43 protein-coding genes and 1 pseudogene are annotated in these 53940 nt (G+C 68.0%); 22 read left to right on the plus strand and 22 right to left on the minus strand.

The genetic code is table 11. The features are described 5' to 3' along the window. Positions 1-306 precede the first annotated feature (306 nt). Positions 307-1110, minus strand: coding sequence for a hypothetical protein (locus AB0D08_RS21045; RefSeq protein ID WP_149038054.1), 804 nt, complete (start codon positions 1108-1110; stop codon positions 307-309). Between the two features lie 305 nt (positions 1111-1415). On the opposite strand from AB0D08_RS21045, the gene AB0D08_RS21050 reads away from it, so the two are divergent. Continuing rightward, positions 1416-2438, plus strand: coding sequence for a helix-turn-helix domain-containing protein (locus AB0D08_RS21050; protein WP_359890585.1), 1023 nt, complete (start codon positions 1416-1418; stop codon positions 2436-2438). Between the two features lie 59 nt (positions 2439-2497). Here the strand turns inward: AB0D08_RS21050 and AB0D08_RS21055 are convergent, their stop codons facing one another. The 6 genes from AB0D08_RS21055 to AB0D08_RS21080 all read right to left on the minus strand — a co-directional run bounded on the left by AB0D08_RS21055 (position 2498) and on the right by AB0D08_RS21080 (position 7550). Further along, positions 2498-2956 (minus strand): hypothetical protein, encoded by a 459-nt coding sequence (locus AB0D08_RS21055; RefSeq protein WP_149038053.1) that lies wholly within the window; start codon positions 2954-2956, stop codon positions 2498-2500. 186 nt (positions 2957-3142) lie between these two features. Then, positions 3143-3982 carry an alpha/beta hydrolase gene (locus AB0D08_RS21060; protein ID WP_033819536.1) on the minus strand — a complete coding sequence of 280 codons (840 nt, stop codon included), beginning with the start codon at positions 3980-3982 and terminating at the stop codon, positions 3143-3145. Between the two features lie 215 nt (positions 3983-4197). Continuing rightward, the gene (locus AB0D08_RS21065) at positions 4198-4893 is read right to left on the minus strand and encodes a sterol desaturase family protein (protein WP_359890588.1); all 696 of its coding nucleotides are present in this window, start codon (positions 4891-4893) and stop codon (positions 4198-4200) included. Continuing rightward, positions 4890-5612: a GntR family transcriptional regulator gene (locus tag AB0D08_RS21070; protein WP_359890591.1), complete on the minus strand. Its 723-nt coding sequence runs from the start codon at positions 5610-5612 to the stop codon at positions 4890-4892. Before AB0D08_RS21070 ends, AB0D08_RS21065 begins: the two co-directional genes overlap by 4 nt. A 190-nt stretch (positions 5613-5802) precedes the next feature. Beyond that, entirely contained in the window at positions 5803-6453 is a 651-nt protein-coding gene (locus AB0D08_RS21075; RefSeq protein ID WP_033819534.1) for a CE1759 family FMN reductase, read from the minus strand. Next, positions 6450-7550, minus strand: a complete 1101-nt coding sequence (locus AB0D08_RS21080) for an LLM class flavin-dependent oxidoreductase (protein WP_033819533.1) — start codon at positions 7548-7550, stop codon at positions 6450-6452. The genes AB0D08_RS21075 and AB0D08_RS21080 overlap by 4 nt, the downstream gene beginning before the upstream one ends. 237 nt (positions 7551-7787) lie before the next feature. Between AB0D08_RS21080 and AB0D08_RS21085 the strand changes: the two genes are divergently transcribed. Both AB0D08_RS21085 and AB0D08_RS21090 read left to right on the plus strand, forming a co-directional pair. After that, a complete protein-coding gene (locus AB0D08_RS21085; protein WP_033819532.1) occupies positions 7788-9113 on the plus strand; it encodes a DUF2252 domain-containing protein in 1326 nt (441 codons plus the stop codon). 135 nt (positions 9114-9248) lie between these two features. Next, positions 9249-10529, plus strand: coding sequence for a hypothetical protein (locus AB0D08_RS21090; protein WP_359890594.1), 1281 nt, complete (start codon positions 9249-9251; stop codon positions 10527-10529). A 397-nt stretch (positions 10530-10926) separates the two neighbouring features. On the opposite strand, the gene AB0D08_RS21095 is transcribed toward AB0D08_RS21090, so the two are convergent. The 4 genes from AB0D08_RS21095 to AB0D08_RS21110 form a co-directional block, all read right to left on the minus strand. Further along, positions 10927-13317 carry a hypothetical protein gene (locus AB0D08_RS21095; protein ID WP_359890597.1) on the minus strand — a complete coding sequence of 797 codons (2391 nt, stop codon included), beginning with the start codon at positions 13315-13317 and terminating at the stop codon, positions 10927-10929. Next, positions 13317-13556 carry a hypothetical protein gene (locus AB0D08_RS21100; protein ID WP_033819529.1) on the minus strand — a complete coding sequence of 80 codons (240 nt, stop codon included), beginning with the start codon at positions 13554-13556 and terminating at the stop codon, positions 13317-13319. Before AB0D08_RS21100 ends, AB0D08_RS21095 begins: the two co-directional genes overlap by 1 nt. An 862-nt stretch (positions 13557-14418) precedes the next feature. Next, positions 14419-16233, minus strand: a complete 1815-nt coding sequence (locus AB0D08_RS21105; RefSeq protein ID WP_359890600.1) for a glycoside hydrolase family 15 protein — start codon at positions 16231-16233, stop codon at positions 14419-14421. A gap of 107 nt (positions 16234-16340) precedes the next feature. Next, positions 16341-17963 (minus strand): GMC oxidoreductase, encoded by a 1623-nt coding sequence (locus AB0D08_RS21110; RefSeq protein ID WP_359890603.1) that lies wholly within the window; start codon positions 17961-17963, stop codon positions 16341-16343. A 590-nt stretch (positions 17964-18553) separates the two neighbouring features. Here AB0D08_RS21110 and AB0D08_RS21115 point away from each other — a divergent pair. Continuing rightward, complete coding sequence (locus AB0D08_RS21115; RefSeq protein ID WP_033819526.1) at positions 18554-20062, plus strand: hypothetical protein; 1509 nt, start codon at positions 18554-18556, stop codon at positions 20060-20062. Positions 20063-20092: 30 nt separating this feature from the next. On the opposite strand, the gene AB0D08_RS21120 is transcribed toward AB0D08_RS21115, so the two are convergent. The 5 genes and pseudogenes from AB0D08_RS21120 to AB0D08_RS21140 form a co-directional block, all read right to left on the minus strand. Then, positions 20093-20290, minus strand: coding sequence for a hypothetical protein (locus AB0D08_RS21120; RefSeq protein ID WP_359890605.1), 198 nt, complete (start codon positions 20288-20290; stop codon positions 20093-20095). Positions 20291-20777: 487 nt separating this feature from the next. Then, a pseudogene (locus tag AB0D08_RS21125) lies at positions 20778-20981 on the minus strand (helix-turn-helix domain-containing protein); the annotation flags it as partial. A 413-nt stretch (positions 20982-21394) separates the two neighbouring features. Further along, complete coding sequence (locus AB0D08_RS21130) at positions 21395-22822, minus strand: hypothetical protein (RefSeq protein WP_359890606.1); 1428 nt, start codon at positions 22820-22822, stop codon at positions 21395-21397. Positions 22823-23467: 645 nt separating this feature from the next. After that, entirely contained in the window at positions 23468-24031 is a 564-nt protein-coding gene (locus AB0D08_RS21135) for a TetR family transcriptional regulator (protein ID WP_033819522.1), read from the minus strand. A gap of 46 nt (positions 24032-24077) precedes the next feature. After that, positions 24078-25478, minus strand: coding sequence for an amidase (locus AB0D08_RS21140; protein WP_051812080.1), 1401 nt, complete (start codon positions 25476-25478; stop codon positions 24078-24080). A gap of 426 nt (positions 25479-25904) precedes the next feature. Here AB0D08_RS21140 and AB0D08_RS21145 point away from each other — a divergent pair, with 426 nt between their 5' ends. Next, positions 25905-26228, plus strand: coding sequence for an Lsr2 family protein (locus AB0D08_RS21145; protein ID WP_033819521.1), 324 nt, complete (start codon positions 25905-25907; stop codon positions 26226-26228). A gap of 108 nt (positions 26229-26336) precedes the next feature. On the opposite strand, the gene AB0D08_RS21150 is transcribed toward AB0D08_RS21145, so the two are convergent. Beyond that, entirely contained in the window at positions 26337-26894 is a 558-nt protein-coding gene (locus AB0D08_RS21150; protein ID WP_033819520.1) for a TetR/AcrR family transcriptional regulator, read from the minus strand. A gap of 446 nt (positions 26895-27340) precedes the next feature. Here AB0D08_RS21150 and AB0D08_RS21155 point away from each other — a divergent pair, with 446 nt between their 5' ends. The 6 genes from AB0D08_RS21155 (at position 27341) to AB0D08_RS21180 (ending at position 33664) form a co-directional block, all read left to right on the plus strand. Then, positions 27341-28132 carry an SDR family NAD(P)-dependent oxidoreductase gene (locus tag AB0D08_RS21155; protein ID WP_033819519.1) on the plus strand — a complete coding sequence of 264 codons (792 nt, stop codon included), beginning with the start codon at positions 27341-27343 and terminating at the stop codon, positions 28130-28132. A gap of 292 nt (positions 28133-28424) precedes the next feature. Continuing rightward, on the plus strand, positions 28425-29657 hold the full coding sequence (locus AB0D08_RS21160; protein ID WP_359890611.1) for a hypothetical protein: 1233 nt from the start codon (positions 28425-28427) through the stop codon (positions 29655-29657). A gap of 238 nt (positions 29658-29895) precedes the next feature. Then, on the plus strand, positions 29896-30570 hold the full coding sequence (locus tag AB0D08_RS21165; protein ID WP_033819517.1) for a nitroreductase: 675 nt from the start codon (positions 29896-29898) through the stop codon (positions 30568-30570). Positions 30571-30634: 64 nt separating this feature from the next. Then, positions 30635-31606, plus strand: coding sequence for a helix-turn-helix domain-containing protein (locus AB0D08_RS21170; RefSeq protein ID WP_359890614.1), 972 nt, complete (start codon positions 30635-30637; stop codon positions 31604-31606). A gap of 214 nt (positions 31607-31820) precedes the next feature. Then, the gene (locus tag AB0D08_RS21175; protein ID WP_033819545.1) at positions 31821-32186 is read left to right on the plus strand and encodes a nuclear transport factor 2 family protein; all 366 of its coding nucleotides are present in this window, start codon (positions 31821-31823) and stop codon (positions 32184-32186) included. A gap of 1286 nt (positions 32187-33472) precedes the next feature. Beyond that, positions 33473-33664, plus strand: coding sequence for a three-helix bundle dimerization domain-containing protein (locus AB0D08_RS21180; protein ID WP_033819515.1), 192 nt, complete (start codon positions 33473-33475; stop codon positions 33662-33664). A gap of 23 nt (positions 33665-33687) precedes the next feature. On the opposite strand, the gene AB0D08_RS21185 is transcribed toward AB0D08_RS21180, so the two are convergent. Beyond that, positions 33688-33924: a hypothetical protein gene (locus AB0D08_RS21185; protein WP_359890616.1), complete on the minus strand. Its 237-nt coding sequence runs from the start codon at positions 33922-33924 to the stop codon at positions 33688-33690. Between the two features lie 284 nt (positions 33925-34208). On the opposite strand from AB0D08_RS21185, the gene AB0D08_RS21190 reads away from it, so the two are divergent. Next, positions 34209-34592 carry a hypothetical protein gene (locus AB0D08_RS21190; RefSeq protein WP_063794324.1) on the plus strand — a complete coding sequence of 128 codons (384 nt, stop codon included), beginning with the start codon at positions 34209-34211 and terminating at the stop codon, positions 34590-34592. 124 nt (positions 34593-34716) lie between these two features. Further along, a complete protein-coding gene (locus AB0D08_RS21195) occupies positions 34717-35247 on the plus strand; it encodes a hypothetical protein (RefSeq protein WP_359890618.1) in 531 nt (176 codons plus the stop codon). Positions 35248-35275: 28 nt separating this feature from the next. Here AB0D08_RS21195 and AB0D08_RS21200 read toward each other — a convergent pair whose 3' ends face one another. Continuing rightward, positions 35276-35803: a DUF6069 family protein gene (locus AB0D08_RS21200; RefSeq protein ID WP_149038047.1), complete on the minus strand. Its 528-nt coding sequence runs from the start codon at positions 35801-35803 to the stop codon at positions 35276-35278. Between the two features lie 486 nt (positions 35804-36289). Between AB0D08_RS21200 and AB0D08_RS21205 the strand changes: the two genes are divergently transcribed. The 4 genes from AB0D08_RS21205 (at position 36290) to AB0D08_RS21220 (ending at position 43402) form a co-directional block, all read left to right on the plus strand. After that, complete coding sequence (locus AB0D08_RS21205) at positions 36290-38770, plus strand: CehA/McbA family metallohydrolase (RefSeq protein ID WP_359890620.1); 2481 nt, start codon at positions 36290-36292, stop codon at positions 38768-38770. 133 nt (positions 38771-38903) lie between these two features. Next, positions 38904-39530: a hypothetical protein gene (locus AB0D08_RS21210; protein ID WP_051812077.1), complete on the plus strand. Its 627-nt coding sequence runs from the start codon at positions 38904-38906 to the stop codon at positions 39528-39530. A gap of 628 nt (positions 39531-40158) precedes the next feature. Then, entirely contained in the window at positions 40159-40536 is a 378-nt protein-coding gene (locus tag AB0D08_RS21215) for a transglycosylase family protein (protein WP_082526389.1), read from the plus strand. Between the two features lie 418 nt (positions 40537-40954). Next, on the plus strand, positions 40955-43402 hold the full coding sequence (locus tag AB0D08_RS21220) for a hypothetical protein (RefSeq protein ID WP_359890623.1): 2448 nt from the start codon (positions 40955-40957) through the stop codon (positions 43400-43402). Positions 43403-43492: 90 nt separating this feature from the next. On the opposite strand, the gene AB0D08_RS21225 is transcribed toward AB0D08_RS21220, so the two are convergent. From AB0D08_RS21225 to AB0D08_RS21235, 3 genes are all read right to left on the minus strand, one after another. Next, positions 43493-43819, minus strand: a complete 327-nt coding sequence (locus AB0D08_RS21225) for a hypothetical protein (RefSeq protein ID WP_206743436.1) — start codon at positions 43817-43819, stop codon at positions 43493-43495. Between the two features lie 360 nt (positions 43820-44179). Further along, positions 44180-44815 carry a DsbA family oxidoreductase gene (locus AB0D08_RS21230; protein ID WP_359890626.1) on the minus strand — a complete coding sequence of 212 codons (636 nt, stop codon included), beginning with the start codon at positions 44813-44815 and terminating at the stop codon, positions 44180-44182. 104 nt (positions 44816-44919) lie between these two features. Continuing rightward, positions 44920-45942: an NADP-dependent oxidoreductase gene (locus AB0D08_RS21235; RefSeq protein ID WP_033821947.1), complete on the minus strand. Its 1023-nt coding sequence runs from the start codon at positions 45940-45942 to the stop codon at positions 44920-44922. Positions 45943-46061: 119 nt separating this feature from the next. Between AB0D08_RS21235 and AB0D08_RS21240 the strand changes: the two genes are divergently transcribed. The 5 genes from AB0D08_RS21240 to AB0D08_RS21260 all read left to right on the plus strand — a co-directional run. Beyond that, positions 46062-46676 carry a TetR/AcrR family transcriptional regulator gene (locus tag AB0D08_RS21240; RefSeq protein WP_063794414.1) on the plus strand — a complete coding sequence of 205 codons (615 nt, stop codon included), beginning with the start codon at positions 46062-46064 and terminating at the stop codon, positions 46674-46676. 210 nt (positions 46677-46886) lie between these two features. Continuing rightward, a complete protein-coding gene (locus AB0D08_RS21245) occupies positions 46887-48551 on the plus strand; it encodes a TIGR03767 family metallophosphoesterase (RefSeq protein WP_359890630.1) in 1665 nt (554 codons plus the stop codon). A 236-nt stretch (positions 48552-48787) separates the two neighbouring features. After that, complete coding sequence (locus AB0D08_RS21250; protein WP_359890632.1) at positions 48788-51724, plus strand: AAA family ATPase; 2937 nt, start codon at positions 48788-48790, stop codon at positions 51722-51724. Positions 51725-51881: 157 nt separating this feature from the next. After that, entirely contained in the window at positions 51882-53678 is a 1797-nt protein-coding gene (locus AB0D08_RS21255; protein WP_359890635.1) for an AAA family ATPase, read from the plus strand. Continuing rightward, the coding region (locus AB0D08_RS21260) for a hypothetical protein (protein ID WP_359890638.1) at positions 53630-53940 on the plus strand (311 nt) is incomplete at its 3' end. The genes AB0D08_RS21255 and AB0D08_RS21260, both read left to right, overlap by 49 nt.

Here is a 53940-nt window from a genome sequence, read left to right on the forward strand (position 1 = left end):
ACGATCATGGAGCTGCTCGCCGCCGGCCTGAAGGACGAGAGCATCGCCCGGCGCCTGGGCATGTCCCTGCGTACCACCCGCCGCCACATCGCGGAGACCCAGGCGGTACCGGCTCCGGCCCTACCGCAAGCCGGTGCTCCGGCGGATCCCCGCTGCACGCGAACCGCCCCGCGCCGCCCACTCCCGCCTACCCGCCTACCCCCCGGGGACACCGGCGTCCGGCAGCGCGATCTTCCAGCCCCTGCCGGACACGGCGTTGCGCAGTGCCCGGCGTAGGCGGGCTCGCCAGACTGGCCGACGTCAGTGTCACACTGCCGATGCGTCGGTAGTCGTGATCAATCCAGTCTCAGAAATAACGACACCTTTCAGCCATACTGGAACGCTCTGGGAATTTGATGCACACAACTGCCAGGAATTACCACCGGTCGAGTACATTGCATCTTGCGGAGATTCAGAAAGATTAATTCCGACAGCTGGGAACTTGTAGGCCTGGCCTTGCACATCCATAACGACCTGGTCACCTTCAATCACATTTCCACCATTATCGAAAATGTCTCTTGCGAGGCCCTTGAGGTATTCATCGAAGGCGGCAGCGGCAGAATTCTCATAGTCAACACCGTCTGCATATGATTCACCCTCCCCATCCTTGGGGGAAATTTGGCGACCTGGCGCTTCGAGGGTGACCGTAAATGCCCCCGTCATATTCACAAACGATGGCGGAAGCCATTCCCATGCGTCATCATCGGGCTCCGGCTCAACCCTTGAGTATATGTCCCAGAAAAGGCTGTTTCCATCCGTCGGCTGAACCCCTCCTTGATATATTTCAATAACTCCCTGCGCATCCATGTACGGCACATCGAGGAAATCCGAGCTCCAGCTATCAAGAACGCCCGCAAGATGCATCCTGACAATACGCCTACTCCCCACAATCCCCTTCATTGCAGGCAGCACTTCGTCCGAGGCGAGCGCCGTTCCGCTCCTCTGCAGGCTAAGATGCCCGCCCACGTGATTTCCGTCATCGAGCAGGCAGGTGACCGTCAGGCAAGTCGTCACTGCCGCATACGGGACTCCTGAAATGCCAAATTCGCCAACTTCACCTTCGGCAAGCATTATTCCTCCTGAGAAACATGATTAATTTGGAGTGCTCTGTTTCGGGAGATTAGGCACACGATCAAGATATCTCTCTGCCCGGATCCTCACGATGCCCTGCTGAGCCACACTTCCAGGCAGGGTTCGGAATCGTCGTGCAAGCGCCAACTCGGTAGCCACGCCTGCAGGCGCCCGGCTTGATCGGGCCGCCCACCGCTTCCGGGGGACTCCCGGACGTCGGGCGCTCATGTCATGATCATTCGATCGTGCGGCATGCGCCGCCGAGGAGCGCCGCTTGCCGGTGGTGCCGCGCAGCTGGGGAGACGATGCTCCGTATTCACTTCACCACGACCGACCTCAACCGGATCCGCTGGGCGCCACACCCCGAGCCGCTGATGGAGACGGTGCTCAGCCTCCAGCTCCTGCAACAGCCGCAGGCGCGCAGCGAACCGTTCGCCCGGTGGTCGGCGGAGGTCGGCCAGAGCCTCGGCCGAAGTGAACGGCAGCTGTTCGCACTCGTCACACCCGACGACGGCACGGTGCCCGAACTCCTCCTCGCGCCCACCGGAGCCGCCACTCTGGCAGACGCGCTGTCCGCCGTGCGGTCGAAGCCCGCCGCCCGGGCCATCTCCGATCTGGCGGTGACCCGCAGTATGCGACCCGACCTGCCGCAGTGGATCGCCGACGTCCACCACGGGCGTCCGGAGGCCACCGAGAGACTGATCGGGCTGTTGAGCGCCTACCACCGTCTGGCGGTCGCGCCGGCCTGGCGGTACGTGGAGCAGGCCGTCCGGGCCGCGTACGGCCGTGCGTCAGCCGCCACCGGCGCCATGCTGAACGGCCTTCACCCGGCGATCAGCTGGGAGTTCCCGATCCTCACCGTCCCGTGCCACATTCCGCACGACGTCGACGTCCACCTGTCCGGCCGGGGGTTGCTCCTGATACCCGCATTCTTCCTGCGGGTCCCGACCGCGCGCCTCGACAACTACGACGAGCAGGCTCCCATCGAGCTCTATTTTCCGGTGCGCCACCAGCTCGCCGGTCTCCCGGAGGACACCCCGCACCTCGACCCCGGTCTCGTCCGTCTCCTCGGTCGCACCCGGGCCGCGGCCCTTGCCGCGCTCGCCACCGTTCGGAGCACCGCCGAACTGGCCACCCGGGTCGGCATCTCCGCCGCGACGGCCAGCCACCACCTCAATGCCCTGCGCGCAGGGGGCCTGATCACCACCACGCGCGAGCGCGGCATCACCCGTCACAGCCTCACGCACCTCGGTCTGCGTCTGCTGTACGGCACGCCTCCCGCCCCCGGACGGCCTGTGGCGGCTTTCCCCCCACCCGCCGCACGATGATCCGCCGGACGGAGTCGGCAGGCGCGGTTCACATCGTCGGCCCGCGGCGCGTGACAGGCTCACGCCCAGAGCGAGACGGTCACCTCTGCGTTCACGTCCTCGGAATCCAGCCAGATGCTGTAGAGGCACCTCGGCAGACCGGTCTCGGGGTTTCGGTGGACGCTGTCAAAGTCCCTGATGACCAGGCACTTCCTTCCGTCCTCCCCCGGCTTGAACTGGGTTGTGAATTCTTCTACCCCGCTGCAGACGATTGACGATCTGTTGCTCTTGTCCCAGAGCCGGACTTTACAAGTGATCAGGCTCCCCCCGCTCTCCTCATATCTCGGGGTGGGCAGATTGAATTCCACGACCACCGCATCCTGACGGACGTCGATCCACTCACTGTCAACTCCGGACGAATCATTGGCGCCCAACGGAATATGCTCCGAGTAGCGCAATTTCACTTCGTAGGAATAGATTGCCGCATCGGGCGGCGCTTGGATCGATCCTGCAGAGTCCTCTGATACATATCGGGTCATGCGTCGATACTGGCAGCCGCTCCCTCTTTCGGGCTTCCCGAACCGACTTCCCCTTCAGGCACGACCCGCCGGAGCCAGGGCCCCCGACCGCCCGGCGCGGACGCCCGACGGCCCGCCGGAGGTCCCGGCGGGCCGTCGCTCATCATCCCTCTCACCGCGGTGAGTCCCTGTTCCGCAGTGGGTCGCTCACGACGACGCGGCGTCGAGGATCAGGTTGGTGACTTCCTCCGGGTGAGAGACCGGCGCCGCGTGGGAGGAGTTCACACTCACCGTCGTGGAGTTCGCCCTCTCGGCCATGAACTGCTCCGCCGCGGGCGGGATGGTCTTGTCGCCGCACGCGACGAGGTACCACGACGGGATGTCCTTCCAGGCCGCGCTGTCGGCGGTGTCGCCCAGCGCGGACTGGTCGATGGGCCGCTGGGTGGCGGCCATGACGTCCGTCTTCTCCTGGGGCAGGTCACCCGCGAAGACCGGCCGGAAAGCCTCGGGCTTGATGTAGAGGTCCGTCCCCGTGCTGCCGTCCGGGCGGGTGTACGGGACCGCGTTCTGGTTCTCCGGCGTCAGCTCGCTCCCCGGGAAGGCGGCGAGGATCGAACCGGCACTCTCCCCCACCTCGGGAGCGATCGCGGCGATGTAGACCAGTGCTTTGATGTGAGGTTTGACATCGGGGTCCGAGGCTGCCTCGGTGATCACCTCGCCGCCGTATGAATGACCGCCCAGAATGATTTCGGTGTCCCCCAGGCTCTTGAGGAAACTCACCAGGTAGGACGAGTCCTGATGGAGGCCGCGCAGCGGATTGGCCGGGGCGATCACCCGGTAGCCCTCGTGCTGCAGCCGTGCCACCACCGATTCCCAGCTGGAGGCATCGGCGAAGGCGCCGTGGACCAGGACGATCGTCGGACGCGCCGTCGGGTGGTGACCGTGACCGTGAGAATCCGCCTCGGCGGAGAGCGCGGTACCGAAGCCTAGTGCGCCTGCGAGCACGCCTACGGCAATGGGGCGGAAAATCGCTGAACGGATATTCATGAACGCCTTCCTGGAACCGAATTAAATGCCCGGAGGGCGGCCTTTCAGGCTACGCCCCAGCCATGGATAGCCCAGGGAAAACGATGACAAACACTTATCACATCCGAACGGGTGATTCCGCTCAGGTCCACCGCGCCGGAGGCCGATCGAGGCCGCGAGCCGCGGCGCTCGCCCCGGCCGGCCGGCCGGCTTTGCTTCCGCACCGGCACCCGCGATCACAACTCGGCCGGGGAGACGGGTTCCGTGATGCCGAGGGTCTTGACCGTCTTCGAGGGCGGCACCTCGTCCTTCGCCGGGTTGGTGTTGAGCACGATGTCGGAGACCGGCGTGACGATGCCGAACCAGTACTTCTCGTTCCGGAAGTGGTGCAGTTGATGCGTCCGCCGGATCTCCCGGTACAGCGGGTTCTTCGGCTTGTAGGACGAGTGCATGAGGAAGTGCGTCCACTCGAACGCGGTGAGCAGGAGCAGTGACGTGGCGGTTCCGGTCAGGGCGGTACGGGTGGACCGGTGGACGGCGGTGTTCACAGCGGCGATGCCGGCCACGGCAACGGGCGCGATCCGCCTGTTGGGGAGGATGAAGGCCAGGGCGGGATCACGCGGGTTCAGGTGGTGCCGGCGGTGTTTGCGTGCGGCGAAGGAGTCGACGGTGCGTCCTCTGAACGTCCGTGGCCGCTGGTGAAGGATGTGGACGTGGACCAGCCATTCCAGGAACGGCTCCAGCGTCACGATCGTCGCGGCGATCCTCACGTCGCGCCGGGACCACCGTCCGAGGCTCACCCGTGCGGCGACGGTCAGCGCGGCCGCCGGGATGAGGACGCGTGGGCTGGGGTAGCGCGAGAAGAGACGGGCCGCACTCCGCAGGGTGAGACCGGCCGCACGGAACTGCGCCGTCCGCTGTTCGGGGTTCATCTGTTCTCCGACCCGGGGAAGAGGGCGTTCATCGCGGCGGCGCCGTGTTCCAGCAACAGGGCTGCGCGTGACCGGGCCCGTTCCGGATCATGGTCGGAGATGGCCTCGACCACCTCTCCGTACAGGTGCACGGCGCTGCGTTCTGTGGCGAGGACGTTTCTGACCAGCGGCTCCGCCCGGCGGTACAGGGCGCGCATGCCGTTGAGCGCGAGCCGGTAGCAGATGTTTCCCGAGCCGTCGACGACCAGGTCCCAGAAGCGGATGTCCGCGGTCGGCCGGCTCTCGCCGTCCGGATCCGAGAACTCGCTCAGCACGTCCCTCAGCGCACGGACTTCGGCCTCGCCCGCCCGGGCGGCGCACAGCGCGGCGGCGTCGGCGCCGACCGCCGACCTCATCTCCGTCATCGCCCTGACGACCAGCGGGTCGATCGTGCCGTCGGTGCGCTGCAGGAGGTGTGGCACCAGGTCGAGCCCGGCGCTGGTCCGGAAGTCCCGTACCCGGGTTGACTCCCCGTGCCGGATCTCCACCAGGCCGAGCTGGCTCAGGCGTTGAAGGGCCTCGCGCAGTGCCTGCCGGTTGACTCCGAACGTCTCGGTCAGGCTCCGTTCCGGTGGCAGGGACGAGCCCGCAGGCAGCGTCCCGTCCAGGATCCTGTTGGCGATCTGGTCAAAGACCGCATCTGACAACGCAGTTCGTCTCACCACGGTGAAGTCCGCCACGTGCTCCAGGCTGAGTCACATCTCCCCGAGTGGTCAAGAGGTCTGACCACCGGGAGTTCCGGATCTTCACCTGCATACGGGGGCACTCCGGTGCAGTCCAGGTCGCGGCCCGCGCGGTGCGGGGCCCGGGTCTCGCCCCCCCCCGGGTCCGGCGGAGGTGGCCGCGGACCGGGGAGGGCGGTTGCGGCTCCTACACCCGTAGCGCGGCCAGCCGTTGTGCGAACGGCACCACGTCGAAGCCGTCCTGCGGATCCACCGAGGTGATCGCCCCGGTCAGCGAGCGGGGTGCGATCGCGGCGGCGGTGTCGACGTCCGGGGTGGTACCCCGTGCGGCGGGCGTCAGGAAATGGGCCAGTTCCGCGCCGGCCCGCGCGATCCGCTGCGCCAGGCCTTCCTCGCCCCAGTCCTCAGAGGCGGCGTAGACGGCGGTCGGCAGGACGAGCGCGCGCAGGTGGGTGAACAGCGGGCGCATGGCGTGTTCGGTGACCAGGGAGTGCCGGGCGGTGCCGCCGGTCGCGCCGAGGAGCACGGGTTTCCCGGTGAGCGCGTCCTTGTCGATGACGTCGAAGAACGACTTGAACAGACCGCTGTAGGACGCCGCGAACACCGGTGTCACGGTGATCAGGCCGTCCGCGGCCGCCACGCCGTCGAGCGCGGCGGCCAGCCGGGCGGACGGGAACCCGGTGACGAAGTGCTGGGCGATGTCGGTGGCGAGGTCCCGAAGTTCGATCACTTCGAGCTCCGCATCGACGTGCCCGAGCGTCGCGGCCGCGAGCCGGTCGGCGAGCAGGCGGGTGGCGGAGGGCGAACTCAACCCTGCCGATACGACGATCAGCTTCATGCCGTCCTTCCCTCCTTCGTGGTCTCCTGAGCGGCGGCCACCCGGGCCTGGTGCGTCGGTGCGTCCGGCACGCCGGCCGGGCGCAGGTTGGCGAACTCCTTGCGCAGGACCGGTACGACCTCCTCGCCGAGCAGGTCGAGCTGCTCCAGCACGGTCTTCAGCGGAAGGCCCGCGTGGTCCATCAGGAACAGCTGGCGCTGGTAGTCGCCGACGTGGTCACGGAAGGACAGGGTGCGGTCGATGACCTCCTGCGGCGACCCGACGGTGAGCGGGGTCTGGGAGGTGAACTCCTCCAGGGACGGGCCGTGCCCGTAGACCGGCGCGTTGTCGAAGTAGGGGCGGAACTCGCGTACCGCGTCCTGCGAGCGCTTGCGCATGAAGACCTGGCCGCCGAGGCCCACGATGGCCTGCTCGGGGGTGCCGTGTCCGTAGTGGGCGTAGCGCTGCCGGTAGAGGTTCACCATCTGCTTGGTGTGGGCGGCGGGCCAGAAGATGTTGTTGTGGAAGAAGCCGTCGCCGTAGTAGGCGGCCTGTTCGGCGATCTCGGGCGAGCGGATGGAGCCGTGCCACACGAAGGGGGCGACGCCGTCCAGCGGGCGGGGGGTGGAGGTGAAGGACTGCAGCGGGGTGCGGAACTTGCCCTTCCAGGTGACGACGTCCTCGTCCCACAGGCGGCGCAGCAGGGCGTAGTTCTCGACGGCGAGGTCGATGCCGTCGCGGATGTCCTTGCCGAACCAGGGGTAGACCGGGCCGGTGTTGCCGCGGCCCATCATCAGGTCGACGCGGCCGTCGGCGACGTGCTGAAGCATCGCGAAGTCCTCGGCGATCTTCACCGGGTCGTTGGTGGTGATCAGCGTCGTGGAGGTCGAAAGGATCAGGCTCTCGGTGCGTGCGGCGATGTAGCCGAGCATGGTGGTCGGCGAGGAGGGGACGAACGGTGGGTTGTGGTGCTCGCCGGTGGCGAAGACGTCGAGGCCTACCTCCTCGGCTTTCAGCGCGATCGCCAGCATGGCCTTGATCCGCTCGCGCTCGGTCGGGGTCCGACCGGTGGTGGGGTCGGTGGTCACGTCGCCGACGGTGAAGATCCCGAACTGCATCGTCCTCAACTCCTCTTTTGATTGAATATTCAATCATGCTCGCGAACCAGCCGCGACGCGGGGGTATTCCCGCCGCGCCGCACGTCCGGCGCTGCGGCACCTGTGGCGATGACCGGTCCCCCGCTCCGCGCCCACGGCCACTCTGCCCGCCACGCGGTACCGAGGGGCAGGACATGTGGTCCGCCGTGCCCGGATCCTGGCGGTGATCCAGCCGTCCGCCCCCGAAGGATGCCGCACATGTCCGCCGCCGTTCCCGACCCCGCCGATCGCTGCGCGACCATCCTGCGGGTCTTCGACGCCGCCTTCGGCGAGCTGATGGCCGAGGACCCGGCCGCCTTCCGGGTGAAGTTCCGCAAGATGGCAGCCTCCGCGTTCGCCTTCTACCGGGGCACCGCCTGCCTCTACTACGCGGATGTGGCGGACGGACCGTTCGCCTCCTACGGCTCCGCCTTCCTCGACGAGCGGACCGGCAGGGTCTGGATCCACGGTGATCTGCACGCCGAGAACTTCGGCACCTACCTCAACTCCGAGGGCCGGCTGGTCTTCAACGTGAACGACTTCGACGAGGCGTACGTCGGGGCCTTCGTCTGGGACGTACAGCGGCTGGCCGCCTCCCTGGCACTGATCGGCTACGCCAAGGCGCTCTCCGACTCGATGATCACCGACCTGGTGAGGACCTTCGCGACGGCGTACCGTGCCCAGATCGGCGCCCTGGTCACCTCCGGCCGGCCCGCCTCGTACACCCTCGACACGGCCACCGGCCCGATCCTCGACGCCCTGCACCGGGCGCGCATGCGGACCCGGGTCGCACTGCTGGAGGCCGACACCGTCGTCGAGGGGTACGAGCGGCGCTTCCTGACCGGCAACGGCGCCGTCGAGCTGGACGAGGCCACCCGGGCCGACGTCCTCACGGCCTTCGCCCGCTACCTCGGCACCCTGCCGCCCGCCTCCCGCACCCGCCCGAACTCACTGCGGGTCAAGGACGTGGTCGGACGCCGGGGCATCGGCATCGGCAGCGCCGGCCTCCCCTCCTACAACCTGCTGCTGGAAGGCCCCACCGACGCCCTCGAGAACGATGTGATCATCTATATGAAACAGGGCCAGACGCCTGCGGCCGCACGGCACATCGACGATCCGGCCGTCCGCGGCCATTTCCAGCACGAGGGCCACCGGACGGTGATCTCCCAACGGGCCCTCCAGGACCACAGCGATCCCTGGCTCGGCCACACCGTGCTCGGCGAACGCGGCCAACTGGTCGCCGAGGTCTCGCCCTACGCCACCGACCTCGACTGGACCGACCTCAACGAGGGCGCCGACCTGCTCGCGGTCACGGAGTGCCTCGGCCGGACCACCGCCACCATGCACGCCGCGGCCGACGAGTCCGGCGGCCACAGCCTGGTGCCCTTCTCCACCGAGCACGCCATAGACGCGGCGATCGCCCGGGACGAACGGGGATTCATCGACCTCCTGGTGGACTTCGCCCACACCTACGGGGCCCGGACCCGCGCCGACCACCAGCTCTTCGTCGATCTCCACCGCAACGCCCGGATCCCCGGGCTATGACCGGACCGCTGGAACGAATGGCAGAACTCAGCGGACAGGAAACCGTCGGGGACGGCGCACCGCCGGCCGATCGGACCGCACGCTGTGCAAGAGGCCTGGCACAAAATTCAAGAACCGTACGGCAGGAGGCTAATCATGGAGCATGATCATATTTCACCGGAGAAGGTCGAGATCTTCGCCACATCGGAAGAACTGGCCGGAGAATTCACCCGCGAATGGGCATCCCTCGTTTCGACCGTAAACGGCATGCGCGACACATCGGCAAACTTGAAGGCCAGCTTCGACGCCGATCTGATACGCAAGCTGCCGATGGAGTTCAGCAAGGCAATCGATGAAATCTCCATCAATCTGAAAAAGTACGAATCGGCGACCGTTCGCATTTACAGGACGATAAAAGGCATATGGGGGAGGCGTAACCCGGGGCGGGGGGCGATCACCGCCTTCGAAATGTTCACAAGCACCGACAGGAAGGTGATCAGGAATCAAATAAAGAGGATTATTGATGCGCTGGACAACGCAGGGTCCAGCCTCTCCGACCTTGAGCTCCTGGTCGCGGAAGAAGGAAGGGCGGGGGCCGGGTCGACGACAGCATCTCTCGGACACCTGTTCCAATCCGCGGAAACGAACTACGCCGCAGCAAAAATACGCGCAGACGTCATCATACGCGCCGCAAGAGGCTTCGTCTCGATGTCGCGCAAAATGGAGAATCTAGGCACCCGACTGGCCGATCTCAATGCCATGTACGCGGCAGAGGAAAGATCTGCCCACGAAGCCGAAAGCAAGAAGCTGGACGATCTGATCAGCGGCCTGTCCCTGGTGTACGGCTCACTTGCCGCAGATGACGACCAGATCAAGAAGCTCGCCGAATCCCTTAAAGCCGTTCGAGATTCCTCCGAACGGCTTGCAGACGACGGCGAGGCAGCTTTTCTCATCCCCCCCGAAATTCCCGATGAAAGCCGCGAGGCAGCGCTCCAGGCAATAAGAGATAACCTGAGGAGCACCGCAGCGGCTGCCTCCGATGCTCGCGCCACCCTCAAACCTCTCCTCATGGAATACGAGGAGGAAGGGCTCGGCAATATTGATACGATTAACACGATCAAGCCATCCATAAAAAAGCTCGGGCCATCCAAAGCGCCCGGGAGCAAGACTGTGAAGGACATAGTCACTCTGGTCAAATTCCACCAGGGCAGGCTGATCGATGCTACATCCAACCTGGACAAACTGATCAAATCCCTGCAGTGCTTCCATACGCTCATCACTCAGGAGGAGCCCGACTCCAGCCATTTCACAATCCTGGAGGCACGGAAAGCAGAGAATGATTACACGCTTCATTCCGAAAGATACTTCCACGTGATTCTAGAAATTCAGACCGGCCTCGACAGAGCCCTGGCGATGATTAGCCCTGAGGGTATCTGACCGCGCGTCGGGCTCACGCAGGGCCGCCGGCAGCGGACGGTGACCACGAAGCTGGAAACAGCGGAGAACAACTGCCGCCGCAGGCGACGAGCGGCGGCAGTTCCCAGTCAGAGGCGGGCATGCCCGTCGAAGCCGCCAGACCGAACCCGAACTGGACCGTGTCCGGGCCGGCCGGACCCAGAAGCCGATGGCGCCCCGTAAGCGCTCAGCGATCAGACCGGCGGACACGGACACAGAACCCGGAATCGCGGCGTCCAGCGACAGCCCAACAACGACGCCCACTGCGGCACGCCGGCCGCCCTCCGACCCCGTCCGCCTTCCGGATGACGAGCAGCGCTGCGCCCCACACACACGACCAGCCACTCGCGGCGGGTCGAATGCGGCGGGACAGGTGATGTCAATCGGATTTCTCGGGGTCCTCGAGGGAATCAGATTCCTCAATTTCTTGGTCACTGGTTCGACTGTCTTCCGGGCTACGATTGCGGTAGGTGCTGATGGGAGTGCTGTCCGTGCTGTAAAGGACCGCCTCACCGTCGTCATCGAATCTCGCGACATGGGTGTCCGGATGCGCTTCCTTGAACTCCTCGATACGTTGCCGCCGCTGTTCCTCCCGCTCCGCCTCCACCGTCTCCTCGTGTCGGATGCGACGCACCTCCGCGGACCTGTCAAGATGCTCACGGTATACGGCCTGCGTCGCAGCCGCCTCGTTCGCGGCCTCCTTGCGCGCGGCTCGGAGACCGAGATCGGCTGGTCCGGACAGAAACTCCGCAGCAGTCATCTCGGTGTTTCCATTCGGACCTATGATTTCGACCGTGGGAGATTTTCCGCGGCGTTCGCCGACGATGTCGTAGCCTGCGGCCGAGAGATCACCCAGGGCCTGGTACATGTCTTCGCTGCCAGGCTCATAGTGTCCGCTCTTGTTGGTCATACTCTCGATGTACCCGCCCTCCTCGATGATGATCTCCCCGGCACCGCCGACGTTGGCACCGGCCAGGACGGACGAGTGGTGGATGAACTCGATGTACCAGTCGATGTCCGTTCTCTGCAGTTCCTTCACCATCGTGTTGAATTGCTCGACCGTGCCCAGCGGAATGAATTTCTTCCCGAAGATGCTATTCCCGTGACGGTCGGTGACGGCAATGGCCTTCGGGTCGAACAGATAGAGCCGATTGGACTTTTCCCCGGCATCGGTGACCCAACCGTAACGGCCCGATGGAAAAGGCTTACCATTTTTGAGCAGCAGGCGTCCCGACACACAGTCCGGATGGGCCACCAACTCCTCGCGTTCCGCCGCATCATAATAGTAGGTCCCGGCCCGACCGACATCATCCGGCAGAGCCTTGTTGCGGGCAGCCGACCGGGCGCGGCTCTCCCCGTGCCACTCACCCTTCACCTGAATTCCCGGTGACTGGGGGTCACGCGGAGTCGGAGGATTGTCCCGTAGCCTGGTGCGCTGCTGCGGCTCGCTCAGCAGCTCAGCGGCCTGGTCGAGATTTCCTACGACATTCGTCAGCCTGGGCTTCAAGGTCCGGCGGACCTCTTCGGACGTGAAGTCGGTCCTTCGCTGCAGCAGTCCCCGGTTGCGCCACCACGCGTGATTGGGGTGGTTCCTGTTGGTGATATCGACCATCAGGAGGATTTTGAGGGCATCCGGATCGAAAGCGACCAGGTGATGTTTCTTGTGCCCCTGCTTCGGTTCCTTCCTCGGTACATGGATCTGAGTGGCCCGGTATCCATGCTCCCTCGCCCAGATTCCCCAGGTATCAGTTGTCGCCGCCCCCGGTGGGAAGTCCGGTAGATCACGTAGTTCTTTCGGAACCCGGCGCGCTTCGAAAAGATCAGCGAAATCATCCTTCAGTCCGAGGCTCCCCACCTTGTAGAGATGCAGGACCTCCACACCATGTGCGAGCTCGCTCTTCAAAATCGGCCCGGGTCCCTTGTTCACGAGAGTGCGAGCACCATCATCGGTGTATTCCGAAGCGGTCTCCAGATATGGGGTGGCGTAGGCCCCTCTCCCATAAGCACCCCATCCACTGGGCTTCAGCCCGGAGGTCTGGATCTTCGCTCCCACATCGTTGCTCGTCGTGCCGTGGAAGAAGATCTCCTCCTGTGGCTGTACATCGTGCAGAGGATTGCCCGGGACGGTCAGGTCGCTGCCGATGTCCATCCAGGCCTGACAGAGGCGATCGAACCGGACGATAGCCAATTTGACATGACTGACGATCCGCTGGCCCAAATCGATTACCTCACCATTGGAGTTAAGCCAGAGCGGAGCGCCGCTGACGGGATCCGGGCAGTTTGCGTAATCATCAAGATCTGTTTTCAGCGAGCCCAGTGAGGAAGCTATGGCCTGCTCGTTCACACGCATCTTCCTGGCCAGGCTGTCGAGACTCTCGACAGCCCACGCCGTAAAATCCCGATACCCCTCCTGGTCCTCGTCGGCCCGCCAGGTCGCCTGGTCCTCGAGGGCACCGAGCGTGTAGGTCTCGTCCACGTGGCGCCTGAGGTCTTCCACCTCCCCCTTGATGCATGAAATCCTCTCGAGGATTCTCTTGCGATTCCTTTCTATTGCCTCGTCGGCCTCGGTCACCGGCTCCGCATAGTTGGGAATCTCGAATTCCAGGGCATATACCAGATATATGAGATCCGCCATGAGTGCAGCGTGATTTATGCGCTTCCTTCCATCCCCGGAATAGTCCTCCTCCCCGTACAGTGCATGCAGGACGGTGGCGTGCTCGCCGACCGCTGCGACGAGGTCGGGCGAAATCAGGTACCTGGGCTCCACCATCACTCCGAATTTTCGAGTACGGTGCGGCAGAAATCCGCCACATCGGGGCGACCTCTGTCCATGCAGGCGGATTCGACGGTCTCCATTCCAACCCCCCTGATCATCTTTCCCAGCCTGCCCGTGTCCGACTTGCCGTTCGCGATGAGTGCGAGTTCGCCGACAAGCATGTTGAACTGAAGGGCGGCGCGCTCGTCGGCGGCCAGGCCTTCAATCTTCAGCGCGGCCTGCCAGACCTTCATTGCTTCGACGTATCTCCCTGCCGAAAACAACTGATCCGGAAGAATCTCGTACTGTTGTGATTCCTCGCCGCCGGCCGCCCCGGATGGGGCCACCGGCTGTGCCGGGCCGACCCCAGAACCGCCGACGTCCAGTTTCGATGCCCCTCCTGGATGTGTCTCGGGTCCACCGTGGGAGGGTCCGGCATCCGGGGAAGGACCCTTTCCGCCGGATTTTGAATTTTGCATAGCTGCACCCACTCGTCACTTCCCCCCTGGAAGTCACGCTAAGTTAGCATTCTTCGGGTTCCGGGAGAGTGCGCCATCGGGCAGATGTGCGGGCATGTCGATCCGCATATCTCGTGCGCACCGCGCCCCTATTTGTCAACGAGGAATCGAGGAAGGATCCGAAGTGCAGTACCACCCATATTCTGGACGCAGAAAGTCTGCCGACCACCAGACCGTCCGAGCAACGTGCCGGCCCCGGTGTACTGGAGGCAGCGTGCCGTGGGTAACGACACACCGCCGGGCCGTCGCATCATCGTGTGGCTTTCCCCGGTATACACCCGGCGGGGTTTCGGCCAGTGCCTGCCGGGCCGTGGCGATGATGCGTGCCGGCCCCTTGGCCACGATCCCAGTGACGAAGGGCTGTCCGGGCCGGACAGATCGCAGGTGCGGCAGTGGTCCGTGACCAGCTCGCTGCTCGGCTCGCGCAGGATCTCGCGCAGATCGTTCTCACCGGTCGGCAACTCGGCTGACAGACGGACCGACAGATTGCGCACGTTCAGACGACGTCGTGGACACATCCCGTCCCTCCGGTCGCAGGGAGCGCGGAGCGCAGGGAGACGGCTGCGCGCAGCAGTCGCACCCGACGAGGCCTGCGCTGTCAGGCGCGTTCTTCTGCACGACCGAGTGCAAGCGCGGTGTTCACGAGGGCGACGTGGGTGAACGCCTGTGGGGTGTTGCCGAGTTGGCGGCCCGCAAGCGGATCCCACTCCTCGGATATCAGGCCGAGGTCGTTGGCCAGACCGCGCAGCCGGTCGAAGAGTTCCCGCGCCTCGTCGGTCCTGCCGATGGCGATCAGGGCGTCGCAGAGCCAGTAGGAGCAGGCCAGGAAGGCTCCTTCGGATCCGGTGAGCCCGTCCACCGCGTCCGCCTGCTGCTCGGCCGCAGGTGTCGGGTAGCGGAGGATGAAGCCGTCGTGGTGCAGGTCGCGGCGGATCGCCTCGACCGTCGCGGCCACCCGCGGGTCGTCGGCGGGCAGGAAACCGGACTTGACCGCGAAGAGCGTGGCCGCATCCAGCTCACGGCCGCCGTAGTACTGGGTGAAGACGCCGCGCCGGTGGTCGACGCCCCGGGTGCAGACGTCGCTGTGGATGAGGTCGCGCAGCTCGCGCCAGCGCTCGACGGGGCCCGGGAGCCTGGTCTCCTCCGCGAGCTTGACCGCACGGTCGTACGCCACCCAGCACATGATCTTGGAGTGGACGAAGTGCCGGCGTGGGCCCCGTACCTCCCACAGACCCTCGTCCGGGTCGGACCAGCGTTCCTCCAGGAACTCCAGCAGTCTGACCAGCATGCTCCACACGTGACGCTCGATCCGGATGCCGGACCGATGGGCCAGGTAGAGGGTGTCCACCACCTCGCCGTACACGTCCAGTTGCAGCTGGTCGACGGCGGCGTTCCCGAAGCGGACCGGCCGGGAGCCCTCGTAGCCGGGGAGCCAGTCGGCGGTCTCCTCTGGTAGTCGGCGTTCTCCGCCGACGCCGTACATGATCTGCAGCTCGGCCGGGTCGCCGGCGATGGCGCGCAGCAACCAGTCGTACCAGGCTCTGGCCTCCTGGTGGTAGCCCGCGTTGAGCAGTGCCGACAGGGTCATGGTGGAGTCCCGCAGCCAGCAGAAGCGGTAGTCCCAGTTCCGCTCGCCGCCGATCTCTTCCGGCAGTCCCGCCGTGGCGGCGGCGACGATGCCGCCCGTCGGTTCATAGGTGAGCGCCTTCAACGTGATCAGCGAGCGGCGTACCGCCGCGACGTCCGTCTCGGCGACCTGCGCCGAGAAGCGCGACGACCAGGTCTGCCAGTCTTCGAGGGTGTGCCGCAGCGCCTTCTCCGGGTCCTGGCGGGGGCCCTGCCGGTGGTGTGAGGGGGTCCAGCTGAGCACGAACGGTATCCGTTCGCCCGCATGGACGGTGAACTCGGAGATGGTGGCGAAGTCGCGTCCCCTGGTGCGCACGCCGTTGGGGGATCCGTTTCCGCATCTCAGCCAGACGGCGTCCGGGCCGGCGACGGCGATGCGGTGGTTCTCGGTGCGGCGCATCCACGGGATGATCCGTCCGTAGTCGAAGCGCAGCCGTAGCTCCCCCACCATCTTCACGGAGCCGCTGACGCCCTCGACGATGCGCATCACGTCGGGGGTGCGGTCGCGTTGCGGCATGAAATCGATCACCCGGACGCGGCCGGTCGACGTGGTCCATTCGGTCTGCAGCACCAGGCTGTCGCCGACGTAGGAGCGCTCCGGTGCCTCGCCCTCGAACGCGGGGGCGAGGCGCCAGTGGCCGTGCTCGTCGCCTCCGAGCAGGGCGGCGAAGCAGCTGGCCGAGTCGAATCGCGGCAGGCAGAGCCAGTCGATCGAGCCGTCCCTGCCCACCAGTGCCGCCGTCTGCAGGTCGCCGATGAGTGCGTAGTCTTCGATGCGTCCGGGCATGGCATCACCTTGCCCCGGAGCGGGGCCAGGATCGTTGGCTGTCGGGTCGAGTGGATCGGGCAGTGTGCACGGCTTTCACGCTGCTCGATGGGGCAGTTGTCCTGGCGTCAGGCGAAATCGTTCGCGAGCACGTTCTCGATGTTCCGCTCCGCCAGGGCCGTGATGGTCACGAACGGGTTGACGCCGGTGCTGCCCGGGATCAGGGAGCCGTCGGTGACGTAGAGGCCGGGGTACTCGGGCAGCCGCCCGTACGGGTCGGTGGCCTTGCCGAGGACGCAGCCGCCGAGGGGGTGGTAGACGAAGTCGTCGCCCCAGGTCTTGTGGACCCCGAACAGGTCGCTGCGGTAGACCGTGCCCTCGGCGGCGTTGATCCGGTCGAAGACCCGTTCCGCGGCGGCGATCGACGGTGCTGTGAAGGAGGGCTGCCAGCTCAGGTCCACGCCGCCGGTGCCGGTGTTGTAGGTGAAGGCGGCCCGGTTCGGGTTCTTGGTGATCGCCAGGTAGAGGCTGATCCAGAGCTCGGTGCCGGCGGGGAAGGGGGAGATCTCCGCGAAGCAGGGACCGCCCGGGTCGTCCCAGTTGTCGATGCCCTGGACCGGTATGCAGGACTGGAGCGATCCGGTCGGCGACCACAGGTGATTGGCGCGGCCGACCATGACGTTGCCGTTGTTGCCCCACTCCTGTCCGACGGCGGCGGACAGGTCCGGCAGGCGGCCGGTGGCCCGCATCGTCACCAGCAGCTTGCTGGTGCCGACGCTGCCCGCGGCGAGGAAGACCTTGTCGGCGGTGACGGTCTTCCTGGCGATGACGTTCCCCGCGGTGTCCAGCTGCGACATCTCCACGGTGTAGCCGGTACCGATCACGGCCGGCTGAACGGCGGTGACCTGGTGGAGCGGGCTGATCGAGAGCCGCCCGGTGGCGGCTGCGGCCGCCAGGTAGGTCTTGTCCAGCGACTGCTTGCCGTGGTTGTTGCCGTAGATGACCTCGCCGGCCAGCGCCGAGCGCGGCGCGGTGCCGGCCAGCTCGTCCCGGAGGTGGGGAAAGCTGTAGACGTTGGGAACGGAGACGGTCCTGAAGCCGGCGTCCTGTGCCTGCTGCGCGCCCACCCTCGCGTACCGGTAGCAGGATGCGGATTCGTACCATGCCTGGTCCATGGTGTTGGTGCCGAGTCCGGCGTTGGCCCGGGGGAAATAGACGCCGTACATCGCGTCCGCGTCGACCTGCGGCAGGATCTCCTCGAAGTACGGGCGCCGCGGCACCACGGCCATCCCCCCGTTGACCAGTGAACCGCCGCCCACCCCGCGGCCCTGGTAGACGCGGGTGGCCGCGAAGTGCTCGCAGTCGAGGACACCGGTGTAGCGGGTGATGCTCCTGTTGTAGGGCGCCCCCAGGAAGTAGCTCACCGGCTGGTCTGTCCGGGTCCGCAGCCAGGTGGAGCGTCCATCGGGGGCCAGCATGGTGCAGAAGACGTTCCCGTCACTGCCGGGTGTGGTCCAGCTCCGTCCCATCTCGACCAGGGCGGTCGGTATACCGGCCTGCGTCAGCCGCAGCGCGGTCACGGCTCCGCCGTAACCGCTGCCGACCACCAGTGCCGGCACCCGGTCCCCGCTCTCCAGTGCTCTCGCGGGCGCCGCCGCTGCCTTGAGGAACAGCGACGAGGCGGTCAACGTTCCGGCCAGCGCTGCTGTTCCGGAGAGGAACTGACGGCGTGATAATGATCTTTCGGGCATGGCTGTGCCTTCCGTTCGGCCTGAAATGGATTGGCCTTCCCTGTCGGCGGAACCGGCGCGAGATGGTAGAGTCCTGAGGGCCTGTCACGAGGGACGTGAGCAGCGCGCCGCCGTGTTGACGGTGTACCGCGCCTTTCTGCTCCGGCCAAGGGGTGGCGGCGGGGGGATTTTTCGGTGGCCGGGCCGTGGCGCCCGCCAGCGGACCACTCTCATGCGATCCGGACCTGACCGCCAGGGCTCTGCGGAGCGCACATCCATGCTGTGAGCGGCCGGGCCCCTCCAGGTCCGCACCCTCCCGGCGAGCGGCTTCGCCGGAGATCGGCCGCCGGGAAACCTCACCGAAGGGAAGTCCGGGCTGCCCCGCCCGCTGCCTCGGTGCCGGGTATCCCACGGCACGCGAGCAACTACCGTCCTATAGAGGATTTCTCTGCTCACGTACCGGCCCGCTCCGACCGGCAACACTCACCCCTGCAGTCAAATCCGATGAATCACAGATTTCCGTCAACTTGTGCACCAGCAGCACCAGAAAGGGTCGGGGTGCCAGCATGTCACCAATCGATAGCATCACAAATAGGTATGCTGAGCTTCAGATGGATGCCGGGGCCATTCTCGCCTGCAACTATCAGCAGGCGATCAGCTACCAATGGTCGGAAAATCTGGTTCCCGCACATTTCATGATGTACTGCGCCACCAACTGGGGAACGGAAAGCCGTGACGACGTAGTGACAAATTACAGCAAGATTGCCGCCCAGGCCCGCGCGTGCGCGGACTGCGCCCAGCTGGCCGGAGTGCTGAAGTGGATGCTCGAAACCAACCATATCCCCCTTCAGCAGGGCTGGATTCCATCGGAGATCCTGGGCTACAAGATCATATCCCAGGGAGGAGTCCAGGCATTCAGTTCAACAGGTGCCGACCTTTTCGCCGCCCCCCTGAGGATCATGCAAAGCGCCTGCAAGCATGTCTCCACCGGGGCGGCACTGACGATCAGCAGCGACGACGAGGAGGACCTGGAAGATTACGAGCTCGTCGCCGATCCGGGCGTCGTCGACTTCTATGCGCGCCTGAAGGGCCTGTCCTCTTTCAGCAACATCGAAACCACCTGGTACGACTACCAGGTGGACTGGAATGGCGGCAACCATCCCATGGACGACTCGTACAAGCCGCAGCCGGTAACGCAGGACCGGATGAACCAGCTGAATTCCGATATCGACGAGGTCGGCCGTCTGCATGATGAACTGCTCCGGCTGGAGGACGGCCGGCTGACCGAGAAAGCGCGGCGGCAGTACCTGGAGGCGCAGGCGGAGAAGGCGCGCAGACTGGAAGGAACGGAGAAGGAGAATTTCCTGAGAGGGGTGGTTGATGAATTTGTCCCGTCGCAGCAGGAGAAGCTTCCCGAGGTCGAGAGAATCCCGGCTGATTGGGGGCTTCCGTCGCTGCCGAAGCCGGACGCCGGCAATCCGGCCGCAGCCAAGTACGCCCTGGGCTACTCCGGCCTGTCCGGTAACGCATGGCGGCTCCTCACAGATGAGGGCGGCGGATCCGAACTGCTGACGAACATCGTCGTGACGGCCGAGACGACCTTCTGGGGTTCACTGCCGAACGAATATAAGAGGGAGGCCGGCGAGGAAGATCAACCAGGCTTTGAAGCCTTCATGATCATCAACGAAACATGGAAGGAGCAGCGGGCCGACCTGTGCGGCAGGTTCGGAGCGGTATTCAGGGCTCGGGTCGTCGAACCTTCCCACAGGGTTCTCATGTTTCATCCGAGCGGAAACGAGAAGGCTGACACAGATTCGGCGAATTGGCTCCTCCATGGCAACTACGAAAGTATGGCAGCGTTCGTCGCATTGGAGGGATCCGGAGCCATCGATGACTTCATCGCAGCCATCCGGACGAGTCGCGAAGAAATGATGAGCAACCTACTGAAGCGCGAGACCGAAAAGGTCAAGGCGATGATCAAAGAAGGGCTCCCGCAGGACGAGGCGAAGCAGAGGATTCGCTACTTCAGGGACTCGGCGAACATCTTCACCAGATGCTTCACAGATGCGAGGCGCTTGTGGCGGGAGTCCGCCAAGGGCGCGGTCCGTCATCTTGGCTGACCTCCACCTCGGTGTCCGGCCCGGAGATCGTCACCCCCGGTCGGTCGCCGGCCAGCAGAGCAGGGCTTCGACGAGGTCGTCCCCGGCGGTGCCGGTGACCAGGTGGCGCAGTTGCAGGCCGAGGACCAAGGAGTGGAGCCCGTTGTACTGCTGTGCGGCGGGCGTTGCTGGCGGCACGTCGGTGGCCGCCGCGGCGTTCGACTCGCGCAAGAAGTCTTCGGGCGTCACGGACTTGAGCTGCCATCCGGGTCCGTCGGCCGGGCCAGGGGTTCCTGCGGGCCTGGGCAGGCCGCTCGTGTGGTCGAGCAGCTGGCGCACGGTGACGCGGTCGTATGCCTCGGGCGGTCGGCGTCGCGGACGCCGGGGGCGCTGGACGCAGGCGTGGTGGCGGTTGCGGGCAGAGCCGCCCCCGCACTGAGAGCAGTGGCCAGGGCGAGGGTTGTGACGGCGAGGCGGATGCGCATCGAGTCTCTCCTGAACGGCGCTCATGGGACTTGTTGACCGCGTCAACTCTGCTGCGTACAGCTGGCGCCGCCCATCAGTGATCACCCTGACAACGACCCTGGACCGTCCCCTGGGTGATCGACCTGGACCACCACCACATCAGTTCGCCGGGTCGATCAGCCGGCGGCTGCTGCAAGAGGGCGTCCGCCCCATCGGATGCCCTTCTCGCTGCGGACGCGGGCGCGCTCGCGGCGTTGGGCGGCCAGGACTTGAACCGGTGGATCACGTCCCGCACCGTGTCCTCGTCCGCTTGGACCAGCCGGGCGATGGCCGGGACGCGGTTGCCGCCGGCTGAGGCCAGCAGCATCATCGCCCGCCGGTAGCGCACGGTGTTCGTGCTGCCCCGGCGCACGATCCTCGGTGGCTGCTGACCTTCCTGGTCCGTCAGTCTGCGAACCCCGACCGGCTCCGCCACCTGGGGCCCCCTTCCGAGCTGAACGTCTCACGACACCCAACCGGCCGAAGGCCCTCCGGCGCCAACCCGGCGAACCTATTGCGGTCACAGCACTAGACCTCCCCGCCCCATGGCCTCAGACGCTCCTGGGCGGGGGCCCGACCCACGACACTCCACCGTGTGACTGAACCGGGGCGGAACCCACCATCGCTGCTGATCGCCGCCGAGCATCGGCAAGACAGGTGGAGCACATGAGCCGCGCCCGGGGCGGCCAAACCCGGATTCCCTACCTACGGCGAACGCCCGCACAAGGCGCTCGGCCGGAGATACCCGGCCAAGCGCTTGCCTGCACTGCTCGCAGCCTGATCAATCGGCCCCGGCGTTCCAGCGACTCCTCAACGTCTCCGGGACCAACGAAAAGACCCCGTTCCGTATCAGCCGAAAGGCGCCCTGAAGTCCGCCAGCCAAAGATTGTTCGCAGCGGTGAGGGTGCCTCGGAAAACCTTGAGAGATTCCAATACTACTCGATCATTCCGGGGATTCTGATAGGAATTTACGAACTTATCCCCCATTTCCTCCACCCTCTTGAAGAGACGCGCACCCCATGTCCGGAAATGCACTACAACAAAAGACCGCATGCTGGTTTTCCCCTCCAGGTATTCTGCGGCGATTGCGTCCCCATCCGGGAAGCTGTCCCTGGGCAAGGACAGGATCTGGCCGACCTTTCCGAGGACCTCGTTGACGAGACCGTCCTGCACTTGCTTGACGAGGGCAGGGATCTTAACTCCCCTCTCCGCCTCCCAATCAGCAAGGATCGCCTGGAATTTTCCGCGAACAATCTCCCGATGGACCTCGATCTCCAATTCCGCAGGAAGGGTGGATTGGGCAACCTGATCAACTTCGCCCATGAACATGCTTTCGAGGTTGCGCGAAAATGACTTCCGTATGAACTGCAACTTGGCCGATATCAGTGGGGCGTCACCCGCCAGACTCTCCCACTGCTCGCGCGTCAGGCCGAGAAATCCATTGGCGAAGATATCCTCAATGTCACCTTCCGGCTGGACTACAATTTCCTGCCAGCTGGAATCTTGATCATTTTGCGGGATCTGCTCAGGCGGAGGGGCGATAGTCCTGAACAATCCTTCGGCCTTCCATTCCTTGCAATACATATCCCAATATCCACCAATGAGATCATGGTTATTTACAAGCAATTCCACATCATTCCAGAAACCCTGCTCCGGCGAGTACGCCTTGAATGCGGCCTTGTCATGCTCTTCGCTTTCGGAGTCGCTCTCGGTATCACCGGAAGGACTGTGCCCGATGGCCTCGTAAGAGTCACCTTCGCTCTCCGAATCGTCATCGGGACCTGAATACGGCTTCGTGTACGCAACAGCCCGCACGGCGAGCTCACCCTGAATGCTGTGCGCATCCAGGGAAGGAAGGATGTACTGGAAAGGGACACTGAAGATCGGGTATTGTGGCGAAATTTCCGCAGGGATTTTGGGCGGGGCCAGGATTCGCCAACCCCTGAGCACGGACGGAAGATAGTCAAGCTCAGTCGCAATGGACTCAGCCGACCTCGGGGCAAACCCGTTATTTTGAAGTATCCAGCCTATTGTGACTGCCAGCTTCCCGCACTTTTCACATTCGCGCCCTCGACGCGCCGCCGACTCATAGTAGTCGTTGACTTTTGCCACACCGCTCTGTCCGCCATCCAAAAGGCAGTACAGCAGAAAATGGGCAGCGAGCCCGTCCGGAAAGTCGAACCCTCCGTCCATCACCTCCGTCCAGGAGCCTCGCGTAGCCTGGACGAGCCGAGCATTATTCTCCGTCAGAGCCGTGGATGAGAAATCCAAAGGCATAGTCTCTCCTTATTTCATGCGCTCTCGCCTGCATATCCCGGTTTCCGCAGCGAAGACAATAGGCGAAAGCCCCGTTACCGGAGGGTGGCCGCGTCCGCCAGAAGCCATGCAGAATCCAGCTTCCCCCAGCCCGGGCTGCTCAAAGTGCCCGATGGGGAATCAGGCGAGGCACTCGTTCGCGAGTCACAGGTCAGCATGTGTCGATTATGGAATCAGGAGGGGCAGTACCGGAAATAGGCTTTCCGGGCGCCCAGATCAGATGCCGGACCGGCCGGTCCGTGCTGTCGGGTTGACGTCGCACACCGCGGCACCGGACCGGAAATCGCGTAGGGGATCTGCCCTGAACAAACTGCACTCATCCGCCGCATTAATTACCAAGTAGAGACGGCATTCCTTGTCGAAGCCGACCCGGGTCGCCAAGGCCCAGACCTGATACACGGTCACTCCACCAGCCCAGGTCCCGTATCCAGATCAGTGATCGAGGAACTCATAGTACGATCACAGGGGCTACTCGCTCAGCTGTCGCCGGCAGATGAGTGCGCGAGCAAGTGAAACCGGAAGTCCCCGGTGTCGAGGCGTCGTTCCCAGCACGGCGATCCGTTTGAACCGGCGCTCCAAAGGACCGGAGTGGCCCTCACCGCACTGTCACCCCGGTCGGTCGCCGGCCAGCAGGAGCAGGGCTTCGACGAGGTCGTCCCCGGCGGTCCCGGTGGCCAGGTGGCGCAGTTGCAGGCCGCAGACCATCGCCACCGCGGCCTTGGCCAGCCGTTCGGCGTTCTCGACGCCGAGTGCGCGCATGATGGAGGTGGCCAACTGGTCGTAGGCGGCGAAGCATTCGGCGGCGGCCTCCTGGAGTTCGGTGTCCCGTCCCGCCTGGAGGTAGAGCTCGAACGAGGCGGTGTGCTCGCCGGCGAGGTCGGGTCCGATGGCGAGCCGGCGCACCGCCGCTGCGGCTCCCGGCAGGTCGATCCGGCGGGTGTCGGCCTGTTCGGCGAGTTCGGTGAAGCGGCGGGTCTCCTCGGCGACGAAGGCCCTCAGGCTCTCCCGTAGCAGGTCGTGCTGGCTGGCGAAGTGATAGGTCACCGACCCGAGGGCAACGGCCGCCTCGGTGGCGATCCGGCGGTTGGTCAGTCCGCTCACACCTTCCTTGCCGATGATCCGCAGTGCGGCCGCGATGATCCGGTCTCGGGTTTCCGGGGGTTTGGGCATGGCTCCGATGGTCTCATCCGGTCGCTGAGGTCCGGGTGGCGGTCCGTCAGGGGTTGGGCCAGCGTTGGTGCCAGCGCAGTTCGTCCTCCAGTTGGGCCGCGAGTGAGATCAGCAGCGGCTCGCTGCACGCCGGACCGAGTAGCTGCGCGCCGAGGGGCAGTCCTCGTCCGGTGAAGCCGGCCGGGACGCTGATGGCGGGCCAGCCCAGCACGTTCCAAGGCCACGCGTAGGGGCAGGCGGCGATCACGGCCCGGTTGGTCCGGCTGCTCGAGAGTCCTGCCGTGGCGCCGACGCGTGGCGCGGGCCGGGCGGTGGTCGGGGTGAGCACCACGTCGAACCTGTCGAAGATCGCGCCGACCCGGCGCTGCAGGGGGCCTTCGGCCGCACGGGCCCAACGCAGTGCCCGGCTGCCGAGCAGCCGGCCGAGCGCGATGTTGCGCTTGGTCCGGGGGTCCAGCAGGCCGAGGTCCGGGGCCTCCTCGGCCTTGTCCCGGATTCCCGCCATGGCACGGGGCAGTTGGGCCGGGCCGATGAGCCCGTACCGGGGGTCTGCCTCCTCCACCTCGTGTCCCAGCCGTGCCAGGGTCTCGGCCATCCGGAGTGTGGCATCGCGGGCCTCACGGTCCAGCGGCGCCGGTGTGACGGCGTACGCGCTGCGCAGTGACACCGCCACGCGGAGTCGGCCGGGGTCGCGGTCGGCGGCTCTCAGCATGCGCTGCGGTGCGATGCGGTGACGGTCGGCCGGGTGGTTGCCGGCGACGGCGTCCAGCAGGAGGGCGGCGTCCGCCACCGTGCGGGCGAGGGGGCCGGCGACGGTCAGTCCGTAGAAGGATTCCGGGTCGGGCCAGGTGGAGATCCGTCCTCGCTGGGGTTTGATGCCGACGAGGTGGGTCCAGGCTGCGGGGATGCGGATCGAGCCGGCACCGTCGGAGCCGAGGGCGGCGGTGACGAGGCCTGCGGCCACCGCGGCGGCGGATCCTCCGGACGAGCCGCCGGGTGTGTGGCCGAGGTTCCATGGATTGCGGACCGCGCCGAACGCGGTGCCCTCGGTGAACGGCCACTGCGCCAGTTCGGGGGTGTTGGTCTTTCCGACGATGACGGCGCCCGCCGCTCGCAGGCGTCGTACGCACTCCGAGTCGTATTTCTTGCGGGTGGCCGTTCCGGGACACCCCAGTGCCGTCGGTTCTCCGGCGACGTCCATGTCGTCCTTGACCGCGATGGGCACACCGAGCAGCGGCAGGCGTTCCCCCGCCGCGAGACGGCGGTCGGCCTCGGCGGCCTCGTCCAGCGCGGCTTCGTAGCGCACCAGGCGGAAGGCGTTGAGCGTGGCTTGCGAGGCATCGATGCAGCGCAGGGTCCGGTCGGCGAGCTCCATTGCGGACAGCTGCCTCCCGGCGAGGACCGAGGCCTGTCCGATCAAGCCTCCCTGCAGGGGAGCAGACACCATGGACGAAACCACCCTTCACTGTTCGTTCGAACGAACAGTAGTCGAAGGATGCTCCGGCGCACCAGCGGTTCCGGTCATGTCAGTCAGTGCCCCGACGGTTCTCCCGAACCTCCGCCGGAAGAACCTCCGACCCCGCGGCGGGAAGCGGCTCGGCGGCCGGTCGGGCACCCGCCGGGAGCCCCTGGGGTGCCGATCGCGCAGCAGTCGCGCAGCGGTCGGGCGACGGGCCCGCACGATAAGCCGGATTTAATTTCCCGCCCCGGCCGGAGCACAGAACCGAGGATCACGCCGGTAAACCGTACCTCGTGCGGGGGAAATCCCGCCGAACACCGAGTGCGCCGCTCCGCCCTGGTGAATAATTCTTTTCAATGCCAATCCATAGGCGTATGATGATCAATGCAGAAGAACATCGATCCTGGAGTGAAGATGGCGCAGCGCGTGCATGTCGTGTTGGAAGACGACCTGGAGGGTGGAGCGGCGGCCGAGACCGTTCACTTCGCTCTTGACGGAAGGTCTTACGAGATCGATCTGAACAGCGTGAACGCGGACAAGCTTCGTGACGCCCTTGCGCCGTTCGTCGATAGTGCTCGCCGTCAGAGCGGTCGCGGCGCAGGTCCCCGGCGGCCCGTTCGCACCTCGAAGGAGGACACCGCGAAAATCCGGGACTGGGCTCGTTCCAACGGGTACGACATCAGCGATCGCGGGCGGGTTCCGTCGAATGTTCGAGAGGCTTACGAGCAGGCGAACTGAAGCGGCGTCCCGGCCCGAGCCCCTGCGTCCCGGGCCGGGATGCGTCGTACGGGCGGCTGCGGGCGGGGCGGGGCGCCCGCTCCGGTAGGGGGTGTGCGGCCAGGAGCCTCAGGCGGGTGTGTCGATCAGGAGGAGGAGTGCTTCCACCAGGTCGTCCGCGAGGACGCCGGTCGCCATGCGGCGGAGTTGCAGCCCGATGACCAGGGCCACCACGGCTCGTGCCAGGCGGTGGGGTTCGGGCACACCGAGGTTGGCCAGGATCGAGGTCGCCAGGTGGTCGTAGGCTTCGAAGCATTCGGCGGCGGCCTCACGCAGCTCGGGGTCCCGGCCTGCCTGCAGGTAGAGCTCGAAGGGGGCGATGTCCTCCTTGTCCATGGCGGAATCGGCCACCACCTGCCTCACGAGCGTGCCGGCTTCCTGCAGGGTGATCCGGTCGGCGCTGAGGGCGGCCAGATCGTTGAACCGGCAGGTCTCCTGGGTGACGAAGAATCGCAGGCTCTCGCGCAGCAGGTCGTGCTGGGTGGCGAAGTGGTAGGTGATCGAGCCGAGGGAGACGTCGGCTTCCTTCGCGATGCGGCGATTGGTGACCGCTGCAACGCCGTCTTCGCCGATGATCTGCAAGGTGGCCGCGACAATGCGTTCCCGGGCTCCGGTGGGGTTCGCCATGGGCACATTGTTCCACGGAGACCGCACGGGTCGTGCGCATGAAGCGGCGGCGGGTGCTCCCGCGACGCGACGGCCGCCGGGGTGACCGGCATGGACTTCTCGGCCGCTCCCCGTGCAAGCCGCCGTCGGACTCCTGCCGGGGAATGCGGCGCGTGATCGGTCGTACCACTCGGCACCGGGCCGCTATGGACCCCCGCCGCCCGTTCGTGCGGGCCGATGTCCGCACGACATTTCCACGCGCGCCCCCCGGAAGCGTTACAACCGTCTTCCGGTATCGACGAGTTCTCTGCGAAAGGCGCAAATGGCTGTCGGCTCCGGCGTCGCACAAGCAGCACACCTCCCCTCGCGCCCCGCATGCGTCCGAGGCCGGTCCTGCCGCGCGTAGGCATCGCGCTCGTTCCCGCCCTCCGCTACTGTTCGTTCGAACGAACGACTGGAGGGTCACATTGGACATCAGTGGATCGACCGTTCTTCTCACCGGGGCCAATGGCGGCATCGGACGAGCGCTGACCCGTGGTCTGCTCGCCCGGGGAGCGAACGTCGTGGTCAGTACCAGACGTGCCGAAGCGCTCGACGCCCTGGTGAAGGAATTCCGCGTCCGCGGCATCGTCGCCGATCTGAGCCATCGCCAGGCCGTCGAACGTCTGGCCGAAGAAGCCGGCGCTGTGGACATCCTGGTGGCGAACGCCGCTCTGCCCGCCAGCGGTGACCTGCTCGACTACACGCCGGAGCAGATCGACCGGTCGTTGGAGGTCAATCTGAGGGCGCCGTTGGTGCTTGCCCGGCTACTGGCACCGCGGATGGTCAAGGTCGGCCGCGGCCATCTGGTGATGATCGGATCCATCTCGGGACGCACCGCGTCACCCGCGACGTCGCTCTACAGTGCTGCGAAGTTCGGCCTGCGCGGGTTCGTTCACGGCCTGCGGCAGGACCTGCACGGCACCGGGGTCGGAGTGTCGATCGTGCAGCCGGGATTCGTCCGGGACGCCGGGATGTTCGCCGATACCGGCGCCAAACCGCCCGCGGGCATCCGCACGGTCAGCCCGGAACAGGTGGCCGCCGGTACCGTGAACGCGATCGAACGCGACCGGGTCGAGGTCAACGTGGCACCGGTCTCCCTCCGGGTCGGCAGCGCCATCGGCGGCCTGTTCCCCGGTGTCTCGGCGGCCGTGCAGCGCCGGACGGTCCCTCGTTCCCTCCTGCGGCAGATCACCGAATCCCAGCAGCACAAGAGGTGAGTGCGCGTGCAGTGACGCCCCGCGGGCCTCACCCCACCGGTGGGGTTCCGCGGGGCGGCCGAAGGCGCGCATGGCCCGGAGCGCAGTCGTCGCCGGCCAGGTCATGCAGCTTCCGACGGGGCGCGGTCGTGCGCAAGTCGGTTGCCGTCTCCCGGGGTTGAGCGTATCGGGGGGCGCACCCAGGGCCGGACCCCAAAGACTGGACTTTCGGGAAGCCCGTGCACCGCCGGGGGCAGTCAGTCTTGTGGCACATCTTGTCCACCTGCATGCTGCCGGAGGAGGGCCGACCATCGTGGAACCGCCAACGAGAGTCGACTGGACCGCGATCGACTCCGACGTCCATCCCGCAACATACGAAGGACAGCCCGTCTACTGCCACGGGTATCCCGTGCTCGCGGATCCCGATGGATACCTCTACGTGGTCGACGAGAACCGTGAAATCCGGTACGTCTGCACGGCCGTCGACCAGTATGTCCCACAAAACCCTCAGGTCGATTCGACCGTCCATCTCGGGAACTGGGGAGGCTGCTGGGTCATCACTGATGAATACGGCGCTCAAGCCGTGCTGGAGGCGCCCTCGATCGGCGAGATTCCCCCACCGCCGAGCACCGGCGGAGCGACTCAGGGATCCGTTGACGATCCGACGGCCGGAGCGTACGACACCAAAGCGGCGAAAGGCGAAATAGCCGCTCGGCTGCGTGAGCTCGGAGCGGCTGCGGGCGGCGGCGACGAAACCGCGCTCATCAAGGACGTCAAGTCCGTCATAGAAAGCATCGAAGGAATATTCTATCCGAGCTTCGTACTGAGCGGAGTCGTCTTCCTGAGCCACGTTTCCCAAGAGGTTCAATACTGGCTTTCAGTCGGCTTCTCCACCGGAGATCTTGCGGACCTGCTCAGTGATGCACTGGCAGCGCATGGGACCACGATGCGCGTGGATCAGCTCCCCCAGAAAGACGTCCAGGCATACCTCGGCCTCGGCTACACATTGCTCCGCGACACCTGGTCCAGCCTTCGGACCCCCGAAGACAGAATCGCATTCGTCCGCGAGAACATGAATACCGACAAATACAACTACGGCCGGGCAATCGAGGCACTGGGGCGGGCCCCCCGGCGGAACATGGGAACCGTCGACATCATGATGGAGCACATGTTCACCAATGCCAATACGAAGACATTCGGAACTTTCCAGTACGGCAGGCCGAACACCCACTTCACCCAGATCGAGGACGAGCTCGCCTCCGGAAAAGACTCAGCAGCACTGAGGGTGGCAATAGAGAAATCCTTCGTGCAAGTTCTCGGAGTAATTTGGAACGGCCACTTCGCCAAGCACAAGTCAAATCGTGGAGAGCTCCGCCTCGATGCATTCACCGAACTGGTATGGGGTGACATGGAGGCAATAGTCGGATTCTTCCCCGAGGCCGCACAGATGCTGGTACGAAGTATTTGCCCGGACCGGGAGAGCCTCAGGGTGATACTCGATGAACAGCTGATGCTGTGGGCGGAGGACGGCAACTACTTCCAGTAGCTGCAGATCTGGTCACCGGGCCGAGGAGAGGCCGCGTGGGCGGGCGCAGGCGTACACCCGCGGGCTCCTGGCGGTTTCCCATCGATAGCTGTCGGCCCGGCCGCTTCCGCCCGGGGTCGGGAACCCGGAGGATTCCGGTGTGATGAAGGTGCCTCCCTCCACGGCGCTCCGCGCCGAGGCCGTTCATCGCCGCCGCCCGGCGGCGCCGCTTCACGCCTCCCGATCAAGGAAACACCGAATGTCCCCCACCCCGTCCTTCAGCGACGTCGTTCGCGACCGCCGTGCGATCCGCTCGTTCCTCGACAGGTCCGTGCCCGACGACGTGCTGCGCGCAGTGCTGGACGAGGCGCAGCTGACTCCGTCCAACTCCAACACCCAGCCGTGGATCGTGCACGTGGTCCGGGGTACGGCGCGTGACCGGCTGTCCGAGGCTCTGTTGCGCGCGGACGACGAGGAGCGTTACAGCCTCGACTTCCCGCACGACGGGGCCGCATACGAAGGCGCGTACGGGGAGCGGCGGCGGGTGCAGGCGAAGGCGCTGCTCGACGGATGGGGAGTGTCGCGCGAGGACGAGGCGGGACGCCGGGCCGTGGTGCGTCGCAATCTGGAGTTCTTCGGCGCGCCGCAGGTCGCGCTCCTCTGCGTACCCGCGTTCGCGGGAGCGCGGATCGCGGCGGACGCCGGTATGTACGCCCAGACCTTTCTGCTGGCTCTGGCGGCACGGGGGTTGGGTGGTGTCGCACAGACGACCGTGGGTTTCTACGCGGACACGGTCCGCGCGACGCTCGGTCTGCCCGATGATCACCGGCTGTTGTTCGGGATGTCCTTCGGGTACCCGGACGAAGCATGGGCGGCGCGGACCGGGCGGATGGGGCGGGCGGGCATCGGGGAATCCGTACACTTTCACGAGTGATAGGTGATTCATACCATTTGTTGCGCTTGATGGCGGCCTGCCCGCTCGTTGCGGCGTCCCGCTCGTGAACGCGGTCGGTCTGGTCGTCTTCGACGGGGTCCGGGCGTTCGACTACGCCGTGGTCGGCGAGGTCTGGGGACCGCACCGGGCGGTCCCCGGCGCCCCGCTGGCCGACCTTCTGGTGTGCGCTCCGGAGTTGCGTACGGTCCGTCTCGACACCGGTCTGCTGTGCGCTCCGGACCATGACCTCGATGCCTTGGCGGGATGCGGGCTGATTCTCGTGCCGGGCCTGGGAGACCCGGCACTACGGCCGCCCGAGCGGGTGCTGCGTGCCCTGCGGCACGCCCACGGCCGGGGTACCCCGATCGCCGCCCTGTGCGCGGGGGCGTTCGTTCTGGCTGCGGCGGGCCTCCTTGACGGGAGGACGGCCACCACGCACTGGGCTCTCGCCGATGACCTGGCCCGGCGCCATCCGCTGGTGACGGTGGATCCGAAAGTGCTGTTCACGGGCGACGGCCGGGTCTGGACGTCGGCCGGCGTGGCGGCCGGCATCGACCTGTGCCTGCACCTGGTGCGCCGGTCCCACGGCGACACGACCGCGAGCGCCCTCGCCCGGGCCATGGTGACCGCCCCGTTCCGGGCCGGCGGCCAGGCCCAGTTCATCACCACCCCGATCCCTCCCGGGCCGGCGGACACCCGGGACCCCATCGCCCAGGTGTGCCGGCACGTCCAAGGCGCCCTGGCGGACTCCTGGACGGTCGCCGGCATGGCCGCGATCGCCGCCATGACGGAGCGGACCTTCGCCCGCCACTTCACCGCCGCCATGGGGACCAGCCCGCGCCACTGGCTCCTGCAGCAGCGCCTGCGCGCGGCCCAGCACCTGCTGGAGAACGGCGACAGCCCGATCGAGGACATCGCCCACCGCTGCGGCTTCGGCACCGGGGTCTCGCTGCGCCAGCACTTCCGCCGGCATCTGGGCACGGCTCCCCGGGACTACCGGCGCACCTTCCGTGCGATCGGCCGCTCCCCCGCCTGAGGGGGATACGCCCGGAGGACCGGCGCCAGGCGGTCGTCCGCCTCCCGGGTCCGGTGCTCGCATCGACGGTGCGGCCGCTTGCCCGCACAGGGGCGCAGAAGGGCGGTGTGTCGCGCATCAGTGCGGTCGGAGCCCGCCGAAGACCACGTCGAAGATCCGTTGCCTGGCCGCCGGGTCTGCTCCGAGATGTTCCACCGTCACGCCGGTGCCGGCCATGGCCCGGCTCTACGCCGAGGACGCCGTGGTCGAGACCGTCTTCGAGCCGGTCGGACCACGCCGCACCCAGGGGCGGGCCGCACTCGCAGAGCGGTTCGCACAGGTGGCCGCGGGCAGTCCCGTGGAGCTGACCCCGGTGAACGTGGTGGTCCGGGGGACCGACGACCCGGAGGTGGTCGTCGCCGAATGGGACTACCAGGTACACCACCGTCCCACCGGACGGACCTTCGAGTCCGCCGACATCCAGGTCCTGCGGGTCCGCGACGGCCTGATCGTCCACAGCCGGGACTTCCACGACCACCTGGCCCTCATCACGGCGAGCGGCGCTCTGCCCCAGCTGGTAGCCGCACTGGACGGCAAGTAGCGAGCACGGGCCCGGATCTCCCGGCCGCAGCGCCTACACCGGCAGCCGGCACGGACGGGAGGACGGCCGCTCCGGCTGACGACCGGACTCGCAAGGGCCGGTGACTCTTCAGGGCGGCCGCCATCGGGAGCCGGCCGGACGGGACGGTTGTGGGCCGGTCGAGTAAGGTCGTGACGTCTCAACTCTCCCGCCGGGGAGCCCTGGTGGCCATTTCGGTGACGGTCGCACCGACTGCTCGGGCAAGCACCTTCGCAACGGCGTGAACCTACGGATCAACAGAGTCCACGCCGGACAGCGCCACCGGACTGGCTCAGCAGTGGTTTCGCCGGGTCGAAGGTCGTTCCGTTGATCCGCCGTTGGCCGCCGCCGCGGGAGAAGACCAGGCGGCGCTGTGCAGGGTGCGATGGGTGACCTGGTGGGCCAGTAGTCCTCCGTCGCTGCCGACTTGTACGAAGGTGCGGTCCGCGGTGGCGCCGAGTTCCAGTTCGTGGCGGCGGGCGTTGGAGGCGTTGACGAATCGCAGGCGGTAGCGGGCGGAGGTGACTTCAGTTTGGACATGCCCGGTTCGCCGAGGAGCGCCGGGTCCGGGGTCGGGTAGATCAGCTGCCCGTCCGGAGCCGTCCCGCGGAGGGCGCGGACGCGCCACCCCGAGCTGCCACCAGAGCGGTTGCGGCTTTGTTGCCTGGCATGATCTGCCCCCTTCCCACTTCCGCCACGGACCCCGCACCGGAAAGATCGGGTCTGCACGCAACACGCCGATCTCCGACCTCGAACCACCGTGCACAGAAAGGGAGCCACCCGCGCCGAAGGCCCTCCGGCTGCTCGCCGTCGTCCCTTCCTTCACCGCGATCGCCCCCACCGATGGGCGGGACGTCGGCCAGGACTGACGGTCGGTTCGCTGCGCATCCGGCTCTCCTGGACGTCTCGGCCGTGACGAGGCCGGATCCGTCGACGTCCAGAGGCTCGCGGGCACGCGTGACTCCGGGTGACGGCCCTGAGCACGAACCGCCCGACGGTCAACACCGCCCACCCCCGGCGGCGGCAACACCCTGACCAATGGTTTCAGCACCACCAGCGGCTACACCTACGACGCAACCGGCCGCCGCACCGACGCCGGCTACGACTCGGCCACCGGCCTGTTCCTGCAGACCGGCCCGGTGCTTACCTACTGGGTACCGACCGGCCGATCGACCGTACGGACCTGCTGTCCGGGCACGTCCTACGCGACCGGCGCTCGTCGTCCCGAAGGAGAGCCATTGTCCAGGCCACCCCGAGAGGAAGATGCCATGCGGAAGATCGTCAAACGGTTGGAGGCCGCCTACGGTGGACGGCGCTCACGCGATCAGATCCTCCTGGCCGTTCTCGACGGGCGCCAGGAGCTCCACGGCAGCCACATCCCCGACTTCCTGCCGATCCTGGTCGAACGTCGGGCCCGAGCCATCCTGGACGCTCAGGACGAGGCACGCACGGCACGTTGACAACGGCCTCGGTCGGCCGGTGATCACAACGGGCAGCCGGGCTCAGGGGCGAAGGTGACGGTGACCTCGGCCCAGCCGTCCCCGGTGCGCAGGCGACTGGTCGACCCCACCGCGGCGTGCCGCCAGTCGGTGCAGAGCTCTTTCAGGTCGCGCTGCAGCCCGGCCGGGCGTGGATCGTTCAACGGCGCGGTCCCACGTGCCGCCTCGACGGCCGCGTGCAGGAGAGGCTCCAGGTCCGGGCCGTTCTCAGCCCCGGTCACGCGTGACCCACCGGCTCCGATCGCCCACCGGACCTCCCACACGAACGGATTCCCGGGGTGGTGCAGCACCTCGGCGCCGATCTCCGCGACGGCCCACGACGCCGCATCCGGCCGCGTCCCGCCAGGGAAACGTCTGAGGTGCCCGTGAAAAACGCTATCCGTGCTTCCCCCACCGGCGCTGCGGACACGGGGATTTCCTCCCACCGTCCCGACCGTGGCCCGCCCCCTCGCGCGGACGCGCCGTCGGTTCGCGCAATGTACCGTCCCGGGCGTACACCGGAGGGATGAACAGTTCTGGCGGTGCGCACGCGGACGGCCCGGCCGGCGAATGGGAGCTGTGCGACCAGTGCGGCACGCTGGTGCCCATCGGCGATGCGGTGGGGTTGCGCGTTCCGGACTCCTCCGCGGTGACCGCGGAGGCCCGGTTCGACGGCGAGCGTCTGCTGCGGGCGTGCTGCGAGTCGCACCTGTTCCAGCTGGCCGATTTCTACCACCGCCGTCCCTTCGTCAAGGAGGAGCTGTGGTCCGGGCAGATAACCCGGGCGGTGGGCGAGCTCGGTCCGCTGGACGAGGACGAGATGTACGAACGGGTGATGGCCGTGACCGGTCTGGACGAGGAGCAGCTGATGAGGGCCGTCGCCTGGCGGGACAGTCAGGACCGGTCGTAGGGTCTCGGGCCGCCCGGTGCGGTCGGGTGTGGAGCGGACTCGTGCCCTTCGGTGCTGGTCGTCCGAACGGGTGCCGGACCTGCGGAGCGGGGCATGAGGGGCGTTCCCCGGGAAGAAGTTCCGTATGAGCACCCCCTACTCTCAACGACCGGCCCTGACGACGAGGTTCGGCGCGGTCCCCCGCCTCACCCCGCCCGGTGTCGCCCCGACGGACGACGCTCTGGGCGCGGCCAGGAATACGGTGCTGCGGGCGGCGGCCGAGCGCGGGGCGCGGGCCGGCCTGTGGCTGTCCGGGCTCGCCTCACGCCGCCCCGGCTCCGAACTGGGCGACGCGCTCGACGGAATGGCCGAGGCCGTCACCTTCGTCCTCATGGCCTACGGCCGGCGGCTGACCGGTCTCTCCGCCGACGAGCGGACCGTGCTGCTCTCGCACCTCGATCCCCATCTCAGCCCTGCCGGGTCCATCGTGGCTCCGAGGCGGGGTCAGCACTTGGGTATCGGTGACCTCTCCGCCGCCATCGCGCTGACCTCCGCCGTCCGGACCGCCTTCGCCATGGCTGCCGCCGACTGGGCGGAGAACCTGCCGTCGCTCCTGGCCGTCATCGACCACGTGCTCGACCAGGCCGACGCGCCCCCGATCACCGGGCGGGAGTGAGTCGGACGCCTCGTCCGAGCCGCCTCTGCTATGCCCGGGGCCGCCCCTGCGGACGGTCACGTCCCGGCCACCGGTACGCGGCCTGGTCCGCCGGGGGGACCGCCTCGGTCGGCACGATCGGAAGGATCGAGGACCGGGTGGCCACCGTGATGAGCAGCCCGGTCTCCAGCCCGAGCACGGCATAGATGACGGCGGAGGCCACCTGTACCGAGCGGGTCGAGTCCCCGGTGAAGGGAGTGAGGACGGCGAGGACGGTGAAGAGCCCCACGATCCAGCCGAAGTAGAGGAGTGGTCTGGGCACTGCCTTCAGCAGTATCAGCATCAGGCCGGTGGCGGTGAGCGCCGCGATCGCGGACCACAGGGCGAGTGATCCGCTGGTCAGGTGGCCGCGTACCGGGTGCGAGCCTGACGAGAAGACGGGTATGTCGAGAACGCCCCGGACGAACAGCACGGCGATCACTGCGGTGAGGGCCGCCACCACCGCGGTGGCGGCGCCTGCGGCCCACAGACGGCCGGGGCGCAGAACACCGCAGGGAAGGCCGTCGTCATCTCTCACCGAGATCACGCGACGCTTGTCGGGGCCCGCACGACGCGGTAGCGGTTGGCTCATCATGCACCTCGGGTCCGGCGGAATTCCGATGCCGCGTCTCGGTATCGTCCGGCGGGCTTGTGAGAGAGCGTCTCCCCGCACCGGCATCGGCATGCACGTCGTGGTGTGCGGCGGCGCGAAAAGGCAGCGGCGTCTTCCTTGAGCGCTTCCCGTTCGTATCTCCCGGCCACCCCGGCCCCCATTCGTCGGAGCGCCGTCACCGCCGACGGCACAGTGATCGGGTGGCCGGGCGTGCCAGGTTTTCGCGTTTCAGCCCCTGGCGATTGGCAGGGACTTGTCATACCGTTCGTTCGAACGATCCAGGCTTCATCGCAGACCCACGGTGACGGACGGCGACCGCGGTTCTCCCAGCCCCGCGACGGGCACCGGCCTGGTTCGGCCGTCCGTGTCGCTCGCACTCCGCTGCCGGAACCCGACGAAGAAAGGGCTCGCATGAGCGACGTTCCGAACGATCCCGGCACCATCCGCACGCCGGCAGGGCATCTGGGGCGCAGGGACCTGCTGCGCCTCGGATCGCTGCTGGCCGCGGGAGGACTCGCCGCGTTGGTCCCCGCCGACATCGCGCGGGCCGATACCGCCGGAACGCCCGGGCAGACGGTGAGGACCACCTACGACGGGCACTCCCCGTTCGGGTTCGACCAGTGGTCGTCGGTCGACTTCGACGTACCGGCCGGCGTGCGGCGGATATCGGTGAGCTCCACCTTCGATCCCGCGAAATCCCCCTCCGTCCCGGGCACCTGGTCCAACATGCTGGACATCGGCATCTTCGGGCCGACCGGATTCCGCGGCTGGTCGGGCGGGGCACGACGGGACTTCACCCTGTCCGGTTCCGACGCCACCCCGGGATACGTACCGGGCCCGATCCAGGCGGGACGGTGGTCCGTCGCGCTCGGGCCACTGGTCAGTGAACCCGGCGGGATGAACTGGCAGATCCAGGTCACCCTCGAGTACGGCGATCAGCTGCCCCCGGTCCCCTACGACATCCTCCCCTCCGCGGTACCCGGCCACGGCGCCGGCTGGTACCGGGGCGATCTCCATCTGCACAGCGAACACTCGGACGGGGGCCGGACCGTCGACCAGCTCGTCGCCGCCGCCCGCGCCGGCCGGATGGACTTCATCGCCACCTCCGACCACAACACCAACTCGACCGGCCTCGGTTGGCACGGCAACGTCCCCCGCGACCTCCTGGTCATCAATGCCGAGGAGGTGACGACCAGGCACGGGCACTGGCTGGCCGTCGGCCTGCCGCAGGGCGACTGGATCGATTGGCACTACAGCCCCGCGAGCGGTCAGTTCGACCAGTACGCGCAGCACGTGCGTGCCCGGGGCGGGCTCGTCGTCGCCGCCCACCCCATGACACCGGGCGCCGGATCGTTCTGGGAGTTCGGCCTGGACAAGGTCGACGCGATGGAGATCTGGAACGGGCCCTGGACGCTGGACGACGAGGCCAACGTCGCGCTGTGGCACACCCTGCTCTTCGGCGGGAAGCGGATCCCCGGGCTCGGCAACAGCGACGCGCACGGCGGCGACGTCGTAGGACTGCCCCACAACGTGGTCAGGGCGAGCTCCCTGTCGAAGAACGCCGTGCTCGAAGCCCTGCGGCTGGGCAGGTCGTACGCGGCCGAGTCGGCCGACGTGACGGTCGACTTCACCGCGAGCGCGCACGGGATGACCGTCGGCCCGGGGGAGGAACTGCCGGTCGGCGTCTTCGACGCCGTGGACGTGAACGTCACGGTCACCGGCGCCCCGGACACCGTCGTCCTGCTGTACAACGCCTGGGGGATCATGGCGTCCACCAGTATCGGTGCCGGGGGAAGCGCCGGGCTGCACTGGCGGGGCTGGGGCAAAGCCTCACTGTTCACCCGAGCCGAGGTGCGCAGGCTCAAGCCCGCGTGGACGGTGCTCGACCAGATGGTCGCCGTCACCAACCCGATCTGGTTCTACAACGCCCCGGTCCTCTCCCCGCCCACGCCCTACGTCCCCACCGGGATCGCCTCCCCCGAGGTCCCGTTCGAGCCCGGCATGGCCCGGGGAATCCCGCCCCTGGGCGCCATCAACGGCGGCCACGCGAACCAGGCAACTCTGGCGTTCCCGCACTCGGACAGCCCGTACGCCGTCGCCGTGGGCGACGACCAGGGCCTCTACCTCGTGCGGCTGGGCTGGAACAACGTGTGGTCGGGCTGGCGCCGCCTGGCCGGCCCCGAGAACGCCGCCGACTTCAAGGTCCGGACGGCCGCCGTCACCGGCATGCCCGACGGCACCACCCAGATCCTCGCCACCGGCACGGACGGCACCCTCTACCACCAGACCCGGGGCTCCGGCCTCATCGGCAGGCTCAGCGGGTTCCAGCCCGTCCCCGGACCGGACGGCTCACCGCGCTGGACCGCCGTCAGGGCGGCCATCACCGGGATGCCGGACGGCTCCGCGCAGGTCCTCGCCTACGGCCTCGACGGCGCCCTCCACCTGAACGTCATCCGCAGCGACCGCTCCTGGGCGGGCTGGAGCCGCGTCCCCGGATACCAGGACTCCCCCGCCTTCTCGGGCTCGGCCCTGGCCGTCGCCGCGATGGCGGACGGATCGTCCGAGATCGTCGTCATCGGACTCGACGGCCTGGTCTACCACCAGGTCCGCCGCCCCGATGGCACGTACACCGGGTTCACCCGCCTGCCGGGCGTGAACACCCCGGCCATGGCGGCCGGCGCGGTCTCCATCGCCGGCGCCGGCGGGACCGCGCACGTCGTCGCCGTGGCACCGGACGGCAGCGCATGGCACACCGCCCACAACCCGGACGGCTCGTGGAGCGTCTGGGAGGCGGCCATCGACCCCGCCGTGCGCAGCCGCGTCGCGGGCCAGGTTCAGGTCGCGGTCACGCCCGGAGGACTGGTCGTCGTCCTGGCCGTCACCACGAGCTGACCGGCACGACCGCGAGCCCCCGCGCCGCCTCGCACCGGGGCCGTTCCGACCACGGCCCCGGTGCCCGCCCCCACCGGGAACGCTCCCCCGTCCGCGCAGATCGGGAGGACTCCGCTGCGGGTACCACTCCGGTATGACACCGTTCGACCTGCCCATCGACGTCGCGCTGGCCCGCCCCGTGGAGGACTTCCCCGGCGGTCCGGGTCTCCTGCTGACCCCTGCCGTCGACGGCTGGCGGGCCGTGTTGCGCACCGGAGCGGACGCCGCGCTGTTCTCCTCCCACGGCACCGATCTGACCCGCACCTTCGCCGACCTCGCCGCCGCCGCCCGGGACCTCCCGCAAGCCGTCCTCGACGGCGAGATCCTGGCCGTGCTGCCGAACGGCGACCTGTCCTCCGCGCTGCTGCACACCCGTGCGGGCGGCGGCCCCCGCCGTGGCGAGCCCTTCGTCGTCCGCTACGCCGCCTTCGACCTGCTCGGCCTCGCCGACGACTGGCGGCCGCTCCCCCACCGGGACAGGTACGAGCGGCTGGTCCGGCTCCTCAACAGCGGCTCGCGGACCATCCGGGCGTTGCCCGCCACGGACGACCCCCACGTGGCACTGGAGTGGACCGGCCCCTTCGCCCGGGGCGTCGTCGCCAGACCGGCCGGGCTCCCTTACCTCCCCGGCCACGGCTCGAAGTGGCTGAGCTGGCAGCGCCACCGCACCGCCGAGCAGGTCGGAGCCGACGCCGGGCCCACGGGCGACGCCGTCCGGTAGACAGCCCGTCCAGCCGCCCCGCAGCCGGCCCGGCCCTTCTTCCGTACCCGGCCGCAGCGCCGGGCCCGGTTCTCCACGGGGCCGTCCGCCGGGGGGCACACCGTCCCCGGTGAGTGCCGGTGCGCCGGCCCGGGAACACCGCCCCACCGCCCTACCCGACCGCATGTGGCCCATGTCACTTTCATCCGGGCCTGACCGGGTTGCACCGTGGCCGCCCGTGCCGGGGCCGTCGCCGATCGTCGCCGATCTGCCCGTACCGGCTGCCCGATCGCGCGGGGGGCAGCCCCACCCGGGGCACTCCGGAACCCCGCGAACTCGGCAAACCCGCTCCCCCACTGGGGCCGGACCCGGCCCGTACCTGCGGTAACACTGCACCGACCTGCACAGATAACCGAAAGCTTGGCCGCGCTCCAGCCGGTCCGTAGCTTCGTCACCAGTGCAACGAGCACTACCCGGGACCGCCCGACGGACCCGCACGGAACGGCCCCCGGCCGCCCGTCGCGGCCGATCCGGGCAAGCGTCCGGAGCGCCGCACCGCGCCGGACATCCCAGCCGCCGAACGCGCACGACACACCCACCTTCAGCGATCGGTGAACGCTGCCCACCCGGGTCCCACGAAAGGAACCGCATGACCTCCCGCCAGATCACCACCCGTGCCAAGCGCAACCGCACCCGCACCGCCCTCATCGGCGCCACCGTGGCCCTTCTGCCGGCGACAGGCCTCCTCGCGGCCGCCGGTTCCGCCTCCGCCGCATCGGCGTCCACCTGGGACAAGGTCGCCCAGTGCGAAGCCGGGGGGAACTGGAGCATCAACACCGGCAACGGCTTCTACGGCGGGCTGCAGATCTCCCCCTCGACCTGGCAGGCCTTCGGCGGCACCTCCTACGCCTCCCAGGCCAACCTGGCGTCCAAGGCGCAGCAGATCACCGTCGGCGAGAGGATCCTCGCCTCCCAGGGCCCCGGCGCTTGGCCCGTCTGTGGCCCCCGGGCCGGCCTCACCCGCTGACCTGCGCGCCCGGAGCGACGCCGGCCAGAGCCGTGAAGTCGCCCTTTGCTCCGATGCGGCGACGGGCCGAGTGACCATCGGTGACCATCCACGAGGTGGATCGTTGGTCGGGGCGTGCCTCCCCGAAGACACCAGAGGCATATCGGTGGCCGAGGATCAGCCTGAGGCTTCGATCCCGCGACTCAGGCCTCCGACGCGGGCACCGATTCGTCGGGCGGCCTCCCGGGAGAAAACCCGGGGAGGCCGCCCTTCGTCTTGCCACCGGCCCGTACCGCCCAGGTGCCGGCCGACTGGGCAGCCGTTCGGGAAATCGATTCCGCGCCCGGCCCGACACTCGCGAGCACGGCACCCGGCGCACGGCGGGAGCAGACTCACCCCAGGATCGATACCAGGAAAGTCTGCCTACGACGGAGTATCCATGGACAGTACGACATTCGAGTGGGCGCTCCGTCAAAGCGTGGCGGCCCGGGACAATACCGATGTCGAAAGCTACATAAAATGGATCGGCATAATCGCCAACGACAGCGAGTGGTATTACAACCCGGTCATCGTTTCCAGCCTGTACGACGAGACCGGCCCGTCGTGCACCCTGACCACAGTCCACATGGGCGACGATCCGAATCCCCTCCCCCTCACCGAGGAGCTGGTCCTGGAGTTCCTGGAACACGTCTACCTGGGATACCGCTACACCCCCGTGGAGTCCTTCCCCGACCTGCACATGTTCTCTCGGGTGGACCGTCTGTACAATAAAGTCGAATACAGCGACGACCAGATGACATGGAACGTGCAGGACGCGTCCGGAGGATGGCACTACCAGAATTACGATTCGGTCGAGCTGGCCTACGAACCGTATGAGCCGATCACCGAGAACTTCACCTTCGAGGTCGAAGATTCGAGCGAGGATCCGGTGAGCGACTCCGAGGTGTCGTCCGAAAGCACCGACAGCGAGGGTGATCAGACTCCCGTTCACCCTCCCAAGCGGCAACCCCCGGCGAAGCCGGCGGACATGCCGAACCTGAGAATTGACCGACTGGGCGGCGCGACCGGGGCGCCGACCACCCGGCGGGCCGGCACCCGGAGGGGTGAGACGTCCAGGAAGAGCGACCGAGACACCTTCCGGGCCAAGACATTCAGAAAGGTCAAGCCCGCCGGAACACCTCGGGTGGAGAGCGGGAAGGCCACACCCTCCGGTTCCGGAGCAACCCGGGACAATAATCCGGGCCGCGTCTGGTCCCCCGAGCACGAGGCTTACCTCGCCCTCGACGAGCAGGGGATGCCGCTCCGCGTCTGGTCCCCCGAGCACAGGGCTTTCCTCGCCCTCGACGAGCAGGGCAACAGATTGGAGGGCCGGTACTACAGGCACGAGACCGACCCGGATGACACCGGAATGAGCCAGGAAGAGTACGACGAGTACCGGGCGAAGTCCAGGGCGCGCCGCAGAGAGGTCGACCGGAAGATCTCCGAAAATATCACCCGGGTTTCCAAGAGGAAGCCCGCCGACCCGATGGACGAGAGAAAGTCCGAAGACTACGACGTGCGGCTCAACGACCCGGTCGCCATGGATCCGAAGCTCTTCGGCGTGGACGCAGGAGACACCGGGGCCACTCCGGTCATCTATTTCAAGGCCGATTCGATTCTTGACCGGGTGGTCATTCAGGCCACGTCCGATGCCGAGGGCAGGGATGCGCTTCTCTTCCGCGCTTTCGAAAGCTACCTGCAGGACAGGAAATACGGGTGGATCCTGGACATCGAACATAATCTCTTCGTTTTCGACCAGGGTTTGGAGATATTCTCGCTCGAGCTCGACCCGGAGGATGAACGGTCCCTTCGGCGGGCCACGGCTGCGGACACACAGCTCCAGTATCTCCTCGGCAAGGGGATGCTGACCTGGGGCGACGTGACCCGCCTGAAGAAGGATCCCGGCGGGAATAAATATGATTTCAGGTACCGCCACAGCAGCCATTCATCCGGCGAACCGGTCATCTGCGCGGGGATACTGGAGCTCAAAACCACGGTCGAGAATGGAATTAATGTCCAGAGAATTTCCCACATAAACAACGACAGCGGGCACTACGCCCCGACCGCCGGAAACCTCTCGTCCGCGGTCAAAATACTCACCGACAAGGGCTGGATGAGCCCCCTGTCCGATGTCGAAGTGGTCGGGAAGAACCGAGCCGGAGCCGTCGTCACGGGAGTCGCCGGCACGTACCCGGCCAACGATTTCATCCAGGCTGCAGAGCTTGCCGAGAAATATGAACAGCCGCTGGCGACCGGCCGCCAGATCAACGCCCACCGCAATGTCTCGCTATCGGCGGCTGCGCATGCCCTGCGCCATCCCGCTACCCGGAAGACCGCCAACGAGGCCTTGCTGGCGAACAACTCGGCGATCGTCGCCACCACGCGGGCGCGTTTCGAGCGGGTGGTCGCCGGCGTTCGAAAGAACCCCAGGCAGGTCAGCCAGATGGAATGGTCCACCTTCGAGAGCTACCTCGAGCGCACCGACCAGTTCAGGAATATTCGATACGTCGTCAACTCCGCACCGATCACCTGGACGCACGGTCAGGTCGAAGACTTCTGCGGCTTCTTCAAGCGGGCTTCGACTTCCCCCGGATATGACAACGACGAGACCGAGGAAGACCCGATCGACCTGGATGTGGCCCTCTGTGCGCTCAAGGACGACGAGCTGAGCCTGGTAGGCATGGAGATACCAACGGACCGTTGGGGTATGGAGAGCGTGGACATCGGTATCGCCGAGGTGATCCTCGACCCCGAACACCTCGACATCGAGTTCGCCGAGAGCCCCGAGGAACGTCGGCGCGATGAGCCGGTGATGCACGCGGGGGACTACAGCAGCGACGATGGCTAGAGAGGGCATCCCGCCTCGGGCCGGTTTTCCGGCCCGAGGCGGGTGATCCTCGGGAGAGAACGGGAACGAACCTCGAAATCCCGTTCCCCCTCAGACCGCCCGGTCCGGTCCTGCGTCGAGCGCATCGCCGCCGTCCCGGTCGCCCCGGGCCGGCGGAGGTGCCTCGGGGAGCAGGCTCATCGGTTCGGAGGCCTCACGGCCGTCGTGCAGAAGTGTCACGTGCGCGACGCCAGCGTCGAGGAGCCCTCGCCAGGCGAGACCGACCCACGTCTCCGCGTCGTCTCGGGACTCGAAGGAGACTTCCGACGCCCCCGCGGCCGTGCCCCGCTCCGGGGGTTCCGATACGGGGTCCGCGGCCGGCAGCACCAGTGCGGTGCCCTCGCCGTCCTCGAAACGCCATTTCCAGGACATCCCCATGGTTTCTCCTAGCGCAGGTGCGAGCACGGCTCCCGGTCCCGCGCGGACCGGGCCGCGCGGCGGGCAACGGCAAAGCCCGCCGCTCTCCACGGCACCGCATACCGCGAGCCGCTGCGAGAGCAGACCGCGCCGGCTGTCGGGCAGTCCTCACCGTACTGGACACCCCCGCACGGGCTCGGACGGACAGATCGTCCGCCGGACCGGTCACGCGGCCCGCCGCGCCCATGCGAACGGCCCGGCCGCCGGGGGGGTGGGTCGACCGAGCCGTACACGGTGAGTGGCATGGGCACCGCTCGCCTTCACCGTACGACGGATGGTGGCGGACGTACGGCAGGTTCGGGATGTGTCGGATGCAGGCCGCTACCGCCAATCCGTCGTGCCGGCGGCGACCTTCTCCATGACCTCCAGGAGGAGTTCGGGGCTCTGGGCGCCCGGGACGGCGACCTGTCCGTCGAAGACGAAGGTGGGTACCGAGGTGATGCCCAGCTCGGCGGCTTCGGCGAGCTCGGACCGGACCTCGGCGACGCCGTCCTGTGAGGCGAGGAACGCCTCGACCTGGTCGCGGTCCAGGCCCGCGGCGACGCCGACGTCCGCCAGCTGGGCCTTGTCGGCGAGGTGGCCGCCGTTGGTGAAGTAGTGGGCCAGCAGGCCTTCCTTCACCTCGCTCTGGAGACCGTGGCGTGCGGCGAACCAGATCAGCCGGTGTGCCGAGAAGGTGTTGGCCGCGATGGCGTCGTCCATCCGGAAGGTGATCCCCTCCGCGGCGGCGGCCTGCGTGAGCGGGCCGAAGATGGCCTGCGCCGGCTTCCCGAACTTCCGCTCGTAGACCTGCGACGAAGGCTCCCCGGCCTCGGAGGAGAGCGGGTTGAGCTGGAACGGGCGGTAGACGACCTCGACGTCGGCGGCCTGCGGGAAGGCCTCCAGGGCCTTCTCGAAGCGCCGCTTGCCGATGTAGCACCACGGGCACACGACGTCCGAGTAGATTTCGACCTTCACTGCCTCTCCTGACTGAACTGGTCGACGCGCCGCCCGTACCGGGGAGGGAGGGCGGCGGGTGTCCGGCGCCGAACGGCCGGGCACCCGGGGTGGGTTGGGAGGGGTCAGCCGTCGAGGCGGACGAGCATCTTGCCGGTGTTCGCACCGCGCATCATGCCGAGGAAGGCCTCGGGGGCGCGCTCGATCCCGTCCAGGACGGTCTCCTCGGCGCGCAGGGCGCCGCTGGCGAGCCATCCTCCGGCGAGCCGGGCGTACTCCGGGGCGAGGTGGTAGTAGCTGCCGACCAGGAGGCCGCGCAGGGTGAGCTGCTTGCCGATCGCCAAGGCCAGGTTGCGCGGTCCCGGGGTGGGCTCGGTCGCGTTGTACTGGCTGATCGCGCCGCACATGGCGATCCGGCCGCCGGGGCGCATCGCGGTGATGGCGGCCTCCAGGTGGTCGCCGCCGACGTTGTCGAAGTACACGTCGATGCCCTCGGGGGCGGCCTGGGCGAGCTGGTCGGCCAGGGAACCGGCCCGGTAGTCGATGGCGGCGTCGAACCCGAAGTCCTCGACGAGCTTCTTGGCCTTCTCGGGGCCGCCGGCCGAACCGATCACCCGGGAGGCACCGAGCTGGCGGGCGATCTGCCCGGCGACGCTGCCGACGGCGCCGGCGGCGCCGGAGATGAACACGACGTCGCCTTCGGCCACCGGGGCGACCTCGACCAGGCCGGCGTAGGCGGTCAGGCCGGGCATGCCGAGGACGCCGAGGTAGGCGGGGGCGGGGGCGAGCGAGACGTCGATCGGCATGACCGTGGCGGCGTCGACGACGGAGTACTCACGCCAGCCCAGCTGGTGCAGGACCGTGGTGCCCACCGGTATGGCGTCCGCCCGCGAGGCCACGACGGTACCGGTCGCACCGCCGCTCAGCGGGGCGCCGAGCTCGAACGGCGGGATGTAGGAGCCGGTGCCCGCGTTCATCCGACCGCGCATGTACGGGTCGACGGACATCCAGGTGTTGCGTACGAGCAGCTGGCCCTCGCCCGGCTCCGGGATCGCGCTCTCCACCAGGGCGAAGTTCCCGAGGACGGGCTCGCCGGTGGGGCGGGAGGCCAGGTGGATCTCTCGGTTGACGAGCGGGGACTGGGTCATGGCGCTACTCCTGAGGGTTTTGGGCTCGGCAGGCTGCCCGGAACGGCAGTTCTTGACCTTTCGTTCCAATACCGTAGCCGTTGTGGAACGACAGGTCAAGAACCGGGTACCGTGGAGCCATGGGAAGACCGCGCACATTTGACGAAGAAGCCACCCTGGACCGGGCCATGCTGCTGTTCTGGCGCAAGGGCTACGAGGCCACGAGCATGAACGACCTGGTGGAGGAGCTCCAGCTAGGGCGGGGCTCCATCTACGCGGCGTTCGGGGACAAGCACGGCCTGTTCATCCAGGCGCTCGGCCGCTACCTCGCCCGCCAGTCCGACCTGCTCGACAGCGCCCTGAACGACCGGGAGCCACCGCTGCCACAACTGCGGCGGCTCTTCGAGACGCTCCTGCGGGCCGACAACGCCTGCAGCGCCGCCGGCTGTTTCAGCGTCAACAGCATCGCCGAGCTCCTGCCGGACGACCAGGCCGTCGCCGAACTCGCCCGCACCAGCCTGCGCGCCGCCGAGGACGCGTTCGCCGCCCAGCTCGCCCGGGCCCAGGCCGCCGGGGACCTGTCCACCAGCACGAGCCCGCGCGAAGCCGCACGCCTGCTGGTCGCACTCGTCCAGGGACTGCAGATCCTCCGCAAGGCCGACCCCGACCCCGTCCGGGTCGCCGCCCTCGTGGACTCGGCGTTCGCCCTCATCAAGGCCCTGCCGGAGAGCGCTCGGGTGCCGCAGGCGTGCTGACGGCGCGGCCCGTGCCGGTCCGGCGCCGCTCGGCACCGGGCGGCGCACCGCCCGGGCGGGGGTGATGCTGAAGAGAGCGCGGACCCGCACCGTGGAGGCCCGGGCCCGGCGCCGCGAGGAGAGGTGCGCAGGTGCCGCCGTGCCCGCCCCGGGGTACGCGTTCCCCGCGTCGATGACCGATCCGGACGACCGGCTACGGAAGGTACGGCCATGGGCGGACCACTCACGACACTGCACAGGACCATCGTCAGGGGCCCGGTCCTGCGGCAGGGGAGCGAGCACGGATACCACCGGCTGGTCGCCCGGGAAGGCGAACCGCATGTGGTCCGGGAGGACCTGATCGGCCACGCCTGGCAGGTACCCGCTCACAACGGCCGGCGCACCCTGCTCCACCTCGCCCACATGACCGATCTCCAGCTCGCCGACGTCCAGTCCCCGGTCCGGTTCGAGTTCCTCAACCGGTATCTCGGCGACCCCCGGGTGTCCACCGTGGTCCCGGTCCAACGGCCTCAGGAAGCCCTGGTCCCGCACGCGGTCGAGGCCATGATCCGCACCCTGAACGCCGTGGACGGAAGTCCGCTCACGGGTGCGCCGCTGACCCTGGTCGCCACCACCGGCGATGCGATCGACAACGCCCAGTGGAACGAGACGCTGGCCTTTCTGGCCCTCCTCGACGGCGGAACGGTCCGCACCGACTCGGGCGGGCCGTCCTACCAAGGGGTCCAGAGCAGTGAATGGCCGGACACCGCGTTCTGGAAGCCGGAGGGCGAGGGCCCGCAGGGCCCCGACCAGTGGCGCGAGCTGTTCGGCTTCCCGCACCGCCCGGGGCTGCTGCGCGCCGCGCTCGACGACTTCCAGGCCCGCGGACTGCGGCTGCCCTGGCTCGCGTGCGTCGGCAACCACGAGACGCTCACCCAGGGGGTGGGAGCGCTGACCCGGCCCCTGCTGGAGTTCCTCGCGGGGGGCCGCAAGCCGGTCGACGGTCCGACCCGTCCGGGGCTGGACGAGGTCCCGGCTCTCTTCGCCCACCGGCCGGACGCCTACCTGTCCGGCCGCCAGGCACCGGTCACCCCCGACGCGGCACGCCGGGGGATCACCCGGGCGGAATTCGTGGCGGCCCACTTCCGTCCCGGCAGCCGGCCCGCGGGGCACGGGTTCACCGCGGAGAACCTGAGCGAGGGCAGCGCCCACTACGTGTACGACGACCGGGACTCCGGCATCCGGTTCATCACGCTGGACACCAGCTGCCTCCAGGGGGGCGTGGACGGCCACGTGAGCGCCGAGCAGCGGCGCTGGCTGGAGGCGCGGCTCACCGAGGTGCACTCCCGCCACCGGCTGGCGGACGGCGGCGAGAGCACCACCGGCAACGAGGACCGGCTGGTCGTCGTCCTCTCCCACCACGGGTCCGACACCCTGCTCGACGGGCGGAGTCCGTCCCCCGACCCGTCCGGCCCGCCGGCGCTCTCCGAAGCCGAGGAACTCATCCGCGTCCTGCACCGGTTCCCGAACGTCGTCCTGTGGCTCAACGGGCACACCCACCGCAACACCGCCCGCCCGTGGCGGTCCCCGGCCGGCGACGGGCGGGGCTTCTGGGAGGTGACCACCTGCGCGGTGATGGACTGGCCGTGCCAGACCCGCCTGGTGGAACTGCTGGACAACGGCGACGGGACGCTCTCGGTCCGGTGCACCATGCTCGACCACGACGCGCCGTTGCAGCCCGGCCCGGACAACGGCCTGGACTCGCTCGCCTCGCTGCACCGCGAGCTCGCCGCCAACGTGCCGTGGCGAGGCGTGGAACGCCTTCCCGGCGGCCCCGGGGACCGCAACGCGGACCTGCTCCTGCGTGATCCGGCCGCCTTCACGCGCCGCCGGTAGCCCAGGGGCGGCAGGCCGCCGGGCGGCTCGGCGGGGCGCGGGTAAGGGCCGGGCGGCGGCCGGAACGGTCCGCGGCCTGCCGGTACCGGCCCGGGTGGTCCACACTGGTAACCGAGAGGAGTCGAATCGGCGGCTGTGACGCGCCCCCCTGGCGCAGCCGCAGGGAATTCGAAGCCCTGCAGGTCATGGGTCATCACTGTCCGTTGTACCCGCGGTCCCTGCTGGAGGAGGTTCGGATGGGAATCCGCGGTGGCGTGTGGGAACAGGGTCTGGCCGGCCGCACCGGAGAGCTGAAGGTGCTGACGGAGTGTCGCAGCGCGGTCGCCCGTGGTGATCCGTGGCTGGTGATGGTGCTGGGAGAACCGGGCATCGGGAAGACGGCGCTGGTGCGCCGGGCCTTGGCGGAGGGTCCGGACGGCTTGCAGGTCTGCTGGGCGTCGTGCGATCAGGCCGAGCGGGACATCCGGTACGGGGTGGTGTCCCAGCTGTTGCACCGTCTGCCTGCGGAGACCGCCGGGCGGACCGAACTCGCTCGGAGCCTGACCGGGGCGGGGTCGCCACTCGCGGTGGGCCGCGACCTGCTGGACGTGGTGGCGGCCACCGCCGAGTCGGCACCGCTGGCGCTGGTGGTCGACGACGTGCCGTGGGCCGACGACCAATCGCTGAAGACCTTGGCCTTCATGGCCCGTCGGCTGTGGTCGGAGCGGGTCCTGATCGTCCTGGTCGCCCGTACGACCGACACCGTCACAGGTCACCCGCAGAGCGAAGGGACCGGCGAGGAGGGCTCCCCACCGGGCGATGTCCCGTTCGAAGAGGATTGGCGGGATACCTGGCGGGGGTTCGACCGGGTCAGCGAGATCCGGCTGACCGGTCTTGGTCCGGAGGACATCGGGGACATGGTGACGGCGGCCGGCGGTCCGGCCTTGAACCGCGCCGCCCTGCAGAGATTGTGGGAGAAGACCGGCGGCCACCCGCTGCACATGCAGACGTTGCTGGGCCAGGTCAGCCCCCAGGAGCTCGCCGACACCGACCGGCCGCTCCCGGTCCCGGCCTCGTTGGAGGCCACGATCCGCCAGGTGCTCGCGGAGCTGCCCTCCGACGCCCGGCGCTTGGTGCAGGCCCTGGCCGTTCTGGCCGCGACCGTGCCCCTCGCCGTGGCCGGCCGGGTCGCCGACCTGGCGGACCCGACCGTCGCGCTCGCCCCCGCGCTCGCCTCCGGTCTGGTCGGCTGGCAGCCCTCCGATCCCAGGACGCCGGTACACATCCACCACCAGCTCCAGCGTGACTCCGTCTACGGGGCGTTGTCGTCCACCGAACGCCGCGATCTCCACCGCCTGGCCGCAGACCTGGTCAGCAAGGATGCCGCTTGGGCCCACCGGGTCGCCGCCGCGGACGGAATCGATCCGGCCCTGGCCGACCGGCTGGCCGCGGAGGCCGACGGCCAGGCTGCCGCGGGGCAGCCCGCTCGCGCCGCCACACTGCGGCTGTGGGCCGCCGATCTCGACTCGACCCGCGAACGCCGCGAACGCCATCTCCTCACGGCCGCCACCCATCTCGTGATCCATGAGAGACACGCCCGTTTCAGGACGCTGCGCGGCGCCCTCGAGGCCTGCGATCCCACTCCGCGCCGCGACGCGCTCCTCGGTTTCCTCGCCGGTCTGCGCGGCGAGACGGCCGCCGGTGCGGAACTCCTCAGCCGTGCCACCGCGAACGCAGGGGCCGACACCGAATCCGGTCTGCTCGCCGCCAGCTGGCTCGCGGCCGTCCACGTCCTTCAGGCCGACGGCCCGCGGGCCCTGGCCGCTCTGCGGCCGGTCATGGACCAGCTCCCGCACACTCACACCGGCATGGCCCTCGGTCTGCTGTCCTTCGCCACGCTGTTCACCGACGGACCCGCCGCAGGGCTCGAGGTCCTCCGCAACGCCGGCCTGCCCGACGCGGCGGCGGACGTCGCCACCGCCGAGAGCTTCTTGCTGATGTACCGCGGAACCATGCGGGTGGAGACCGGCCGCCTGCGGGCCGGCTCCGGAGATCTGGCCGCCCTCATCGAACGCCAGGAGAACCAGCCCCACCTCCCTCCGTCGCCGACGGAGCGCTATCTGCTCGGGTTCGCCCGTTACCTGGACGGCGGTTGGGAGGACGCCCTGATAGCCGCCGACCATGCGATGGCGGCGGCCGAGATCGGCAGCCACCGCCACGGCGTCCCACCGGCGCACGCCGTTGCGGCCATGGTGCACGCGCAGCGCGGCCATTGGACCAAAGCCCGGTCCCACCTCGAGGCCTGCTCCCACCACACCCCGCTCTTCCTCGAACTCAACTCCGTCTACCCGGCCATGGCCGGGGCGGTCCTCGCCCAGGCGCGCGCCGACCGGGAGGCCATGCTGCAGGCCCTGCGGCCGTTGGCGCCCACGGCCGTCGGCAACGTCGGAGCCTGGCGGGTGCTGTGGCTGCCGCTGCTCGTCCAGGCCCTCGCCCCGGTCACTCCCCCGGACCAGCCTCTGGACCCGGTGGAACTCGACCACGTCCGAGGTGCACTGGCGCTCTTCGATGACATCGCCACCCATGCGCCGAGCCTGATGCCGACCTCGCACTGGCTCCACGGCCGGCTCGCCACCGCTCGGGGCGACACCGACTCGGCCCTGGCCCGTTACCGCGAAGGGCACTCGGCCCCGCAGCAGGACGACGGCGACATCCCGCTCCACCGTGCGCTGCTCCATCACGACCACGCTCGTCTGCTCATCTCCGTGGATCCGGCGGATCCGCACATCCGCCAGGAGGTGGTCGCACACCTGCAGGAGGCGCACCGCCGCTTCGCCGCCCTCGGTGCCACGCCGTACGCGGAGCGCACGGCCGAGCAGCTCACGCGTCTCACGGGCCGCGACGCCCTCTCCCCCTCCGGAACGGCTCGGCTTTCCGAGGCCGAAGCCGACGGCGATGGCGATGGCGATGGCGCCTGGGCTCGCCCGGACGGAACCGTGGTCCGTCTTCCGGAGCTCACCGACCGCGAACAGTCCGTGGCGCATCTCGCGGCACAGGGGCTGACGAACAAGGAGATCGCCCGGCGGCTGTTCGTCAGCTCCAAGACCGTGGAATACCACCTCAGTCACGTGTACTCGAAGCTCGCCGTCACCGGTCGCCGGGAGCTCAGGAGGGAGTTCCAGGAGATCAGCTGACTGATCCGTCGGGGCCGCTGTATGAGTGCTGTTCGACGTGGGCGTCATCTCGCGGACGATGCGCAGTCCCGCTCGGCTCTTGGGGGTGAAGAGTCACAGGTGGCATTGCCGGGGGCGCAGTGCACTCGTTTGGCGATCGGAGCGTGGGTGGCCGGGCATGGATGCGGATTCGGTTGTGGGCATCTCGCCGGCCTTCGTCGGGCGTGAGTTCGAGCTGGAGGTGCTGCGGACCTGTACCGCCCGCACCGAATCGGGCGAGCCCTGGCTGGCGGAGGTGGAGGGCGAGGCCGGCATCGGGAAGACACTACTGGTCCGGCGGGTGGTGGAGGGGCTGGACGGGTGGTCGGTGTGGTGGGCCTCGTGTGCCGAGGTGGAGCGGGACTGGCCGTACGGGGTGGTGGAGCAGTGGCGGCGCCAGGCCGGCCGGGAGGTTCTGCGGGACTGTCCGGTGCTGGGCGGGCAGCTGAGTCCGGCGGTGACGCCGATCGCGGTGGGAGCCGAACTGGTCGATCTGCTGGGGGCCGTACAGGACTCGGGCCCGGTGGCCCTGGTGGTCGATGACGCGCAGTGGATGGACGGGGGATCGCTGCAAGCCCTGTCATTCGTGATGCGCAGGCTCTTCGCTGACCGGGTGCTGGTCATAGCGACCATTCGGTCGGCGACAGGCGCGCAGGTCGGCGGTGAAGCAGTGGCCAGGGAGCGGACGGAGGAGTGGCGACGTCTCGTGGCGGGTTCCCCGAACGCGCGGACGGTGCGGCTGGGCGGCTTGAGCGAGTCGGACGTGAGGGACCTGCTGGAGGCAGCGGGGGGCAGCGCTCACCCGAGGACGGGCGCCGCCCACCGGCTGTGGGAGCACACGGGAGGTCATCCGCTCTACGTACGATCACTGCTTGCGGCCCTGCCGCCGGGTGAGTTGGCGAATCCCCGGGTGGGGCTCCCGGTGCCGGAGACACTCGCGGAGACGGTGGGGCGCAACTTGGAGCGTCTGTCCGAGGACAGTCGGGCCCTCACGGAGGCGCTGGCGGTGCTGGACACCCGCGTACCGCTGGCGCACGCGGGGGTGGTCGCCGGGCTCACGGTCCCGGCGGATGCCCTGGGACCGTTGCTGACGTCGGGGCTGGTGGAGTGGTCTCCCTCCGAACCGTCGTCGCCCGTGTGGATCAGCCACCGCCTGCAGCGCGACGCGGTCTACCGTGCCATGCGGCCGCAGCGCCGACGCGATCTGCACCGGGCCGCCGTTCCGGTGGTGGATGCGCACGCGGCGTGGGCGCACCGGGTGGCGGCGACCGATCACGCGGACGCACAGCTCTCGGGTGATCTGGTGGCCGAGGCAGCTCGCGAAGCCGCCGCCGGGAACCTCCCTCGCGCGGCGACCCTGCTGCTGTGGTCGGCGGACCTGACCGAGGACCGTGCCCTGCGCGAACACCGCTTCCTGACCGCGGCCGTCCACACCTTCTTCTCGCACAACGGCAACGGCATTCTGGCAGGGCATCAACTACGTCAGGCGGTCGACGCCTGCAGACCTTGTGCCATGCGCACCATCCTCCAGAGCGGCTACGCCTATCAGAACGGGAGTTTCCACGAAGCACTGCGGCTGGGAGAGCGTGGGCTCGCCGAAGCAGAGGCCGAGGGAGACCGCTCATTGATCATCCAGGCCTGCGTCAGGCTCTCCAACGGCGCTTTCCACAGCGGCGACCGACAGACCGGCAGCAAGCTCGCACGACGTGCGGTGGAGGAGGGGGCCGGTCTGGCCGGCTCGGCCAATCTGCAGTGGACGCTGGGCTGCGGCATGTTGTTCACGGACGGGAGGTACTCGGAGAGCCATGGATCACCGCACTGCCCGACGCCCCCGAAGCCACCCGGGTCACCGACACCATCGTGCTGGTCAACCGCGGTCATTGCCGATTGGCCCTGGGTGAACTGCACTCCGCGCAGGCCGACTTCGCCGAGGTGATCAAGCCCGGGCGGGCGGAGGGCGTCTCGGCGCTGGCCAGGATCCATGCGAGCTTCAATCTGGCGATCTGTCAGTACCTGCTCGGTGACTGGGACCACGGCGCGGCCCACGCCGAGCAGGCGGTCACCGAGACCGATCTCGGCGGCTTCTACCCCCACACCGGTATCGTGCGGGCGTGGGCGGCGATCATCGCCGCGGGCCAGGGCCGCTGGCGCACCGCCCGGGAACACCTGGACGCCTCCCGCCACCACATCCCCCTGCC

It is taken from the genome of Kitasatospora sp. NPDC048540, assembly GCF_040651175.1.
Taxonomy (GTDB): Bacteria; Actinomycetota; Actinomycetes; order Streptomycetales; family Streptomycetaceae; genus Kitasatospora.

Excerpts from the sequence above, each read along its gene's own strand:
- AB0D08_RS21045 (WP_149038054.1), bottom strand. The coding sequence starts at position 1,110 with ATGCTTGCCGAAGGTGAAGTTGGCGAATTTGGCATTTCAGGAGTCCCG.
- AB0D08_RS21050 (WP_359890585.1), top strand. The coding sequence starts at position 1,416 with ATGCTCCGTATTCACTTCACCACGACCGACCTCAACCGGATCCGCTGG.
- AB0D08_RS21055 (WP_149038053.1), bottom strand. The coding sequence starts at position 2,956 with ATGACCCGATATGTATCAGAGGACTCTGCAGGATCGATCCAAGCGCCG.
- AB0D08_RS21060 (WP_033819536.1), bottom strand. The coding sequence starts at position 3,982 with ATGAATATCCGTTCAGCGATTTTCCGCCCCATTGCCGTAGGCGTGCTC.
- AB0D08_RS21065 (WP_359890588.1), bottom strand. The coding sequence starts at position 4,893 with ATGAACCCCGAACAGCGGACGGCGCAGTTCCGTGCGGCCGGTCTCACC.
- AB0D08_RS21075 (WP_033819534.1), bottom strand. The coding sequence starts at position 6,453 with ATGAAGCTGATCGTCGTATCGGCAGGGTTGAGTTCGCCCTCCGCCACC.
- AB0D08_RS21080 (WP_033819533.1), bottom strand. The coding sequence starts at position 7,550 with ATGCAGTTCGGGATCTTCACCGTCGGCGACGTGACCACCGACCCCACC.
- AB0D08_RS21085 (WP_033819532.1), top strand. The coding sequence starts at position 7,788 with ATGTCCGCCGCCGTTCCCGACCCCGCCGATCGCTGCGCGACCATCCTG.
- AB0D08_RS21090 (WP_359890594.1), top strand. The coding sequence starts at position 9,249 with ATGGAGCATGATCATATTTCACCGGAGAAGGTCGAGATCTTCGCCACA.
- AB0D08_RS21095 (WP_359890597.1), bottom strand. The coding sequence starts at position 13,317 with ATGGTGGAGCCCAGGTACCTGATTTCGCCCGACCTCGTCGCAGCGGTC.
- AB0D08_RS21100 (WP_033819529.1), bottom strand. The coding sequence starts at position 13,556 with ATGAAGGTCTGGCAGGCCGCGCTGAAGATTGAAGGCCTGGCCGCCGAC.
- AB0D08_RS21105 (WP_359890600.1), bottom strand. The coding sequence starts at position 16,233 with ATGCCCGGACGCATCGAAGACTACGCACTCATCGGCGACCTGCAGACG.
- AB0D08_RS21110 (WP_359890603.1), bottom strand. The coding sequence starts at position 17,963 with ATGCCCGAAAGATCATTATCACGCCGTCAGTTCCTCTCCGGAACAGCA.
- AB0D08_RS21115 (WP_033819526.1), top strand. The coding sequence starts at position 18,554 with ATGGATGCCGGGGCCATTCTCGCCTGCAACTATCAGCAGGCGATCAGC.
- AB0D08_RS21130 (WP_359890606.1), bottom strand. The coding sequence starts at position 22,822 with ATGCCTTTGGATTTCTCATCCACGGCTCTGACGGAGAATAATGCTCGG.
- AB0D08_RS21135 (WP_033819522.1), bottom strand. The coding sequence starts at position 24,031 with ATGCCCAAACCCCCGGAAACCCGAGACCGGATCATCGCGGCCGCACTG.
- AB0D08_RS21140 (WP_051812080.1), bottom strand. The coding sequence starts at position 25,478 with ATGGTGTCTGCTCCCCTGCAGGGAGGCTTGATCGGACAGGCCTCGGTC.
- AB0D08_RS21145 (WP_033819521.1), top strand. The coding sequence starts at position 25,905 with ATGGCGCAGCGCGTGCATGTCGTGTTGGAAGACGACCTGGAGGGTGGA.
- AB0D08_RS21150 (WP_033819520.1), bottom strand. The coding sequence starts at position 26,894 with ATGGCGAACCCCACCGGAGCCCGGGAACGCATTGTCGCGGCCACCTTG.
- AB0D08_RS21165 (WP_033819517.1), top strand. The coding sequence starts at position 29,896 with ATGTCCCCCACCCCGTCCTTCAGCGACGTCGTTCGCGACCGCCGTGCG.
- AB0D08_RS21175 (WP_033819545.1), top strand. The coding sequence starts at position 31,821 with ATGGCCCGGCTCTACGCCGAGGACGCCGTGGTCGAGACCGTCTTCGAG.
- AB0D08_RS21180 (WP_033819515.1), top strand. The coding sequence starts at position 33,473 with ATGCGGAAGATCGTCAAACGGTTGGAGGCCGCCTACGGTGGACGGCGC.
- AB0D08_RS21190 (WP_063794324.1), top strand. The coding sequence starts at position 34,209 with ATGAACAGTTCTGGCGGTGCGCACGCGGACGGCCCGGCCGGCGAATGG.
- AB0D08_RS21195 (WP_359890618.1), top strand. The coding sequence starts at position 34,717 with ATGAGCACCCCCTACTCTCAACGACCGGCCCTGACGACGAGGTTCGGC.
- AB0D08_RS21205 (WP_359890620.1), top strand. The coding sequence starts at position 36,290 with ATGAGCGACGTTCCGAACGATCCCGGCACCATCCGCACGCCGGCAGGG.
- AB0D08_RS21210 (WP_051812077.1), top strand. The coding sequence starts at position 38,904 with ATGACACCGTTCGACCTGCCCATCGACGTCGCGCTGGCCCGCCCCGTG.
- AB0D08_RS21215 (WP_082526389.1), top strand. The coding sequence starts at position 40,159 with ATGACCTCCCGCCAGATCACCACCCGTGCCAAGCGCAACCGCACCCGC.
- AB0D08_RS21220 (WP_359890623.1), top strand. The coding sequence starts at position 40,955 with ATGGACAGTACGACATTCGAGTGGGCGCTCCGTCAAAGCGTGGCGGCC.
- AB0D08_RS21225 (WP_206743436.1), bottom strand. The coding sequence starts at position 43,819 with ATGGGGATGTCCTGGAAATGGCGTTTCGAGGACGGCGAGGGCACCGCA.
- AB0D08_RS21235 (WP_033821947.1), bottom strand. The coding sequence starts at position 45,942 with ATGACCCAGTCCCCGCTCGTCAACCGAGAGATCCACCTGGCCTCCCGC.
- AB0D08_RS21240 (WP_063794414.1), top strand. The coding sequence starts at position 46,062 with ATGGGAAGACCGCGCACATTTGACGAAGAAGCCACCCTGGACCGGGCC.
- AB0D08_RS21245 (WP_359890630.1), top strand. The coding sequence starts at position 46,887 with ATGGGCGGACCACTCACGACACTGCACAGGACCATCGTCAGGGGCCCG.
- AB0D08_RS21250 (WP_359890632.1), top strand. The coding sequence starts at position 48,788 with ATGGGAATCCGCGGTGGCGTGTGGGAACAGGGTCTGGCCGGCCGCACC.
- AB0D08_RS21255 (WP_359890635.1), top strand. The coding sequence starts at position 51,882 with ATGGATGCGGATTCGGTTGTGGGCATCTCGCCGGCCTTCGTCGGGCGT.